The organism is Cupriavidus phytohabitans (genome assembly GCF_017815025.1).
Taxonomy (GTDB): domain Bacteria; phylum Pseudomonadota; class Gammaproteobacteria; order Burkholderiales; family Burkholderiaceae; genus Cupriavidus.
Genome location: NZ_JAGIQB010000036.1, coordinates 1 through 56,437, shown reverse-complemented (window position 1 = coordinate 56,437; position 56,437 = coordinate 1). Strand labels below are relative to the sequence as shown.

The 56,437-nt window shown below is 66.2% G+C and carries 53 protein-coding genes and 1 pseudogene (1 of these 54 cut by a window edge); 41 read left to right on the top strand and 13 right to left on the bottom strand.

Annotated elements, in window-relative coordinates:
• Positions 1-483 carry the 5' portion of a phytoene/squalene synthase family protein gene (locus J8I34_RS23065; RefSeq protein WP_209807088.1) on the bottom strand. 567 nt of this gene lie to the left of the window's left edge, so the window shows 483 of its 1,050 coding nt (coding positions 1-483); the start codon lies at positions 481-483; its stop codon lies off the left edge, out of view.
• A gap of 470 nt (positions 484-953) precedes the next feature.
• Between J8I34_RS23065 and J8I34_RS23060 the strand changes: the two genes are divergently transcribed.
• From J8I34_RS23060 to J8I34_RS23045, 4 genes are all read left to right on the top strand, one after another.
• On the top strand, positions 954-1,094 hold the full coding sequence (locus J8I34_RS23060; RefSeq protein ID WP_209773462.1) for a hypothetical protein: 141 nt from the start codon (positions 954-956) through the stop codon (positions 1,092-1,094).
• Between the two features lie 60 nt (positions 1,095-1,154).
• The gene (locus tag J8I34_RS23055; protein ID WP_232232449.1) at positions 1,155-2,417 is read left to right on the top strand and encodes a radical SAM protein; all 1,263 of its coding nucleotides are present in this window, start codon (positions 1,155-1,157) and stop codon (positions 2,415-2,417) included.
• Positions 2,414-3,649, top strand: a complete 1,236-nt coding sequence (locus J8I34_RS23050) for an MFS transporter (RefSeq protein ID WP_029048409.1) — start codon at positions 2,414-2,416, stop codon at positions 3,647-3,649. The genes J8I34_RS23055 and J8I34_RS23050 overlap by 4 nt, the downstream gene beginning before the upstream one ends.
• A 363-nt stretch (positions 3,650-4,012) precedes the next feature.
• A complete protein-coding gene (locus tag J8I34_RS23045; protein ID WP_255360119.1) occupies positions 4,013-5,062 on the top strand; it encodes a LysR family transcriptional regulator in 1,050 nt (349 codons plus the stop codon).
• A gap of 17 nt (positions 5,063-5,079) precedes the next feature.
• On the opposite strand, the gene J8I34_RS23040 is transcribed toward J8I34_RS23045, so the two are convergent.
• Entirely contained in the window at positions 5,080-5,739 is a 660-nt protein-coding gene (locus tag J8I34_RS23040; protein WP_209773463.1) for a dienelactone hydrolase family protein, read from the bottom strand.
• A 174-nt stretch (positions 5,740-5,913) separates the two neighbouring features.
• Here J8I34_RS23040 and J8I34_RS23035 point away from each other — a divergent pair, with 174 nt between their 5' ends.
• Together J8I34_RS23035 and J8I34_RS23030 are read left to right on the top strand one after the other, a co-directional pair.
• Positions 5,914-6,402 (top strand): SixA phosphatase family protein, encoded by a 489-nt coding sequence (locus J8I34_RS23035; protein WP_209773464.1) that lies wholly within the window; start codon positions 5,914-5,916, stop codon positions 6,400-6,402.
• Positions 6,403-6,538: 136 nt separating this feature from the next.
• On the top strand, positions 6,539-7,465 hold the full coding sequence (locus tag J8I34_RS23030; RefSeq protein ID WP_029048406.1) for a LysR family transcriptional regulator: 927 nt from the start codon (positions 6,539-6,541) through the stop codon (positions 7,463-7,465).
• A 4-nt stretch (positions 7,466-7,469) separates the two neighbouring features.
• Here J8I34_RS23030 and J8I34_RS23025 read toward each other — a convergent pair whose 3' ends face one another.
• Together J8I34_RS23025 and J8I34_RS23020 are read right to left on the bottom strand one after the other, a co-directional pair.
• The gene (locus tag J8I34_RS23025) at positions 7,470-9,044 is read right to left on the bottom strand and encodes an aldehyde dehydrogenase (NADP(+)) (RefSeq protein WP_209773670.1); all 1,575 of its coding nucleotides are present in this window, start codon (positions 9,042-9,044) and stop codon (positions 7,470-7,472) included.
• Positions 9,045-9,223: 179 nt separating this feature from the next.
• Positions 9,224-10,153: a dihydrodipicolinate synthase family protein gene (locus J8I34_RS23020; RefSeq protein ID WP_209773466.1), complete on the bottom strand. Its 930-nt coding sequence runs from the start codon at positions 10,151-10,153 to the stop codon at positions 9,224-9,226.
• 155 nt (positions 10,154-10,308) lie between these two features.
• Here J8I34_RS23020 and J8I34_RS23015 point away from each other — a divergent pair, with 155 nt between their 5' ends.
• The 5 genes from J8I34_RS23015 (at position 10,309) to J8I34_RS22995 (ending at position 15,344) form a co-directional block, all read left to right on the top strand.
• The gene (locus J8I34_RS23015; protein ID WP_209773468.1) at positions 10,309-11,268 is read left to right on the top strand and encodes a LysR substrate-binding domain-containing protein; all 960 of its coding nucleotides are present in this window, start codon (positions 10,309-10,311) and stop codon (positions 11,266-11,268) included.
• 107 nt (positions 11,269-11,375) lie between these two features.
• Positions 11,376-12,344 (top strand): Bug family tripartite tricarboxylate transporter substrate binding protein, encoded by a 969-nt coding sequence (locus tag J8I34_RS23010; protein WP_029048402.1) that lies wholly within the window; start codon positions 11,376-11,378, stop codon positions 12,342-12,344.
• Between the two features lie 22 nt (positions 12,345-12,366).
• Positions 12,367-13,398: a 4-hydroxythreonine-4-phosphate dehydrogenase PdxA gene (locus tag J8I34_RS23005; protein WP_209773470.1), complete on the top strand. Its 1,032-nt coding sequence runs from the start codon at positions 12,367-12,369 to the stop codon at positions 13,396-13,398.
• Between the two features lie 90 nt (positions 13,399-13,488).
• On the top strand, positions 13,489-14,664 hold the full coding sequence (locus J8I34_RS23000) for an L-rhamnonate dehydratase (protein WP_209773472.1): 1,176 nt from the start codon (positions 13,489-13,491) through the stop codon (positions 14,662-14,664).
• Between the two features lie 113 nt (positions 14,665-14,777).
• On the top strand, positions 14,778-15,344 hold the full coding sequence (locus J8I34_RS22995) for a DUF3016 domain-containing protein (RefSeq protein WP_209773475.1): 567 nt from the start codon (positions 14,778-14,780) through the stop codon (positions 15,342-15,344).
• Between the two features lie 13 nt (positions 15,345-15,357).
• Here J8I34_RS22995 and J8I34_RS22990 read toward each other — a convergent pair whose 3' ends face one another.
• Positions 15,358-16,314, bottom strand: coding sequence for a LysR substrate-binding domain-containing protein (locus J8I34_RS22990; protein ID WP_209773478.1), 957 nt, complete (start codon positions 16,312-16,314; stop codon positions 15,358-15,360).
• 276 nt (positions 16,315-16,590) lie between these two features.
• Between J8I34_RS22990 and J8I34_RS22985 the strand changes: the two genes are divergently transcribed.
• Together J8I34_RS22985 and J8I34_RS22980 are read left to right on the top strand one after the other, a co-directional pair.
• The gene (locus J8I34_RS22985) at positions 16,591-18,336 is read left to right on the top strand and encodes an IlvD/Edd family dehydratase (RefSeq protein ID WP_209773480.1); all 1,746 of its coding nucleotides are present in this window, start codon (positions 16,591-16,593) and stop codon (positions 18,334-18,336) included.
• Between the two features lie 76 nt (positions 18,337-18,412).
• On the top strand, positions 18,413-19,774 hold the full coding sequence (locus J8I34_RS22980) for an MFS transporter (RefSeq protein ID WP_280920529.1): 1,362 nt from the start codon (positions 18,413-18,415) through the stop codon (positions 19,772-19,774).
• Between the two features lie 9 nt (positions 19,775-19,783).
• Here the strand turns inward: J8I34_RS22980 and J8I34_RS22975 are convergent, their stop codons facing one another.
• Entirely contained in the window at positions 19,784-20,020 is a 237-nt protein-coding gene (locus tag J8I34_RS22975; RefSeq protein ID WP_029048395.1) for a hypothetical protein, read from the bottom strand.
• Positions 20,021-20,274: 254 nt separating this feature from the next.
• Here J8I34_RS22975 and J8I34_RS22970 point away from each other — a divergent pair, with 254 nt between their 5' ends.
• Entirely contained in the window at positions 20,275-20,820 is a 546-nt protein-coding gene (locus J8I34_RS22970) for a GNAT family N-acetyltransferase (RefSeq protein ID WP_029048394.1), read from the top strand.
• Positions 20,821-20,905: 85 nt separating this feature from the next.
• Positions 20,906-22,054, top strand: a complete 1,149-nt coding sequence (locus J8I34_RS22965) for a hypothetical protein (RefSeq protein WP_029048393.1) — start codon at positions 20,906-20,908, stop codon at positions 22,052-22,054.
• 118 nt (positions 22,055-22,172) lie between these two features.
• Here J8I34_RS22965 and J8I34_RS22960 read toward each other — a convergent pair whose 3' ends face one another.
• Positions 22,173-22,400: a hypothetical protein gene (locus J8I34_RS22960; protein ID WP_029048392.1), complete on the bottom strand. Its 228-nt coding sequence runs from the start codon at positions 22,398-22,400 to the stop codon at positions 22,173-22,175.
• A gap of 354 nt (positions 22,401-22,754) precedes the next feature.
• On the opposite strand from J8I34_RS22960, the gene J8I34_RS22955 reads away from it, so the two are divergent.
• Positions 22,755-23,315, top strand: a complete 561-nt coding sequence (locus J8I34_RS22955; protein WP_029048391.1) for a PadR family transcriptional regulator — start codon at positions 22,755-22,757, stop codon at positions 23,313-23,315.
• A 75-nt stretch (positions 23,316-23,390) separates the two neighbouring features.
• On the opposite strand, the gene J8I34_RS22950 is transcribed toward J8I34_RS22955, so the two are convergent.
• Both J8I34_RS22950 and J8I34_RS22945 read right to left on the bottom strand, forming a co-directional pair.
• Positions 23,391-24,386 (bottom strand): NAD(P)H-dependent flavin oxidoreductase, encoded by a 996-nt coding sequence (locus J8I34_RS22950; RefSeq protein WP_029048390.1) that lies wholly within the window; start codon positions 24,384-24,386, stop codon positions 23,391-23,393.
• Positions 24,387-24,455: 69 nt separating this feature from the next.
• Complete coding sequence (locus J8I34_RS22945) at positions 24,456-24,890, bottom strand: nuclear transport factor 2 family protein (RefSeq protein ID WP_029048389.1); 435 nt, start codon at positions 24,888-24,890, stop codon at positions 24,456-24,458.
• Between the two features lie 236 nt (positions 24,891-25,126).
• Between J8I34_RS22945 and J8I34_RS22940 the strand changes: the two genes are divergently transcribed.
• Both J8I34_RS22940 and galE read left to right on the top strand, forming a co-directional pair.
• Entirely contained in the window at positions 25,127-26,152 is a 1,026-nt protein-coding gene (locus tag J8I34_RS22940) for a tyrosine-type recombinase/integrase (protein ID WP_348635739.1), read from the top strand.
• 171 nt (positions 26,153-26,323) lie between these two features.
• Positions 26,324-27,343: a UDP-glucose 4-epimerase GalE gene (gene galE / locus J8I34_RS22935; protein WP_029048387.1), complete on the top strand. Its 1,020-nt coding sequence runs from the start codon at positions 26,324-26,326 to the stop codon at positions 27,341-27,343.
• Between the two features lie 81 nt (positions 27,344-27,424).
• Here galE and J8I34_RS22930 read toward each other — a convergent pair whose 3' ends face one another.
• Complete coding sequence (locus tag J8I34_RS22930) at positions 27,425-27,733, bottom strand: H-NS histone family protein (RefSeq protein ID WP_029048386.1); 309 nt, start codon at positions 27,731-27,733, stop codon at positions 27,425-27,427.
• An 822-nt stretch (positions 27,734-28,555) separates the two neighbouring features.
• On the opposite strand from J8I34_RS22930, the gene J8I34_RS22925 reads away from it, so the two are divergent.
• The 17 genes from J8I34_RS22925 to cheZ all read left to right on the top strand — a co-directional run bounded on the left by J8I34_RS22925 (position 28,556) and on the right by cheZ (position 46,114).
• A complete protein-coding gene (locus J8I34_RS22925; protein WP_029048385.1) occupies positions 28,556-30,517 on the top strand; it encodes a putative bifunctional diguanylate cyclase/phosphodiesterase in 1,962 nt (653 codons plus the stop codon).
• A gap of 203 nt (positions 30,518-30,720) precedes the next feature.
• Complete coding sequence (locus tag J8I34_RS22920; protein ID WP_209773482.1) at positions 30,721-31,140, top strand: response regulator; 420 nt, start codon at positions 30,721-30,723, stop codon at positions 31,138-31,140.
• A gap of 118 nt (positions 31,141-31,258) precedes the next feature.
• Positions 31,259-31,756, top strand: coding sequence for a chemotaxis protein CheW (locus J8I34_RS22915; RefSeq protein ID WP_209773680.1), 498 nt, complete (start codon positions 31,259-31,261; stop codon positions 31,754-31,756).
• A 128-nt stretch (positions 31,757-31,884) separates the two neighbouring features.
• Positions 31,885-33,534: a methyl-accepting chemotaxis protein gene (locus J8I34_RS22910; RefSeq protein WP_209773484.1), complete on the top strand. Its 1,650-nt coding sequence runs from the start codon at positions 31,885-31,887 to the stop codon at positions 33,532-33,534.
• A gap of 32 nt (positions 33,535-33,566) precedes the next feature.
• A complete protein-coding gene (locus J8I34_RS22905) occupies positions 33,567-35,408 on the top strand; it encodes a methyl-accepting chemotaxis protein (protein ID WP_209773486.1) in 1,842 nt (613 codons plus the stop codon).
• 58 nt (positions 35,409-35,466) lie between these two features.
• Complete coding sequence (locus J8I34_RS22900; RefSeq protein ID WP_209773488.1) at positions 35,467-36,201, top strand: DUF4088 family protein; 735 nt, start codon at positions 35,467-35,469, stop codon at positions 36,199-36,201.
• 483 nt (positions 36,202-36,684) lie between these two features.
• The gene (flhD, locus tag J8I34_RS22895) at positions 36,685-37,002 is read left to right on the top strand and encodes a flagellar transcriptional regulator FlhD (protein ID WP_022537455.1); all 318 of its coding nucleotides are present in this window, start codon (positions 36,685-36,687) and stop codon (positions 37,000-37,002) included.
• Entirely contained in the window at positions 36,999-37,604 is a 606-nt protein-coding gene (flhC, locus tag J8I34_RS22890; protein ID WP_209807087.1) for a flagellar transcriptional regulator FlhC, read from the top strand. The genes flhD and flhC overlap by 4 nt, the downstream gene beginning before the upstream one ends.
• Before the next feature lie 119 nt (positions 37,605-37,723).
• Positions 37,724-38,587: a flagellar motor stator protein MotA gene (motA, locus tag J8I34_RS22885; RefSeq protein WP_029049989.1), complete on the top strand. Its 864-nt coding sequence runs from the start codon at positions 37,724-37,726 to the stop codon at positions 38,585-38,587.
• Between the two features lie 25 nt (positions 38,588-38,612).
• Complete coding sequence (gene motB, locus J8I34_RS22880) at positions 38,613-39,584, top strand: flagellar motor protein MotB (protein ID WP_209807086.1); 972 nt, start codon at positions 38,613-38,615, stop codon at positions 39,582-39,584.
• A 74-nt stretch (positions 39,585-39,658) separates the two neighbouring features.
• The gene (gene cheA / locus J8I34_RS22875; RefSeq protein ID WP_209807085.1) at positions 39,659-41,716 is read left to right on the top strand and encodes a chemotaxis protein CheA; all 2,058 of its coding nucleotides are present in this window, start codon (positions 39,659-39,661) and stop codon (positions 41,714-41,716) included.
• Positions 41,717-41,750: 34 nt separating this feature from the next.
• On the top strand, positions 41,751-42,245 hold the full coding sequence (locus J8I34_RS22870) for a chemotaxis protein CheW (RefSeq protein ID WP_209773495.1): 495 nt from the start codon (positions 41,751-41,753) through the stop codon (positions 42,243-42,245).
• 33 nt (positions 42,246-42,278) lie between these two features.
• Positions 42,279-43,202, top strand: coding sequence for a CheR family methyltransferase (locus J8I34_RS22865; protein ID WP_209807084.1), 924 nt, complete (start codon positions 42,279-42,281; stop codon positions 43,200-43,202).
• Entirely contained in the window at positions 43,202-43,885 is a 684-nt protein-coding gene (cheD, locus tag J8I34_RS22860; protein WP_209807083.1) for a chemoreceptor glutamine deamidase CheD, read from the top strand. The genes J8I34_RS22865 and cheD overlap by 1 nt, the downstream gene beginning before the upstream one ends.
• A gap of 21 nt (positions 43,886-43,906) precedes the next feature.
• Complete coding sequence (locus J8I34_RS22855) at positions 43,907-44,980, top strand: protein-glutamate methylesterase/protein-glutamine glutaminase (RefSeq protein WP_209807082.1); 1,074 nt, start codon at positions 43,907-43,909, stop codon at positions 44,978-44,980.
• 92 nt (positions 44,981-45,072) lie between these two features.
• Complete coding sequence (gene cheY / locus J8I34_RS22850) at positions 45,073-45,459, top strand: chemotaxis response regulator CheY (RefSeq protein WP_029049982.1); 387 nt, start codon at positions 45,073-45,075, stop codon at positions 45,457-45,459.
• Between the two features lie 19 nt (positions 45,460-45,478).
• Positions 45,479-46,114, top strand: coding sequence for a protein phosphatase CheZ (gene cheZ / locus J8I34_RS22845; protein ID WP_209807081.1), 636 nt, complete (start codon positions 45,479-45,481; stop codon positions 46,112-46,114).
• A gap of 506 nt (positions 46,115-46,620) precedes the next feature.
• On the opposite strand, the gene J8I34_RS22840 is transcribed toward cheZ, so the two are convergent.
• The 3 genes and pseudogenes from J8I34_RS22840 to J8I34_RS22835 form a co-directional block, all read right to left on the bottom strand.
• The gene (locus tag J8I34_RS22840) at positions 46,621-47,553 is read right to left on the bottom strand and encodes a hypothetical protein (RefSeq protein ID WP_209773506.1); all 933 of its coding nucleotides are present in this window, start codon (positions 47,551-47,553) and stop codon (positions 46,621-46,623) included.
• Positions 47,554-47,575: 22 nt separating this feature from the next.
• A pseudogene (locus J8I34_RS34810) lies at positions 47,576-47,794 on the bottom strand (IS5/IS1182 family transposase); the annotation flags it as partial.
• A 45-nt stretch (positions 47,795-47,839) separates the two neighbouring features.
• Positions 47,840-48,196 (bottom strand): hypothetical protein, encoded by a 357-nt coding sequence (locus J8I34_RS22835; protein WP_156914508.1) that lies wholly within the window; start codon positions 48,194-48,196, stop codon positions 47,840-47,842.
• Positions 48,197-48,603: 407 nt separating this feature from the next.
• On the opposite strand from J8I34_RS22835, the gene flhB reads away from it, so the two are divergent.
• The 6 genes from flhB to J8I34_RS22805 all read left to right on the top strand — a co-directional run bounded on the left by flhB (position 48,604) and on the right by J8I34_RS22805 (position 56,320).
• On the top strand, positions 48,604-49,746 hold the full coding sequence (flhB, locus tag J8I34_RS22830) for a flagellar biosynthesis protein FlhB (protein ID WP_209807080.1): 1,143 nt from the start codon (positions 48,604-48,606) through the stop codon (positions 49,744-49,746).
• Positions 49,743-51,824, top strand: coding sequence for a flagellar biosynthesis protein FlhA (gene flhA / locus J8I34_RS22825; protein ID WP_209807079.1), 2,082 nt, complete (start codon positions 49,743-49,745; stop codon positions 51,822-51,824). The genes flhB and flhA overlap by 4 nt, the downstream gene beginning before the upstream one ends.
• A 70-nt stretch (positions 51,825-51,894) precedes the next feature.
• Positions 51,895-54,267, top strand: a complete 2,373-nt coding sequence (flhF, locus tag J8I34_RS22820) for a flagellar biosynthesis GTPase FlhF (RefSeq protein WP_209807078.1) — start codon at positions 51,895-51,897, stop codon at positions 54,265-54,267.
• Between the two features lie 11 nt (positions 54,268-54,278).
• Positions 54,279-55,073 carry a MinD/ParA family ATP-binding protein gene (locus J8I34_RS22815; RefSeq protein ID WP_035878726.1) on the top strand — a complete coding sequence of 265 codons (795 nt, stop codon included), beginning with the start codon at positions 54,279-54,281 and terminating at the stop codon, positions 55,071-55,073.
• Between the two features lie 102 nt (positions 55,074-55,175).
• Complete coding sequence (locus J8I34_RS22810) at positions 55,176-55,892, top strand: RNA polymerase sigma factor FliA (protein ID WP_029050128.1); 717 nt, start codon at positions 55,176-55,178, stop codon at positions 55,890-55,892.
• Entirely contained in the window at positions 55,892-56,320 is a 429-nt protein-coding gene (locus J8I34_RS22805; protein WP_209773517.1) for a flagellar protein FlhE, read from the top strand. Before J8I34_RS22810 ends, J8I34_RS22805 begins: the two co-directional genes overlap by 1 nt.
• Positions 56,321-56,437: the final 117 nt, after the last annotated feature.

Genomic DNA, 56,437 nt, shown 5'->3' with positions numbered 1-56,437 from the left:
GGTGTAGTGGTCCAGCGCCGCCAGGTCGGGGAGTGCCACGATGCGGCCGGCGCGCTCGTCGGGGAACGTGCGCAGGTCGAACTCCATGCCTTCGCTGAGGGTGGAGACGATCTGCCTTACCGCTTGCCGGTCAGCCGGTTCCAGCTGCGTGAGCACCGCCAGCGCGGAATCGAGCGACTCGAGCAGGATCCGCTCATCCGGGTGCTTCTGGTGGTGAGCCATCTCCGTCGCGATGCGGAGCGCCGACGCCGCGCCATCCGTGTTGCCGTTGACCTGGTCACGCAACGATAACAGCAACGCCAGCCGGCTTTCCGGCGCGATCAGCGCGGTATCGGCAATGGTGTCCGCAGCGCGTGCGATCAGATAGGCAAGGGCTACCGGATCGCGCATGCGCGCGGGCAGCACGCGCAGCGTCAGGTAGAACGAACGCGAGACGCCTTTGAGCAGCGGACCGAGGAGAAACGCCCGGCTGGTGTCGCGCATGGGTGGTGACCTGTTCTTAAGCGGTTGGCGGAGAGATAGGCCTGGTTGGCAGCAGGCGGGCGCGGACATTGTACCTTCGACATGGATGCGAGGCGCCCACTGGAGCGGCTTGGCTGTGGCGCAGCGCTTCCCGTTAATTGATTGACCGGACGAGACAAGTTTGCGGACGAGGCTGCATGTGCTTCGGCAATGTCTGCAACCAGGCGGCGTGAAACCGGCGCTGCGTTGATCCCTTCAGATGCTAGCCTCGACATTCCTCTACCCCGATTTATCACTGTGACCTGGCCTGGCACTCATTGGGAGGCTGGTTAGATATTTTTGTTCCTCGATCAGAAGCTGAACCTTAGGATGAGATATCGATTGCGCCGTTAGCTCGCAGGTAAAAGTGGCTGGTACCAGGATCGCGCGTTCCTAGACTGAAGCTGGGCGGTGTGGAATTGCCCATTTCTCAGCTAACCAAGGAGTTCGAAATGATCGATAAACCATGCAGTACCTCCGCGACGATTGACTCGCAAACCAGCTTCGACGTCGAAGACTTTGTCTTCGAGGTCGAATGGGATTCGGGTCATGATCCGGAACGCGCCATGTGGGGAGAAGCCATCCAATATTGAGCGCGATGAGTGAGGCGAGGTGGAAATGGTCCACCTTGCCGTTCTCGAAAGGTGGATGACATGAAATTTTTCAAAGAAAACACTTATGGCGCGGCGATATACGTAACAAAAATTCCACAAACATGGATGAGGGTAAGAAAAGAAAAAGCAGTAGAACTTGAAAGCTTGCTAGCGGCTAACGATCCGGCTTTGATGCGTTCCCTGGAAAGAATCTCGAAGACATCCAAGTTGGCGAAAAAGGAGCATCTGGCACTGTATCCGGTCGTCAAGCTTACCAACCGCTGCAACTTGACGTGCCCTCACTGCTACATAGAGGCGCCGAGCAGCATGCGCCGCGGGAAGTTCGACCTGGAATACTCCGAGGTTAAAGACTTCATTAATTACATCATCTGCCTGGGTGGTGAAATGAGCAATCCACCAAGGACGCTTCAACTATTCGGTGGTGAGCCAACCATAAACAAGGATTTCGAGAAGATTCTCGGGTACGCCAGGGAAAGAGGGCTGCTGGTCCGGGTGTCGACCAACGCGGCCAATACGAGAAAATTCCAGTCGGAAGCGTTTTCAGAGTTGTACAAGGATGGCGGTGTCGAGTGGCGCATTTCGCTAGATTCGCATATACGAGAGGTGCACGATCATTTTCGACCCAGGAGCTTTGATCAAGTCGTGTCAAATGTACGATACATGGCGAGAATGGGCGCCCTCATCTCTATCAAGGCCGTGATCGGGGTACATAATTTTCCATCTTTCGTTGATACCATTTATTTCGTGCGAAAACTGGGGGCAACACAGTTCTTATATTCACCATTGAGCATGACAGGATCGGCGGCCCGCATGAAATTGTTGAACAAGGTAACGACGAGAATGATTACTGAAAAGCTGGTGGCGGCCGTCGAGCATGATCCCAAGCTGGGCCCTTTCGTGCAATCGTCACCCCTTGCTCGTTATCTAAAGCTGATCTATACCCGGGATGCAGGGATCTTGCCTCGCGTGCAATTCCATATCAATCACGATGGCCGCATATGCCCGCAGGACAATCTTTTTGAATTTCCTGAGTACCATTTCGGGGACATCGCGACTGGCGACTATGGATTCGATAGATTATGCAAATACCAGGCGCTGCTGGAAGAACCGCCGGCATGCAAGGCATGCCCGGTCTCTCACTATTGTCCTCGCGCAGACTATGCCGATCTGGCGACAGGAGACCTCAGGTCCGCAAAGGAGTTTTCTGTTTGTGACGACATTCGCGACAATGTCTTCTACTTGATGTCACTGGGGCAGCGTGGCGCTGCATTGACGCGAACCGTCCTGGGGCTGCCAACATGACCCTTCAGCATACAGAAACGCAAGGTCTGCCCAAGGCGTTTTTGGGGCTGGCGGCAGTAGGGTTCCTCGTGCCGTGCGCCACAATTCTGCAGACCTTCACGATCACGTGGTTCCTTGCGCAACTCACGGAATTCGCGTCTCTGCTTCCGCTAGTCATAGGAGGCGGTGCAGTGGCTCGAATTTTCAGTGGCATCCCATTCAATGGCGTGGTTCAAAGAATGGGAGCACGGGTTGCCTGCATGTTCTGCCTGCTTGCAGGTACCGCAATCTTGCTGGGGACGATCGCGGTTTTGGCGCGGTTACTGCCGCTGTGGCTATTGATTCCTTCTGAGATTGGTTTGGGGACGGCGGTCACTGGTTTTTCTATTTCCCGACAGATTCTGATCAAGGATCTGCTTCATGGCGAGAGGGAGAACTTGGCCGCGGGCCTCTCACGCAGTGCGGGCTATCTGAGCAAGCTGGTCGTCCCACTGTTTGGTGGTCTGTTGCTGATTGCGTTGAAGCCCGCTTACGCGACGCTGGTGAGTTGCGGCATTCTACTGGTCAGTGCCTGGGTAATCTGGTCATTGGATATGTCGCCAGCTTCGGGTTCCGCGGACCAGAAGGCGTTGCCCTTGACGGAGCGCATCGCGGTGGCCGTTGCCTTTTACAAACGCGATCACACCCTGGTTTTCGCCCTTGGTTTTACAGCGATCCTTAATTTTGTGCTATCGCCGCTGGTCGTCATCATGCCGCTCTTTGTCGCAGCCATCGATGGGGCCAATAGCGCGTATCTCGGATTTTCGGAGTCCTGCCTGGGCGCGGGGGCCGTTGGCGGTGCGTTGAGTTATGCAAAGCTGAGGCGGTGCCATCTTCCGTCATTGGCCGTGATGACCGGTTGCGGCTTCTTGCTGATCTGTGTTTCAGCGGAGCTGCCAAGTGCCTGGCGATATCCGGGCCTTAACATTGCCTTGCTCGTGATCGGAGCCAGCGTCGCGTTTTCCGGAAGCGCGGCGGATGCGCTGCTGATGACGCGGGTACCGCGCGATTCATATGGCCGCCTGTTAGGGGTGCAAGCGTTGATCGTTGGATCTGCCTTTCCAACCGGGCTGTTTGCGGCTGGTGTGCTACTACAGCTCACTGATGCCTTTTTGGTAATTGCCGCATACAACGCGGGACTGTGCATTGCTGTGGCATTGTTACTGCATCTGAAACTAGGGAAATCGGACGTCCAGCCCAATTTGCTAAATTGATGCAACAGCATCGGCCAAACGACAAAGGCGAATCTGATGCCCTGAGCCTGTGGCTAACGCATATCTGCGTCCGTTGATTCTGCCTAGGGCGGCGCGGGCAGTCCTCCCGCACTGTCCTGGACTGGCTGGACAAGATTGAGGTGGATCATTGCGCAGGGTATCGCATGCTGGAACTGTAACGGCTTCCCGCCGTTCCCTGTACGCCATGCCTTGCTCGCCCCATGGCGTGGGGCTTGTCGGGATGGATTTCGTGGTAATGCTTATGTCGGACGGAGGTTGGCGTATGGTCGTGCTGTTTCCTGCCTTCGTTGGCAAGCGCCGCACCGCGAGTTCTTTCTCGTGATTCGGTCGAAAAATCCATACTTGCCGGTTGCCATAGCAACGTCTGGACCGGCAGGCGCCACAGGCCCCGCGCTCGCAAGAGTCCTCTATGGGCGCCTGATCAGGCAGGGGCGTCTGCGTCAGCTACAACTGCTGGTTATGGTCGCCGATTGCGGCTGTATCGCCCGCGCTGCAAAGGAAGTTTGCATGAGCCAGTCAGCTGCATCACAAGCGCTCGCTCAGCTCGAGTCGGTGTTGGGTATTAGGCTATTCGAGCGCCACGCGCGTGGGATAAGGCCAACAGAGAGCGGCCGCAACTTCATTTCCCACGTGCGCGAAGTCATAGTGCGGCTTCAGCAATCCGCGGAATTTCTGGCCGCGAGCCGGCATGGCAATACGATGGCCCTGCGCATCGGCTCCATTCCCGCTGCTTCCTACGCGTTGACGGCCTCGGTATTGAGTACTTTTCATCAAGATCACCCAGAAGTCCGCATTGAATTGCAGGAGGACCGTAGCGAGCGTCTGATATCGTTGCTGAGTGCGGGCAGCCTGGATGTTGTGTTTTGCAGGATGCCGCCGCTATTGCACAAAGCGCTGCACTTCGAGCCGGTACTGGACGATGAAGTCATGATTGTCGCTTCGTCCTCGCACCCACTGCGCAAGCGATCCGCATTTCCCATTCAAGCACTTCAGGGAGCGAACTGGGTATTGCCCTCGGCCGGCGTTCACTTGCGGGACGTATTTGATAGCGTCGTGCTGAACGCATTGCCCGATGCAAAATTGCTCCCCCTTTCATCCGTGTCGCTGCCTGTGCTCGAGACTTTCCTGCAGTTGCCGGGATCAGTGGCGTTGATACCGCGCAGCATATCGGCAGGCGTGTTGGCTGGCGGGCGCGTGTGCCAACTGCAAGTAAAAATGCCGGCCGGGCTCGCCCCTCTTGGGGCAGTGCACGTTACGGAACCCGTCCCCGATCTCGTGCAGAAGCTTCTGGCAACAGCCAGGCGGGAAATTGCTGCTTGCATCCGCGCTACGCATGGGGCAGGCGCTGGATCCGCGAGTCACGCAGGAATAGCCAAGCGGGTGGAGCGATAAGCCTCCGCAGACGCCGCTCAGGACGATGCCTTGCAGAGATGGCGCTCGAACCACTGCATCGCCAGGCGGGCGACCGATTCCAGTGTGCCGGGCTCCTCGAATAAATGGGAGGCGCCGGGAACGATCACCAGCTTCTTCTGGCACTTGAGCTGGGCAAAGGCGAACTCGTTGCGTTCAATGACGCTCACATCCAGCCCGCCGATGATCAGCATGGTGGGCGCAAGCAGATTCGCCAGGGCGTCGGCGCCCGCCAGGTCGACCCTGCCGCCTCGTGAAACGATGGCGTGTATCGGGATCGGCGACTGGCTGGCGGCACGGATCGACGCCGCGGCACCGATGCTGGCGCCGAAGTAGCCCAACCGCGACGGCACGCCTGGCTGCCGCACCGCCCAGTCGGTTGCCTGTGCCAGCCGTGTGGCCAGCAGCCCGACGTCGAAGCGGATAGCCTGCACCTGGTCTTCCTCCGGCATGAGCAGGTCCATCAACAGCGTTCCCATGCCGCAGTGGTTGAGTTCGGCGGCCACATACCGATTGCGCGGGCTATGCCGGGAACTGCCGGTGCCGTGCGCAAACAATACCAGGGCGCCTGCGCCTGGCGGCACGGTGAGTATGCCTTGCAACTCCACGCCACCCGCGGGGATGACAACTTCGATGGCATCTGCACTGCTGCTGCGCATGGCCGCCCTCCGGAGGATGGGACTTCGACGCAGCCCGCGTTGCAATCGGCCCCATCGCAGTCCACTATAGGGCGAGCGTAGCGGCGAGGCCAGCCGCCCTCTGCTGGTCCGCTGACGCGCGGAATCGTCAGGCAATCCACCAGCGACCAACATCCCGATGCATCAGGAGAGGCCATGAAGACCCTGTTTCTCGTCCGCCACGCCAAGTCAAGCCGCGATGACCCGTCCTTGCCAGACCGCGAGCGTCCGCTGGACGATCGGGGGCAGCGCGATGCCCCGGAAATGGGCAAGCGCCTGGCCGAGCGCAAGGTAAAGCCGGACCTGCTCGTGTCGAGTCCGGCCGTGCGCGCGCTGGCCACGGCGCACCTGATCGCCGACGAACTCGGCTATGCCCGCAAGGACATCGCGATCGATGACCGGCTGTACGCCAGCAGTGCGGATGAGCTGCTGGCTGTCGTCCGTGCGCTCGACAAGAAGCTTGGCAGCGTGATGTTGTTCGGTCACAACCCCGAATTCACTGACTTCGCGCAGCGCCTGTCGGGCGAGATCACCGACATGCCGACCTGTGCCGTCGCCAGATTCCGTTTCGACACCAAGGCGTGGGCGGATGTCGGGGACATCACCCCGGCGAAAGTCTCGCTGGATTCGCCCAAGAAGTCGTAGTCGAAGGTCGGGCGCGGGCATTGCAGCAATATCTTGCAGCGATATCTCCGGCTTGACCATCCGGGGCGAAGCGATAAGAATTTGTGATCGCAGGCGAAAGCCTGCCTTCATGCTTCTCTGCCCGTCGTCCCAACCCATGATCCCACCAGTCAGCACCCTCCACGGCCGCCTGAAAATGCAGCACCTGCGCCTGCTGCTGGCGGTGGAGGAGCGCGGCTCGCTGCGGCAGGCGGCCGAAGCCTTGACGTTGACGCAGCCCGCCGTCAGCAAGATGTTGCAGGACATGGAAGACCTGCTGGGCGTGCCGTTGTTCGAGCGCCATGCGCGCGGGCTGCGCGCGACGCGCTTCGGGATGGCGGCCACGCGCTATGCCCGGCTGGTGTTTGCCGACATGGATGGCTTGCGCGATGAGCTGGTGGCGCTTGAGTCCGGCAAGATCGGGCGCGTGCGGGTCGGCGCGGTGATGGCGCCGACGCCGGGCCTGCTGGCAGAGGTGATCCGGCGGCTGAACCGCGATCATCCGCGGCTGGAGGTGGCGGTGCAGGTGGAGACCAGCGACCTGCTGGTGCCGCTGCTGGAGCGCGACCAGCTCGATATCGTGCTGGGCCGCGTGCCCGATGGCTGGGACAGCAGCGGCCTGGAGTTCGAGCAGCTTGGCGACGAGGGCCTGGCGATCGTGGTCGGGCCGCAGCACCCGCTGGCGCGGCGGCGCAAGCTGTCGTTCGCGGAACTGACCCGCCACCCGTGGATCATGCAGCCACGGCCCAGCCCGATGCGCGCGCTGATCGACCGCTCTTTCGAGGATGCCGGCGTGCCGGCGCCGCCGTCTACCATCGAGACCGCGGCGGTGCTGATGACCACGTCGCTGCTGGCCGACAGCGAGCTGATCGCGGTGCTGCCGGAGTCGGTAGCGGCGTATTACGGCCGCCTCGGCGCGCTGGCGGTGCTGCCGCTGCCACTGCCGCGCAAGCTGGGGCCGTACGGCATCGTCACGCGGCGCGGGCGCCCGCCGACCGCATCGATGAGCCTGCTGATCGATATGCTGCGGGCGCTGGTGCGCTAGTGGGCTAACGCTGCAGCTTGCCGTCAAGGCGCCAGAGGTGGCGCTGCTCGCTGTCGGGGCGCAGCGAAGCGGGCAGCAGGTCCGCCGGCATGTCCTGGTAGCTGACCGGCCGTACGAAGCGCGCGATCGCGAGGCTGCCGACCGAGGTCGAGCGGCCATCCGACGTGGCCGGCCAGGGGCCGCCGTGGACCATGGCGTGTCCGACTTCCACGCCGGTGCCAAAGCCATTGACCAGGATGCGGCCCGCCAGGCGCTCTAGCGCGGGCAGCAGCGTGCGCGCGGCGTCATGGTCGGCGGGGTCGATATGCAGCGCAGCGGTAAGCTGGCCCTCCAGCGCTTCGACCACGCGCCGCATTTCCGCCGTATCGCGGCAGCGCACGACCAGCGATGATGCGCCGAAGATTTCGTGGCGCAGCGTCTCGTCGGCCAGGAAAGCCTCGGCGCTGGTGCTGAACAGCGCCGCCTGCCCTTGCAGCGCACTGCCTGCCTTGCCGCGCGCCACCAGCTGTATCTGCGGATGCTGCGCGAGCGTGCCGACGCCGTTGCAGTAGGCACGCAGGATGCCGGCGGTCAGCATGCTTTGTGCGCCGATGTCCGCCAGGCTTGCCGCCGCTGCTTCCAGAAACTGATCTAGGCCTGCGCTTTCCATCGCCAGAACCAGTCCGGGATTGGTGCAGAACTGTCCGGCGCCCAGCGTCAGCGAGCTGGCGAACGCCGTGCCAATGGCTTGCGCGCGGCTGGCCAGCGCATGGGGGAACAGCAGCACCGGATTGATGCTGCTCATCTCCGCATACACGGGAATCGGCTCCGGGCGCGCCGCGGCGATCGCCATCAGCGCCTGGCCGCCGGCGCGCGAGCCGGTGAAGCCAACCGCCTTGATGCGCCTATCCGCCACCAGCCCCTGCCCGATCTCCAGCCCGGTGTCGAAGAGGAGGGAGAAGGTGCCTTCCGGAAGATCAAGGTCGGCCACGGCCTTCTGGATGGCGCGGCCGACCAGTTCGGAGGTGCCGGGGTGTGCCGGATGCGCCTTGACGATCACGGGACAGCCCGCGGCCAGTGCGGATGCGGTATCGCCGCCGGCGACCGAGAACGCCAGCGGGAAGTTGCTGGCGCCGAATACGGCGACCGGGCCCAGCGGGATATGGCGCAGGCGCAGGTCGGGGCGCGGCAGCGGCAGGCGTTCGGGCTGGGCCGGGTCGACGCGCAACTCCAGGAAGTCGCCCTGGCGCAGCATGCCGGCGAACAGCCGCAGCTGGCCCACGGTGCGCCCGCGCTCGCCTTCAATGCGCGCGCGCGGCAGGCCCGATTCGCTGGCGCAGCGTTCGATGAGCGCGTCGCCCAGCGCCAGGATGTTGCCGGCGATGGTTTCGAGGAAATCGGCGCGCCGCGCGGGCGCGATCTCGCGATAGGTGTCGAAGGCTTGCCATGCCAGCGCGCAGGCTTGGTCGAGCTGTGCCGGCGTGGCGCCGCCGAACGCGGGTTCGAGCGTGGCGCCGGTGGCGGCATCGATGGCGTGCAGGGTGCCGTGGGTGCCGCGGATGGACTGGCGGCCGATCAGGAGGTTGCCGGTGAGGGTCATGGTGGAACTTGGGAAAGAGTGGTTGGTCATGGCGTTTGCAGGAGTAGTCCCATGGCGAAATGTCGCGACTTCGTGGAGGCTCCGGCCCTCACCCCGGCCGCTCTCCCGCAAGCGGGAGAGGGGCCGGGGGTGAGGGCAAGCGCTTCTCGATGCGAGGCGCTGCCAATCAATGCGCGCTTTCACCGCCCCCACCGCAACACCAGCGGATCCACTCGCCGCGCCACCTTCAGCAATCCCTCGCGCGTGGCCGGATGCATCGGCTGCAGCGGATGCCTTACCGCGTCCGACGCAATCACCCCGCCTTCCTTCATCAACACCTTGCTGGTTGCCAGCCACCCTTGCCGGTTCTCGTAGTTGATCAGCGGCAGCCACTGCTGGTAGCGCTGCGCCGCCAGCTCGGCATCGCCGGCCTGCCACGCATCCAGGATCTGGCGGATGCCGTCCGGGAAGCCCGCACCGGTCATCGCGCCGGTGGCGCCAGCTTCCAGATCTGCCATCAGCGTGATGGCCTCTTCGCCGTCCCACGGGCCGACGATGGCATCGCCGCCCAGCTCGATCAGCTCGCGCAGCTTGGCCGCGGCCTGCGGCACTTCGATCTTGAAGTACGAGACATTGGCCAGCTCGCGCGCCATGCGGGCCAGGAAGGGGGCGGACAGCGTGGTGCCGCTGACCGGCGCGTCCTGGATCATGATGGGGATGTCGATGGCTGCGGAGACCGTGGCGAAGAACTCATAGATACTGCGCTCAGGCACACGGATGGTGGCGCCGTGGTAGGGCGGCATCACCATCACCATGGCGGCGCCGGCGTCCTGCGCGGCGCGGCTGCGCTCGGCGCAGAGGCGCGAGCTGAAATGCGTGGTGGTGACGATCACCGGCACGCGGCCGTCCACGTGTTCCAGCACGGTCTTCATCAGCAAGCTGCGCTCGTCATCGCTCAGCACGAACTGCTCGGAGAAGTTGGCCAGGATGCAGATGCCGTGCGATCCGGCGTCGATCATGAAGTCGATGCAGCGGCGCTGGCCGTCGAGGTCGAGGCCGCCTTGGTCGTCGAAAATGGTCGGCGCGACCGGGAATACGCCGCGGTAGACGGGCGCCTGGGATCGGGTCATGGTCTCCTCCTTGCGGCTGGCACGCGGCCAGCGCGGGTTGTGAGTTGTCAATCGGGGCAGTCAATCAGGTCGGGCCAATATACGAGCAGGGCAGTGGGGCTGTATATTGAAACCTTTCCATCTTGTGATCGCTTTTGCGACTCACACGTCCCAGCATGAAATCCACCCTGGACACCCTCACCGGCCGCCTGCGCATGAAGCAGCTGCAACTGCTGATCGCGCTGGACGAGCACCAGTCCCTGCACCAGGCCGCGGCCGCGATGGCAATGACCCAGTCGGCTGCCAGCAAGTCGCTGCAGGAACTGGAAGGCATGCTGGAAGCGCCGCTATTCGAACGCTCCAAACGCGGCATGCGCCCCAACGCTTTCGGCCACTGCGTGATCCGCCATGCACGGCAACTGGTGGCGGACCTGGGTGCGATGTGCGAGGAGGTGGCCGGCATCCGCGCGGGAAGCGGCGGGCGTGTCGCCGTCGGCGTGATCATGGGAGCGGTGCCGGGTGTGCTGGTGCCGGCGCTCGAGCAGTTGCGGCAGGCGCATCCGGACCTGGCGCTCGAGATCATCGAGGACACCAGCCTGCGCCTGCTCGGCCAGCTCGACGACGGCCATCTCGACCTCGTGCTCGGCCGCTCGCTGGTCAGCGACGAACCCGGCAAGTACCACTATCACCCGCTCGGCGACGAGCAGGTGTCCGTGGTGGTTGGGCACCTGCACCCCGCGCCCCGGATGCGGGCGATGGACTTCGCCGACCTTGCTGGTTATCGCTGGATCACTTACGCGGGGCACATGCCGATGCATGCGCTGCTGCAGCGCGAACTGGACCATGCCGGCGTCAGCTTCCCCGCCAATGCCATTTCCACGTCGTCGGCGCTGATCACCGTGGCGATGCTCCAGCGCGATGCCGGGCTGGTGTCGCTGCTGCCGGCCAGTGTGGCGGAGCTGTTCGTGCGCCAGAAGATGCTGCGCATCCTGCCCGTGCACCTGCAATCGCGCCAGCAGACTTTCGGCATCGTCACGCGGCGCGGCGGCGCATTGTCGGCTTCGGCGCGGCAGCTGGTGGCGATCCTGAAAGCGCAGGCGGGGAAAGTGGCCGAAGCGGTATCACCCAAGGTATAACCCCAGGTGATCGCCAGTTCAAAAAACGTCAGTAGTGGCGAATCGCTGATGCCCATATAGTCTGCTCATCCGCGCCACCAGAGCCGGACAGCAAATCGGAGACAGCGATGAAGACAAGGATTGCCGGCGCACTTGCCGGCCTGGCCACGGTGGCCGCTGCAGTGACGACCAGCGCCTGGGCGCAGGACACCCGGCCGGTGCGTCTGATGGTGGGCGCCGCGCCTGGCGGCGGCACCGACGTGATGGCGCGCATCGTCTCCGACAAGCTCGCCGCGCAGTTGAAGCAGCCCGTCGTGGTCGACAACCGCCCCGGCGCGTCCAATACGATCGCCGCGGACATCACCGCCAAGGCCGCGCCGGATGGCAACACGCTGCTGATGGGCGTGGTGACTTCGCAGGCGATCGCGCCGCACCTGCTCAAGCTGCAGTTCGACCCGCTCAAGGACCTGGCGCCGGTGGCGCTGGTGTCGTCGGTGCCCAATGTGCTGGTGGTCAACAACCAGGTGCAGGCGCGCGACGTCAAGGCGCTGGTCGCCGAGATCAAGGCCAGCCCGGACAAGTTCCGCTACAGCTCGTCCGGCGTCGGCAGCACCCAGCACCTGGCCGGCGCCGCGTTTGCGCGCCAGATCCAGGGCAAGCTGCTGCACGTGCCGTACAAGAGCAGCAGCAGCGCGCTGGTCGACCTGATGGGCGGCCAGGTGGACATGAGCTTCGAGACCATGCCGTCGGTGATCAACCATATCAAGGCCGGCAAGCTGCGCGCGCTGGCGGTGACCGCGGACAAGCGCTCGGCGCTGCTGCCGAACGTGCCGACACTGGCCGAGGCTGGCGTGCCAGGCGTCCAGATGAATGCCTGGTACGGCGTCTATGCGCCGGCCGGCACGCCGCCCGCCACGCTGCAGAAGCTGGGCACCGCGCTGTCGACCGTCATCAAGGATCCGGATACCGTGCGCAAGCTGGCCGACGTGGGTGCCGTACCCGGCACGCTGACCGCGGCGCAGTTCGATGCCTTCTCGCGCGCCGAGTACGCGCGCTATGGCAAGCTGATTGCAGAGCTTGGCGTCAAGGTCGACTAAGCCCGTATCTCTAGAGAATTTCATGACATCACGTCCACGAATCGCGATGGTGCTGGGCGACCCCGCCGGCATTGGCCCCGAACTGATCGCGCGCCTGCTGGCCGACCCGGCCACCAGCGAACAGGCCGACATCCTGCTGATCGCCGACCGCGACGAATGGCGCCGCGGCATGCAGGTGGCGGGCGTCGAGCTGGCGCTGGCCGAGACCGATACCCTCGCGTTCGCGCAAGGCGCGCCGCGCCTCTACCACTGGGAACTGGACGGCAAGCCCGCGTATCCCCGCGGCGCGTCCAGCGCCGAGGGCGGCCGCTACAGCCTGGGCACGCTGTCGCTGGCGCTGGAGCTGGCGCAGTCGGGCCAGGCAGACTCGATCCTGTTCGGGCCGCTCAATAAGAGCTCGCTGCACGCCGCGGGCATGGACCACAGCGACGAGCTGCACTGGTTTGCCGAGCAACTCGGCTACCACGGCAATTTCTGCGAATTCAACGTGCTCGACGGCCTGTGGACCTCGCGCGTCACCTCGCACGTGGCGCTCAAGGACGTGCCGGGGATGATCACGCCGGAACGCGTTGGCGCCGCCATTGACCTGATCGACCAGGCGCTGCGCCGCGCCGGCATGGCGAGCCCGCGCATCGCCGTGTGCGGCCTGAACCCGCACAACGGCGACAACGGTGCCTTCGGCCGCGAAGAGATCGACGTGATCGCGCCTGCCGTCGCTGCGGCGCGCAGGCGAGGCGTGAATGCCGAAGGCCCGTTCCCGGCCGACACCATCTTCCTGAAGGTGCAGGGCGGCCCGTCGCAGCGGCAGTTCGACGCCATCGTCACCATGTACCACGACCAGGGGCAGATCGGCATCAAGCTGATGGGCTTCTCGCGCGGCGTGACGGTACAGGGCGGGCTGCCGGTGCCGATCACCACGCCGGCGCATGGCACCGCGTTCGATATCACGCAGCAGGGCCGCGCCGATCCCGGCGCCACGCAGCAGGCGTTCCAGATCGCCTGCCGCATGGGTGCGCAACGGCGCGCCGCCGCACGCACCGCCGCAAGCGCCTAGCCACTCGTCCATCCATACCGGATCCAGCATGACCGCCCCCGGCGCGGCCGGGGAGCGTTCGCGCCAACGCATTGCCATCAGGAGCTGAACATGAAGATCACCAACGTCCGCGCCCGCGTCTTTGAATGGAAGGGCAAGACCGTGCCGCCGCAGGCGCACTTCTGCACCAACGCCACCGACATCCTGTTCGAGCGCGGCGACGCCATGGGCTCGTTCCGCTTTCACGGCTGGATGGTGGTCGAGATCGAGACCGACACCGGCCTGGTCGGCATCGGCAACTGCGCGCTGGCCCCGCGCGTGGCCAAGCAGATCGTCGACGAGTACCTGGCGCCGGTGGTGATCGGCCAGGATCCCTTCGACAACGAATACCTGTGGCAGAAGATGTACCGCCGCACCCACGCCTGGGGCCGCAAGGGCATCGGCATGGCGGCGATCTCGGCGGTCGATATCGCGCTGTGGGACCTGATGGGCAAGGCCGTGGGCAAGCCGGTGTTCAAGCTGCTGGGCGGGCGCACCAAGGAAAAGATCTGGTGCTATGCCTCCAAGCTCTACAACAACGACGACCGCGATGCCTTCCTGTTCGAAGCGCAGGGCTACCTGGACCAGGGCTTTACCGCGATGAAGATGCGCTTCGGCTACGGCCCCAAGGACGGCCCCGCCGGCATGCAGAAGAACATCGAGCAGGTGCGATTGCTGCGCGAGCTGGTCGGCGACGGCGTCGACATCATGCTGGAGTGCTACATGGGCTGGACGCTGGAATACGCGCGCCGCATGCTGCCGCGCCTGGCGGAGTTCAATCCCCGCTGGCTGGAAGAGCCGGTGATCGCCGACGATATCGAAGGCTATCTCGAGCTGAAGAAGGCGAGCCCGTTCCCGATCTCCGGCGGCGAGCACGAGTTCACTTCGTACGGCTTCAAGGACCTGCTGGAGCGTCGCGCCGTCGACGTGATCCAGTACGACACCAACCGCGTCGGCGGCATCACCGCGGCGCAGAAGATCAACGCGATGGCCGAGGCCTGGTCGGTGCCGGTGATCCCGCACGCGGGGCAGATGCACAACTACCACCTGACCATGGCGTCGACCGCTTCGCCGATGTCGGAGTACTTCCCGGTGCATGACGTCGAGGTCGGCAACGAGCTGTTCTACTACATCTTCAAGGGCGACCCGGCGCCGGACAACGGCTACCTGCAGCTTGACGACAACCTGCCGGGACTGGGGCTGGAGTTGAACGAGGAGTACTTCAGCCAGTTCAATATCATCGGCTGACTGGCAAACTGGCAAACTGGCAAACTGGCAAACTGGCAAACTGGCTGACTGGCGCCGGCGCACTACAATCAAGAGGCATCAAGAGGCGTAGTGCCCTTGTCCTGGAGTTCGCCATGGCCAGATCCCGCCGTCTGCTGGCCGCCTGCGCGGCGCCCATGGGCCTGATGTGTGCCATCGGTGCCATCGGTGCCATCAGTGCCTTCGCCGCGCCGCCTGCCGGAACGCTGACAGTTTCCTTCCCCCATCCCGAAACCTACACCGATGCCGCCTACCGCAGCGCATACGGCAGCGACCGCGAGCGCGCGCAGGTGATGAACGATATCCGCCGCCACTTCGACGAGCTGGCGGCGCGCTACCTGCCGCAGGGCTATGCGTTGAGCATCGAGGTGCTGGATGTCGATCTCGCGGGACATTTCGAGCCATGGCGCGTGCGCGCCTATGACGTCCGCATCGTGCGCGACGTCACCTGGCCGCGCATGACGCTGCGCTACGAACTGCGCGGAAGCGACGGGGCCGTGCTCGCCAGCGGCGAGCAGCGCATCTCCGACCAGAACTTCAACATGGGCGTCAACGTCTACAGCCAGAGCGACAGGCTGCGCTATGAAAAGGCGATGATGGACCGCTGGTTCGATGAGACCGTCAGGCGCCGGATCGCAGCGCGCCAGACCGGACAGGGATGATCCGACGCTGGCACTACTGGCCGTAGATGCGCAGCGCCGTCTCGCGCAGCGCATCCGCGACCAGCAGCGCGCCGGGTGACATCAGCCGGTCGGTCGGCGTGATCACGCCGAAGTCGTCCATATGGCATGGCATGGCCATCGGCAGCACCTCCACCATGCCGAACGCCGCGTAGTACTGCGCGACATCCGCGGTCAGCACCGCGATCATGTCTGACTGCGTCACCATGCGCGTCAGGAACAGCAGCGCGGCGGTCTCCACCACATTGGTCGGCGGCGCCAGGCTGGCGCGCTGGAACATCAGCTCGAAGCGGTGGCGCAGCACCGTGCCGGCCGGCGGGATCAGCCAGGCGGCCTCGGTGGTGTCTGCCAGCGACAGGGCGGGCGCTGCCAGCATCGGGTGACCGGGCCGCACCACGGCGCAGACCGGCTCTTCCGCCATCGGCTCGTAGCGCAGCCGGCCCTTGTCGTGCTCGGGGAACAGCCGCGCGACCACCATGTCCAGCTTTTCCTGCCCGAGCCGGTCGAGCAGCACGTTGCTGTTGTCGATTTCCACCGAGACCCGCAATCCCGGATAGCTTGCCTTCACCCGCGCGATCGCCGGCGGCAGCAGCCGCACGCCTGGCGAGGTGATCGCGCCGATCGCCACATGGCCGAGCCGGCCCGCCTTCAGCGCCAGCACTTCCTCGCGCGCCTGGTTCAGGCTGCCGATCACCGCGCGCGCGTGCCGGATCATCGCGCGGCCGTAGTCCGTCGGCGCCATGCCACGCGGCAGGCGCTCGAACAGCGGTACCGACAGCATCTCTTCCAGCTCGCGCAGCAGCTTGGAAGCGGCCGGCTGGGTCATCGCCAGCCGTTCCGCGGCGCGGTGGATGCTGCCTTCGTCGGCGACGGCCAGCAATAGCAGCAGCTGGCGCGTCTTGAGGCGGGTGTGGTTGTGCCAGGAGGGTGCCGTCGGGGCCGCAACAGCCATGGGGGAAAGATCGGGGGCTTCCATAGGGTAAATACCAATGCCGATATCGATATCGCAAATGCCGAACTCTTCATTAGTAGCATATCGGCGAGCTGCATACACTCCGTCCGACAAAACAACAACGACCGGAGACAGCGTGGCGAGCTGCCATGACGCCATGACGCCATGACGCCATGACGCCATGACGCCATGACCGCCAAGCCGCCGGATCCGTCGTCCCTGCCATCACCGCTGCCTTCGCTGGCGGCGCATTGCACAACCTGCCACAGGAACAACATGTCGGATTCCAAGGACAAGCAACGCAAGCCGCTGCGCTCGACGGCGTGGTTCGGCACCGCTGACAAGAACGGCTTCATGTATCGCAGCTGGATGAAGAACCAGGGTATCCCAGACCATGCATTCGATGGCCGCCCGGTGATCGGCATCTGCAATACGTGGTCGGAACTCACCCCCTGCAACGCGCATTTCCGCAAGCTGGCCGAGCACGTCAAGCGCGGCGTGTACGAGGCCGGCGGCTTCCCGGTGGAATTCCCGGTGTTTTCCAACGGCGAATCGAACCTGCGCCCGACCGCCATGCTGACGCGCAACCTGGCCGCGATGGACGTGGAAGAAGCGATCCGCGGCAACCCGATCGATGCGGTGGTGCTGCTGACCGGCTGCGACAAGACCACGCCGGCACTGCTGATGGGCGCGGCAAGCTGCGACGTGCCGGCCATCGTCGTCACCGGCGGGCCGATGCTCAACGGCAAGCTCGACGGCAAGGACATCGGCTCGGGCACCGCGGTCTGGCAACTGCATGAATCGCTGAAGGCGGGCGAGATCAACCTGCACCAGTTCCTGTCGGCCGAAGCCGGCATGTCGCGTTCGGCCGGCACCTGCAACACCATGGGCACCGCGTCGACCATGGCCTGCATGGCCGAGGCGCTGGGCACGTCGCTGCCGCATAACGCGGCGATCCCGGCGGTCGATTCGCGCCGCTACGTGCTGGCGCACATGTCCGGCATCCGCATCGTGGAGATGGCGCGCGAGGACCTGACGCTGTCGAAGATCCTGACGCGCCAGGCGTTCGAGAACGCGATCCGTGTCAATGCCGCGATCGGCGGCTCGACCAACGCCGTGATCCACCTGAAGGCGATCGCCGGGCGCATCGGCGTGCCGCTGGAGCTGGAAGACTGGAGCAACGTGGGGCGCGACACGCCCACCATCGTCGACCTGATGCCGTCGGGCCGCTTCCTGATGGAGGAGTTTTACTACGCCGGCGGCCTGCCCGCGGTGCTGCGCCGCATGGGCGAGGGCGGCCTGCTGCCGCATCCGGGCGCGCTGACCGTCAATGGCAAGGCGATCTGGGACAACGTCAGGGATGCGCCGAGCACCAACGACGAAGTCATCCGCCCGCTGGACCAGCCGCTGATCCGTGACGGCAGCATCCGCATCCTGCGCGGCAACCTGTCGCCGCGCGGCGCGGTACTCAAGCCGTCGGCGGCGACGCCCAGGCTGCTGCGCCACCGCGGCCGCGCGGTGGTGTTCGAGAACCTGGAGCACTACAAGGAGCGCATCGTCGACGAGTCGCTCGACGTCGACGAGAATTCGGTGCTCGTCCTCAAGCGCTGCGGCCCGCGCGGCTATCCCGGCATGGCCGAGGTCGGCAACATGGGCCTGCCGCCCAAGCTGCTGCGCCAGGGGATCAAGGACATGGTGCGCATTTCCGATGCGCGCATGAGCGGCACCGCGTACGGCACCGTGGTGCTGCACGTGGCGCCGGAGGCCGCGGCCGGCGGGCCGCTGGCGATCGTGCGCGACGGCGACTGGATCGAGCTGGACTGCGAGGCCGGGCGCCTGCACCTGGATATCGATCCCGCCGAGCTCGAGCGCCGCATGGCCGACGTGCAGCCGCTGCAGGCGCCCGCCGACGGCGGCTATCGCAAGCTCTACGTCAACCACGTGCTGCAGGCGGACGAGGGCTGCGACCTCGACTTCCTGGTCGGCTGCCGCGGACGCGAGGTGCCGCGCCACTCGCACTGATCCACCCGATTGCATTGAAGGCGCGCGGCCCCGGCGGCGCGTGCGCGACCCCTTACAAGAACAGAGGAGACTAGCCATGCAAGGCACACAGACCGCGCCGCTGGAGCGCGCCGTCCCAGGACAGGAAACCGGCGCACAGGCGCAGGAAGAGACCCGCATCGTCGGCATGCTGGTGCGCCGGCTGATCCCGTTCCTGGCGCTGATCTACGTGGTGGCGTATATCGACCGCTCGGTGGTCGGCTTTGCCAAGCTGCACATGAACGCGGCGATCGGCATCAGCGATGCGGCCTATGGCCTGGGCGCGGGCTTGTTCTTCGTCGGCTATTTCCTGTGCGAGGTGCCGAGCAACCTGGCGCTGGAGCGCTTCGGCGCGCGCCGCTGGTTCGCGCGCATCCTGCTGACCTGGGGCGTGATCACCATGGCGATGGCGTTCACGCAGGGCGCGCACAGCTTCTACGTGCTGCGCTTCCTGCTGGGCGCGGCCGAAGCCGGCCTGTATCCGGGCATCCTGTACTTCCTGACCAAGTGGTTCCCGATGCGCCATCGCGCGCGCATCATCGGACTGCTGGTGCTGGCCCAGCCGATCGCGCTGATCATCACCGGACCGATTGCCGGCCTGGTGCTGTCGACGCAGGGGCTGCTCGGCATGTCCAACTGGCAGACGCTGTTCGTGCTGAGCGGCCTGCCGGCGGTGCTGCTGTGCCTGCCGACGCTGCGCATCCTGCCGGAATCGCCCGCCAGCGCCGCATGGCTGGCACCGGCCGACCGCGCCTGGATCGAGCGCGAACTCGCCGCCGACCAGGCTGCCTATGCGCTCAAGCCGCACGGCAATCCGCTGCAGGCGCTCAAGGACAAGCGCGTGCTGCTGCTGTCGCTGCTGTTCCTGCCGTTCCCGCTGAGCATCTACGGGCTGTCGCTGTGGCTGCCGACCATCATCAAGCAGTTTGGCGTGACCGATGCAATGACCGGCCTGCTGTCGGCCGTGCCCTACCTGTTCGCCGTGGTCGGCCTGTACCTGGTGCCGCGCCATTCGGACCGCAAGGGCGAGCGTTATGGCCATATCGTGGTGGTGTCGGGGATGGCAGCGGTCACCATGGGGCTGAGCGCGTGGGTGCAGTCGCCGGTGCTGCAGTTCCTGTTTATCTGCCTGACTGCGTTCTCGATCTATTCGATCCAGGCGGTGGTGTGGGCGCTGCCCGGTGAATTCCTGACCGGCGCCAGCGCCGCGGTGGGTATTGCCACGATCAACTCGCTGGCCAACCTCGGCGGCTACTTCGGGCCATATGGCATCGGCGTGATCAAGGACGCCACCGGCAGCCTGGCCGCGGGGCTGTACTTCCTGTCGGCAATGCTGGTGTTCGCGGTGGTGATGGCGTTCGTGGTGCGCGCCGCGCTGCGGCCGGCGGCGCGGGCCGGTGCAGCGCAGGCCGGTGCCTGACCGCCGGCGTCACGGCCGCCGCTTCTTCCACTCATAGTCGGGCGGCGGATCCGCCGCGCCGGCGCGGCCGACCGAGTTGGGGTTTTCCGAGCACAGCGTGACAAAGCTCACCGGTTCGCCCGCATGCTGGCGCTGGCGCAGCGCTTCGGTGAAGTGCAGCGCCTCGCGCATCGCGTCGCTCGGAAACGACTGCGCGTGCGGCGTGAGCCCGGTACCGTGGGCTTCGGACCAGTAGACCATGTACATAAGGCTTCCTTTTGCGTGCGCCGGGTGGTTGGGGTGGCTGCAACCTTCGTTCCCGCTGCTGCGGTGGCAGGCAGTGGGCGGCGGAGTGTGCCGGGGACCACGATTGCAATCCCTTCCTGCGCCTTTTGCAAGCTTTGGCATGGCGCAGGCACAATGGCGCTTCTCGCACGGTCTGGCTTGGTGCGCCTTGCGCCTTGCGCTCGGTCCTGATCCGCTGTGCCTTTCGCGTACCGTCCCGATCCGTCTCGGTCCCCATGCCTGATATCGCGCTGATTCCCGCCACCGCTGCCGATGCCGACCGGCTCGCCGCCCTGCACACCGCCAGCTGGCAGCACACCTATCCCGGCATGCTGCCAGACGCGTACCTGCGCGAGCAGGCCTATCCGGAGCGGCTGGCGGCCTGGCGCGCGCGCATGCATGAGGGCGCGGATGGCCCCGTGGAGGCCACGCTGGCGCTGGTCGATGGCGTGGCCGCCGGCTTTGCCTGCCTGTTGCCCGAGGCTGAGCCCCAATTCGGCATCTACCTGGACAACCTGCATGTCCTGCCGGCCTTCCATGGCCAGGGTGTGGGCAAGCGGCTGCTGGCGCATTGCGTGCAGCGCGTGGCGCAGCGCTGGCCGGGGCAGCCTCTGTTCCTCTATGTGCTGGAGGCCAATACGCAGGCGCGCGAGTTCTACCAGCGGCTGGGCGGCGAGACATCGGAACCGTTCGAGGACGATTTCCACGGGGCCGGCCTGCGCGTCATGGTGCGGCGCGTGACCTGGCCCGACGTGGCGGCGCTGGCCAGGCGGCTGGCGTAATGCAAGCTGGCGGGCGCGGCAGGCATTGCCGAGCCGCTTGCCACTGGCCTACCATCGCCGGCATGCCAACCGGAGACGCCCAGCCATGATCCTGCCGACCGCCAGCTTGCCGCAACCCGCCCGTGCGCGCCTGTCCCCGGCCTTGGCCGCTGCCGCCATGACTGTGGTCCTGGCCGGCTGCGCCGGCACGACGGCAGCGCCGCCCGCCGCGGCCAGGCCTGCCGATGCCGCGGCAGCCGCGCCGCACTGGCAGCGCGTGCATCTTGGCGCAGGGGCGGGCGCAGGCTATGACTTCCCGGTCTATGCCAACCACCGGCTCGACGGCGACCTGTCACGCATCCGCGAAGTCGTGTTCGTCCAGCATGGCCTGCAGCGCAACGGCGACGACTACTATGCCGCCGGCGCCGAACTGCTGAAGGCCAGCGGCCGCAGGCCGGACGAGGTGCTGCTGCTCGCGCCGAATTTTCCCGGCACGCCTGACGAGAAGAAGGGTTTTACCGGCATGCCGCAATGGTCGGTGCAGGGCTGGCTCAGCGGCGAGGATGCGGTCGACGGCCCGGCTCGACTCAGTTCGCTACAGGTGCTGGACGACCTGCTCGCCTTCGTCACCGACAAGGCGCGGCTGCCGCAGGTCGGCAAGGTGACGGTGGCCGGCCATTCCGGCGGCGCGCAGATCGTGCACCGCTACGCGGTGCTGAACAATGTCGACGAGCGCATCCGCGCGGGCGGCATCGACCTGCGCTACGTTGTGGCCAATCCGTCGTCCTATCTGTATTTCACGCCGGTGCGACCGGCTGGCGCCGATGGCAAGTCGTTCGCGCCGTACGACAAGGCCATTTGCCCGGACTACGACAAGTACCGCTACGGCATGCAGGACATGGTGCCGTACGCGCAAGGCGCCGACGGCATGGCGCTGTACCAGCGCTATGCCGGGCGCCAGGTGACCTATCTCGCCGGCACCGAGGACAACGATCCCAATCACCGCGTGCTCGACAAGGCGTGCGGCGCGGAGGCCGAGGGCCCGACGCGGCTGCAGCGCGCGCGCGGCTACCTGCGCTACGAGCGCTACCTCGCCAGCCCGGGCTCGGTCAGCCGCCACCAGGGGTATGAAGTGGTGGGCGTGGGGCACGACCAGGCGCGCATGTTCGGTTCGCAGTGTGGGGCGCGCGCGGTGTTCGGCATGCCTGAAGCCGCCAATACCGGCGGTGCGGCCTGCCGTGCGCCGCAGCTCTGAGTCGGGGCGCACTGGATACCGCTATGGCAAGAAAAAACCCGCGGCAACCGCGGGTTCAAGTCCCTGCCCGCAGGATCGGGCTCGGAGGAGACAACCACAGGAAAAGCCGTGGCGTCAGTCAGGTCAGGCTGTATTTGACGACCTGTTCTTCGACGCCGACAAAACGTACCAGCTGGCGCAGGCCGCTGGCATATTCCTTGATGTGGTGCCCGTCAGGCGTATCGGGCAATCGGTAGTAGATCGGAGCCTTGTTGCGCAGCGGCGCCAGCAGGCCGGGCAGGCGTTCGCCGCCATCGGCTTCCCAGGCGACGTCGCGCTCTTCGGCAAGCATGGGTTTTCCGGTCATGGGCATACTCCAGATTCGGTGCATGGTGCGGCCGGGGACGGTTTCTTCTTGCTCGCACAGGGTTTCAATGTATGGAATGTATGGCAAGTAACGCAAAAATGCCATTCAGCATTATTTAATTCTGTCTGCCGAGAAATTTCGAAACTGCCAGATTTACCAAATATATGTCGGCGCTTGCAGATACAGATATTGCCGGATTGTGGCGATCCTTGCATCACGCCTTGCCGACAGCTTGGGGCACTGCGCTAACATAGCGCCAGTTTTTGCGGCCCGTGGCGCACCGGCACGACCGGCACTCCCGCCGCATGGCACTTCGCAACCATCAACCGCCCCGGCGGGCCACCGCCCAGACGCATGTCGACCCAGCACGCCTTGTTGATTTCCCTGCTTGAAAAGCCGTCGTCCGGTTATGACCTGGCGCGCCGGTTCGATCGCTCCATCGGCTATTTCTGGCATGCGACCCACCAGCAGATCTACCGTGAGCTGGGGCGCATGGCCGACAGCGGCTGGATCGCGGCCGACGAGAGCGAGACCACGGAAAACGAAGGCGCCGCCGACCGCAAGAACCGCAAGAAGGTCTACCGGGTGCTGCCGGCCGGGCGCGAAGAACTGGTGCGCTGGGTGCTGACGCCCGGGGCCGGCCTCGACCAGCGCGAGGAAATCCTGGTCAAGCTGCGTGCCGATGCCGCGATCGGGCCGCTCGGCCTTGGGGATGAAATGCGCCGGCTGATCGCGCTCCACCAGGCGCGGCTCGAGACCTACCTGGCGATCGAGCGCAAGGATTTCTCCGCGCCCGACATGGACCGCGCGCAGCAGTTGCGCTATACGCTGCTGCGGCGGGGCATCCGCTTCGAGCAGGACTGGGTTGCCTGGGGCGAAGACCTGCTGCCGCTGCTGGAGCGCCCGCCGGCGTAGCGCGCAGTGCGCCAGAGCAAAACGCCGGCCCAGGCGACTGCCTTGCCGGCGTTTTTTGTTGTGGCCTGGTCAGGCTCAGGCCACGTCGACCGCGCGGGCACCCGCCTGGCTGGCTTCGCCCAACCCCAGGCGCCTGCGCGCCAGCGCATATTCCTCGGCAAAGCGCCGCACCAAATCGCCCGCCGGCACCACGCGCTTGATCGCGCCCACGCCCTGGCCGGCACCCCAGATATCCTTCCACGCCTTCACGCTGGTCGAGCCGAAGTTCATCTTGGACGGATCGGACTGCGGCAGCGCCTCCGGGTCCAGGCCCGCGCGCTCAATGCTGCCGCGCAGGTAGTTGCCGTGCACGCCGGTAAAGAGGTTGGAGTAGACGATGTCGCCGGCGCTGCTGTCGACGATCATCTGCTTGTAGCCGTCCTGCGCGTTGGCTTCCTGCGTGGCGATGAAGGCCGAGCCGATGTAGGCCAGGTCGGCGCCCGCGGCCTGCGCGGCCAGGATGGCGTCGCCACTGGAGATCGCACCCGACAGCAGCAGCGGGCCGTCGAACCATTCGCGGATCTCGTGCAGCAGCGCGAACGGCGAAAGCGTGCCGGCGTGGCCGCCGGCGCCGGCAGCTACCGCCACCAGCCCGTCGGCGCCTTTCTCGATGGCCTTGCGCGCGAAGGTGTTGTTGATCACGTCGTGCAGCACGATGCCGCCGTACGAATGCACCGCGTCATTGACTTCCTTGCGCGCGCCCAGCGAGGTGATCACGATCGGCACCTTGTAGCGCACGCACAGCTCCAGGTCATGCTCGAGCCGGTCGTTGGACTTGTGCACGATCTGGTTGACCGCGAACGGTGCCGCCGGACGGTCCGGATGCCTGGCGTCGTGCTCGGCCAGTTCGGTGGTGATGCGGTCCAGCCATTCTTCCAGCTTGGGCGCCGGGCGCGCGTTCAGCGCCGGGAACGAGCCCACCACGCCGGCCTTGCATTGGGCAATCACCAGGTCGGGGTTGGAGATGATGAACAGCGGCGAGCAGACCACCGGCAGCGACAGCCGGTTCTGCAGCAGGGCGGGGAGGGTCATGGGTGAGTCTCCTGGGTAGTACGGTGAGGCAAATAAGAATCTGACGGGCGCGGGCGGCAGCCTGGCCGCTTACGCGGCACCGGTCAGCACGTCCTTCTGGCTGGCCAGGCGCGCGCCCATGGCGGCGGCCAGCGCCTCCAGTCCGGAGCGCGGGCGCACCATCACCTCGAATTCGGCAATATGGCCGGCATCGTTGAAGCGGATCATGTCGATGCCCTTGAGCGCCTTGCCATCGACCGTGGCGCTGAATTCGAGCACCACGCTGTGGCCGTCCTCGCTGACAAAGCTGCGGTGGTAGCGGAAATCGCGGAACACCTGGTTCACCGTGGTCAATACCAGCGCGATCGCGGCACGGCCGGGGTAGGCCGTATGTGCGACCGGCGAGCGGAATACGACTTCGTCGGCGACGATGGCGTCGAGCCCGGCCATCGAATTGGTGGCAATCAACTGGTGCCAGGTGTCGAGCGAGGCCTGCGCTGCGGGAATCAGCTGGGTGGTGGTCACTGCGGTCTCCTTGGACGGTGCGGCGTGCGCCGGCTACCTTGTGCGCTCGTTTGTGTTCTGATTTTATGCAACCAGTTGCATAGTGAGTCGAAAGGTAGCACGCACTGCGGCACTGCGCAAGCCGGCTTTGGCCCCGCGCCGTGCCGGGGCGCCTCGCAGTGACGTGTTGACTACAATAGGCAGCATCGCCCGGTGGAATCCCTCCCGCACCCACTAGCCACCGGCAGGAGAAGTCAGTGATCATTAAGTCGACCGCGCACCAACCCGGCCAGGCGGCGCTGTTCGATGCCGACCTCGCCGCATGGCGCGCCCATCCCGAGCGTGCCTTCGATGGCTGGCTGGCGCGGCACGGCTTCCGCCACGGCACCAGCGTGGTGTACCGCGCGATGTGGGGCAAATTGCTGCGCTGGTCGGCCGAGCGCGGGCTGCCGCCGCTGAGCTGGTCGGCGGAGCAGATCGGCGAATTCCTGGATGCCCAGCAGCTGCACAAGTCGCACCGCTACCGCTATGCGCGGCTGATCGAACGAGTGTTCCACCATCTCTCCCAGTTGCGCGAGGGCATGCACAACCCGGGAAGCCAGGCGGTACGCGCGCACCTCGCCGAGGGCGAGAACGACCCCACTGCCTTCCTGCTGCCGGGCGAGCGCGACCTGCTGGTGGCCCGCATCCTCGGCCCGGCCGGCGTGCCGCCGACGGTGGAGGAATGCCGTGCGGCATCGCCGACGCAATGGAAGCGCGCGCGCGATACCGCCTTGCTGGCGGTGTTGCTGGGTGGCGGGCTGAAGGTAGGCGAAGCGCGCGCGCTGCGCCTGGAGGCCATCGACGATGGCGCCCCGGGCCGGATGGCGCTGCGCATGGTGCGTCCCGACAATGGCCGCGCCTATACCGCGCCGCTGTTCGCGCTGGCGCATGCCCCGCTGCGGGCGTGGCTGGCACTGCGCGAGGCGTCGGGCACGCTCGGCAGCCTGCTGTTCCCGGCCATGCCGGCGGGCCGGCCGATGCACGCGGCTTCGGTCTACCGGCGCGTGGAAATCCTGCTCGACGAAGCCGGCGTGCTAGCCGGCCGCCATGAGCGGGCCTCTCCGCAGACCCTGCGCAATACCTGCGCCGCCATGCATTTCGAGGCCGGCGCGACGCCGGCCGAGGTGGCGCAATGCCTGGGCATGCGTGACCTGGAATCGGGCTGGCGGCTGCGCGGCGCGTACGAGGCGTGGCAGGCACGGGCGGGATTGGTGGCCCAGGCGAGCGACAGACAGCCCTGAGGCCGCGCCGTCATGCTTGTAACTGTGTGTGCCAGCTGACCGGTTGCGGCTGACTCATCGTGGATAATAGGCGACACTACCGCCTGCGCGGGCTCAAATGTGCGGCATCAGGCATTGCACGATGGCGCTTGAGACTCGCCGCCCCGAATCGAAATCCGACGCTTATTTCCCATGCCCGAAACCCTGCTCCTTACCGGCGCCACCGGCTATATCGCCTCGCATACCTGGGTCGCGCTGCTCAATGCCGGCTACCACGTGATCGGACTGGATAATCTGTGCAACAGCAGCCCCGTGGTGATCGAGCGGCTCGCCACCATTACCGGCAAGACCCCGCATTTTGTCGAAGGCGACGTGCGTGACCGCGCCTTGCTGGACCGGCTTTTTGCCGAACACCGCATCAGCGGGGTGATTCATTTTGCCGCGCTCAAGGCAGTGGGCGAATCCGTGAGCCAGCCGCTGCAGTATTACAGCAACAACATTGACGGCCTGCTGACGGTCTGCGCCGCCATGGGTGCGGCCGGGGTGAAACAACTGGTGTTCAGTTCCTCGGCCACGGTTTATGGCAATCCCCACACTGTGCCGATTCTTGAGGATTTCCCGCTGTCGGCGACCAATCCGTATGGCCAGACCAAGTTGATGGGCGAGCAAATCCTGCGCGACCTGGAAAAATCGGACCCGGCATGGCGCATTGCCTACTTGCGCTATTTCAATCCGGTCGGCGCGCACGAAAGCGGGCTGATCGGCGAAGATCCGCGCGGAATTCCGAATAACCTGATGCCTTACGTGGCGCAGGTGGCCAGCGGGCGCCGCGAGAAACTGATGGTATTCGGCGGCGACTACCCCACGCCTGACGGTACCGGCGTGCGCGACTATATCCACGTCTGCGACCTCGCCGACGGCCACCTGGCGGCGCTGGTCTACCTGCGCGACCACGGGCGCGGCATGACCGTGAACCTGGGCACCGGCCGCGGCTACAGCGTGCTGGAAGTGGTCGAGGCCTACCAGCGAGCCAGTGGCCGACCGGTGCCGCATGAGATCGTGGCGCGCCGCCCGGGCGATATCGCCTCTTGCTATGCCGATCCCGCGCTGGCCAGCCAGCTGCTGGGATGGCGCGCGCAGCACGGCATCGATCGCATGTGCCAGGACTCGTGGCGCTGGCAGTCGATGAACCCGCGCGGGTTCGACGCCTGAGCGGCAACTTCCGGCAAAACACACCAAACAAAAACGCCACGGCTTGCACCGTGGCGTTTTGCCATGCGCCGGAGTCGCGCTTCAGCGAATCAGGAAATCCTCGACGGTCTTGCCCTGGGCCAGTGCCTGGGTCAGCCAGCCCGGACGCTTGCCGCGGCCGGTCCAGGTATTGCCGGCACTGTCGCGATAGCGCACCGGCACCTTGCGATTGACCGCCTTCTTGCCGGCCGGCGCTTTCGCGCCAAAACCCAGGTCTTCCGCGGTCAGGCCATATTGCTCGATTTTCTCGCGAATATCCGAGATCACCGAAGCCTGTTCACGTGCCTTGATTTCCTCGGCTTGCTTCTGCAGTTCATTGATTTTCTGAACGATTTCCTGATAAGTCGACATTGCGTCCTCGGTTTCCGGTGGGGTGATATGCGTGGGTATCTGCACAGCGGGGTGTCGCGCAATGCTGCGCAGTGCTGAGCTGTCGGTGTACTGAAATGCTGAAAACAATTATAACGGGGCAACCGGCGGCTGCAAATGCCGGGGCTCTATTCGGGCATGGTTTTTACGAAAATTCTTGCTGCCGATATTGCAGTGAACTTTCGTGAACCATTCCGGTCACTCTGCCGCATTTGAACCCGGATCGCCGCGGCGCACTTCGTCCGACCGCCGACCCGGTACATAAATCATCCTGACCGGCCGATCCGCTCAAATCGGCGCCGGCCCCGGCCCCGGCCGCGCCGGCGCCGATGGAAATCCAATAGCCATAATCGGCGGCCGCTCCGGTGAATAAAGCGTCTGTTTACATGCCGCGCCAAGCGGCGTGCCGTATATCCGACATCCAGGTTAATTTCCGCCCATTTGGCCACGCGGCCGGGCGCCGTTGCTCAAGTACCGGATGGGGCGCGCCGTTATCCGGGCAGGGCTGATCAAGCGGGTGTCTGGTCTTGCCGTAACGAGGCCAGGGGTGTACCTCGCGGAATGCTTACGTTTTCCTTTCGACAATGTCTCTCCACAACAATATCCGGATCAAGACCCTGTTGCTCGCGCCCGGCAGCGGTCGCTGCCGGCAGCAACCATGACTGGAGTGCGTTCTAAACCGGTGTTCCCGGCAGGGGACCCCCGTATTGTGTTGTTCACACGGCGACCGCAAGATGCCATGATGCGAGGTTTGGCCCGCGTCGGGTTTGTCTTCGCGCATTTTCTTCATCACCGCGCAGCCCAATGATTGCCCTGAGTACCGTCCTGTTGCTGCTCGCCGCCCTGCTGGGCGTGGCCGCCGTCCTCGGCGCCCGCGCCGGGCGTGCGGACGAGGGCGCCGGAAGCCGGTCGCTGCGCACGCTGACATTGTCGGCGGCGCTGATGTCGCAGCTGGCCGTCAGCCTGCCCGTGGTGGTGGTGGTGCTGTCGGGCAGCGTCCCGGCGGCCAACGACACCGCCCAGATGGCCGCCAGCTTCGCCACCGCCGCGGCTGCCACCACCGGCGGAAAGCTGCTGCTGCAGTGGCTGCGCCAGGGCGCGCGCCTGTGGCGCGGCGCGGCAGTGCTGGCGGTGGTCGCCGGCGCCGGCATGGTGGCCGCGGCCGGCACCCACCTGGGCCGGGCCTGCGGCGCCGGTGCACCCTCGGCGCGCGCCTGCATCGACGCGGCTGGCCTGCCGCATCCCGCCTGGCTGGCAGGTGGTCTGACCGCGCTGTGCGCGCTGATGTTCGCACTGCACCGGGCGCAGTCGCACGGCTGGATCCCGGTATCGCGCATCGAGACCAGCCCCGCGGAGGATCTTGCCGACGATGCCGCCGCCCCGGCGCGCGGCGCTGAACCGCGGCTGGTGCGGCGCGGCGCCCGCATTCCCGGCCGGCTTACGGTGCGCGCCACCGCGCGCGGGCAGGGTACGGTGGGCGAGTACAGCGTCGCCACCGTGATGCCCGACCGAGTCGCGTTCGGCCGCTGGGTGGACCAGGCCATGGCCCAGGCGCGGCTGGCCGATACCGGCTGCGCCGTGCTGCTGATCCATATTGCCGACTACCGCGAGGTCGACGAAGTCTTCGAGATCCGCGCCGACGATATCCTGGCGCAGGATGCGGGCGCGCTCGCGCAGGCCGTGCTGGAGCCGCACGATTTCCTCGCCCGGCTGGCGCGCGACGAGTTCGCCGTCGGCGTGCCCGAGCTGGTGCACCACGGCCGCGCGCAGGAGCTGGGCTCGCGCGTGCTGGGTTCGCTGGCCGAGTTCATTGCCGCGCGCGGGCTGCAGATGCAGATCGGCGTCAATATCGGCATCGCCATCTATCCGCGCGATGCGCAGACCTCCGAGGCGCTGATGCAGGCCGCGCGTGTGAGCCTGGCCGAGGCGCGCGAAAGCGGCTCGAACCAGGTGCGCCTGTTCAACAGCGCCGCCGGCGAGCGCGCCCGCCGCACCCGCGTGATCCGCCGCGACCTGTGGCTGGCGATCCAGGACGATGCGCTGTCGCTGCAGTTCCAGCCCAAGTACGACGCCCGCCGCGGCACGCTGGTGGGCGCAGAGGCGCTGTGCCGCTGGCGCCATCCCGCGCTGGGGCAGGTCAGCCCGGCCGAGTTCATCGCCGTGGCCGAGCAGTCCGGCCAGATCGACAAGCTCGACGACTGGGTGCTGACCAGCGTCTGCCGCCAGGTGCGCCAGTGGCAGGACGCCGGACTGCCGACCGTGCCGGTGGCGATCAATGTGTCGGGGCTGCGCTTTGCCAGCCGCAATTTCCCGCAGTACCTGCTCGAACAGATCCACCAGCACGACATCCCGCCATCGGCGATCACGCTGGAGATCACCGAAACTGCCGCCATGAAGGACATCGGCAAGTCGCTGGAGACGCTGGCCGAGCTGCAGTCGCTCGGCATCCAGGTGGCGCTGGACGACTTTGGCAGCGGCTATTCGAGCCTGGGCTACCTCAAGCGCCTGCGCGTGGGCACGCTCAAGATCGACCGCACGCTGATCGGCGGGCTCGACTCCGATGCGCAGGGCCGCGCCATCGTCGGCTCGATGGTGGCACTGGCGCACGAGCTGCGCATGAAGGTGGTGGCCGAAGGCGTCGAGTCGGCCTCGCAGCTGGGGATCCTCAACGAGATGGGCTGCGACGAGGTGCAGGGCTACCTGCTGTCGCTGCCGCTCGATGCGGCGGGGTTTGCCGACGCGCTGCGTGGCCGGCAGCAAGCCTGAGCGCCGCACGCAGGAACACCAAGGCGAAAGCACGCCAAAGGCGCTAAAGCGTGGCGCCTGGCATGCCGATATCCACGCTGGCAGGGCCCGCGCGCTTGCGGTGCGGCCTTGCGCCGGCCTGTCCGTCGCCGGCCGCGCCACCGGCGCCAAGCACCTGCTTCAGCATTCGGCGGATCAACCGAGCCCTGCCAACGGAGGCGCCAATGTCATTGCCCAGCATCCTCGTCGTCGACGATTCCCCCTCGCTACGCCGCATGATCGGCGCATGCCTGCGTGCCGGCGGATTCGACGTCACCGAGGCCGCCGACGGCGAACAGGCACACGCGCTGGCCGAGGCCGCTGCTGCGGATGATGCCGCGGATCATGTCGCATTCGGCATGCTGGTCACCGACCAGGTCATGCCCGGCATGGACGGCCTGACCCTGATTCGCCGCCTGCGCGCCAGCGCGCGCTATGCCGCCATCCCCATCCTGATGCTGACCACCGAGCATGACGGCAGCATCCGCGAGCAGGCCCGCGCCGCGGGCGCCTCGGGCTTCCTGCCCAAGCCCTTCGATCCCGATGCACTGATGCACGCCGTGGCGGAGCTGCTGGCGCCGCCGCACCCCTCGTCGGAGGGGTAGGGAAGAGACAGCGTCGGCCTTCAGTCCCCCCGTTTGCCGCCGTAAACACTGGTGGGCGGAATCACGCCCCGGCGCGTTGCGCCAGGAAACCGGCATGACCAGACATGAGGGGCTGACGATGCGGCATATCGACAAGGCAAACGGCGCCGCAGGCGCGAATGAAGGCGCTGGCGAGGAATTCCTGGCCTTCACGCTGGGCCGCGAAGAGTACGGCATCGATATCCTGAAGGTCCAGGAAATCCGCGGCTACGAGTCGGTCACCCAGCTTGCCAATGCGCCCGACTACATCAAGGGCGTGATCAACCTGCGCGGCATCATCGTGCCGATCATCGACCTGCGCATCAAGTTCCGCCAGGCCAACGTCAGCTATGACCAGTACACCGTGGTCATCATCGTCGATCTCAACGAGCGCACCACCGGCATCGTCGTCGACGGTGTCTCTGACGTGCTGACGCTGACGCCCGCGCAGATCAGGTCCACGCCGCATTTCTCCGGCGAGCTGGCTACCGGCTACATCCGTGGCCTTGGCTCGGTCGAACAGCGCATGCTGATCCTGGTCGATATCGAGAAGCTGCTCGATACCGAAGAACTGGCCGCGCTCGACGCCGTGGCCTGACCTCTGCCACACCTGCCTTTTCGCCCCCGCCGTCCGGCTGGCTTACCACGCTTGCCGGATCGTACCGCCCGGAATTGCGCCATGCCTGGCAGCCATGGTTTCCCGGGCAAGCAGTATTGATGTCATCCATGCGAAACAACCAACCCGTTACGCAACGCGAATACCAGCTCTCACCATCGGACTACCTGATCTCGCGCACGGACCTCAAGGGCCGTATCACCTTCGCCAACCGCACCTTTATCGAGGCCAGCGGCTATGCGGCGGAGGAACTGCTGGGCGCGCCGCACAACCTGGTGCGCCACCCCGACATGCCGCCCGAGGCGTTTGCCGACCTGTGGCAAAACCTGGAAGCCGGCCGCACCTGGATGGGCGTGGTCAAGAACCGCCGCAAGAACGGCGACTTCTACTGGGTCAATGCCACCGTGACGCCGACGCGCGTCGATGGGCGCGTGGTCGGCTATACCTCGGTGCGTTCGATGCCCTCGCGCGAGCAGGTTGAAGCCGCCGGTGCGCTGTATGCGCGCTTCCGCGCGGGACGCGCCGCGGGGCTGGCGATCCGCGAAGGCGCCGTGGTGCGCACCGGCATCGCTGGTTTCGCCCGGCGTGCGCTGCGCATGAACCTGAAGCGCCGCATCCTGTGGGCGCAGGCGGGCGGGCTGGTGTGGTTCCTGGCGGCGCTGGCGGCGGTCGAGATCCTGGACCCGGCGGGCGCCGCGACGCTGCGCCCGTGGCTGTGGGGCGGTTTCGCGCTGGCGCTGGCGACCTCGTTCGCGGCCGGCACCATGTTGTTGGCGCGCGTGCACCGGCCGGTGGGCGACATGCTGGACTTTGCGCTGCGCCTGGGCGCGGGCGACCTGACCACGCGCTTCGAGCATCGCGGCGGCGACGAGATCGGCGCGCTGGCGCAGGCGATGCAGACCATGCAGCGCAGCCTGCTGTCGGTCGTGCATGAAATCCAGGAAGGCATGGCCAGCATTTCCACCGCGACGCGCCAGGTCGCGGCTGGCAACAACGACCTGTCGCAGCGCACCGAGCAGCAGGCGGCGTCGCTGGAAGAGACTGCTTCCAGCATGGAAGAGCTGACCAGCACGGTGCGTCAGAACGCCGACAACGCGCGCCAGGCGAGCGGGCTGGCGGCCAATGCGTCGGAAACCGCGCTGCGCGGCGGCGAGGTGGTGGGCCGCGTGGTGCAGACCATGGACGAGATCAACGATGCGTCGAGGAAGATCGTCGACATCATCGGCGTGATCGAAGGCATTGCCTTCCAGACCAACATCCTGGCGCTGAACGCCGCGGTGGAAGCCGCGCGCGCCGGCGAGCAGGGCCGCGGCTTTGCGGTGGTCGCGGGCGAGGTGCGCAGCCTGGCGCAGCGCAGCGCCAATGCGGCCAAGGAGATCAAGGGCCTGATCGGCGATACCGTCGAGCGTGTCGACAACGGCTCGGCGCTGGTGGGCCAGGCCGGCAAGACCATGGACGAGATCGTGCAGGCGGTGAAGTCCGTGACCGACATCATGGGCGAGATCAGCGCGGCGTCAGCCGAGCAGAGTGCCGGCATCGAGCAGGTCAACCAGGCCGTGGCGCAGATGGACGAAGGCACGCAGCAGAACGCCGCGCTGGTGGAACAGGCGGCAGCGGCGGCGGGCTCGCTGGAAGAGCAGGCGCTGCGGCTGCGCGATGCCGTCGCCACCTTCCGCGTCAGCATGCAGGCCGAAGTCCGTCCGCAACGCCTGCCGGCCGCGCAGCGCGAAGCGGCGGCACGGTCCCGGGCACAGGCTTAGTACGAAGCTATCAGTAACAAGGGGGAGTTGCTATGCAGTGGTTCAATCAATTGCGCGTCACGACCAGGCTCGTTGCCGGATTCCTGGTTGTCGCGGTGATCGGCGCCGTCATGGGCCTGTTGGGCGTCGTCAACATGGGGCGCATGGCCGACTGGACCGGCAAGATCTATCACGGCGATCTGCAGGCCCTGAAAGCCGTGCAGGATGCCAACATCAACCTGGTCTACGCCAGCCGCGCGCAGATCGGCCTGCTCTCGGCGTCGACCATGGGCGAGCGCGCCGCCGAGAAGGAGCAGATCGCCAAGTCGCTGGGCGTGATGGACGAGCGCATCCGCCAGGTGTCCAAGGCCTTCGAGCAGGCGGAAGGCAAGGCGCTGGTCAAGCAGTACCACGACCTGGCGCCTGCCTTCCGCGCGCGCATGGAAAAGTACGTCGAGCTGGTCAGCAAGCAGCCGCTGGATACCTCGCAGTTCGAGAGCCAGGTGTTCACCGAGAGCGCCGACCTGCTCAAGGACAGCCATGCGCTGGAGGCCGTGATGGCCAGGATGGTCAAGCGCCGCGACGACCGCGCCCGCGGCAACATGGAAGAGGCGCAAAGCGTGTATGACGCGACGCGGCTGTGGATGCTGGGCCTGGTGCTGGGCGGCCTGGCGCTGTCGGTGCTGCTGGGCGTTCTCCTGGCGCGCGGGCTGTCGCACCAGCTCGGCGGCGAGCCGGGCTACGCGGCCGAGATCGCGAAGCGCATCGCCGACGGCAACTTCTCCGTGCCGGTGGCCACGCGCGCCGGCGACAAGAGCAGCCTGGTCTATGCCATGCAGCAGATGCAGCAGCAGCTGTCGCACATGGTCCGCGACTTCAAGGAATCGGCCGAATCGATCGGCACCGCCTCGCGCGAAATCGCGGCCGGCAACAACGACCTGTCGCAGCGCACCGAGCAGCAGGCCGCGTCGCTGGAAGAGACCGCTTCCAGCATGGAAGAGCTGACCAGCACGGTGCGCCAGAACGCCGACAACGCGCGCCAGGCCAGCGGGCTGGCGGCCAATGCGTCGGAAACCGCGCTGCGCGGCGGCGAGGTGGTGGGCCGCGTGGTGCAGACCATGGACGAGATCAACGATGCGTCGAGGAAGATCGTCGACATCATCGGCGTGATCGAAGGCATTGCCTTCCAGACCAACATCCTGGCGCTGAACGCCGCGGTGGAAGCCGCGCGCGCCGGCGAGCAGGGCCGCGGCTTTGCGGTGGTCGCGGGCGAGGTGCGCAGCCTGGCGCAGCGCAGCGCCAATGCGGCCAAGGAGATCAAGGGCCTGATCGGCGATACCGTCGAGCGTGTCGACAACGGCTCGGCGCTGGTGGGCCAGGCCGGCAAGACCATGGACGAGATCGTGCAGGCGGTGAAGCGCGTGACCGACATCATGGGCGAGATCTCAGCGGCCTCGGCCGAGCAAAGCTCGGGCATCGAGCAGGTCAACCAGGCCGTGGCGCAGATGGACGAGGTGACGCAGCAGAACGCGGCGTTGGTCGAGCAGGCCGCGGCCGCTGCCGGCGCGCTGGAAGAGCAGGCCGGCCGCCTGCAGGGCGCGGTGGCGATGTTCCGCCTGGCGGCGGGCGATGCGCAGGCATCGTTCTCGTTGCCTGCCTCCCAGTCGGCATCGGCCGCTGTGCCGGGCAAGGTGGCGGCGAAGGTGCGCACGCTGGCGGCCACGAGGCGCGCGGCGCCAGCCGTTACGGCGAGGGCAATGGCAGCAGCACCGGCAGCGGCATCCAGCGCAGCCGGCGCGCCGCACGCCGCCGAGCCGGCGCAGCCGGTTACCACCGCACGCACGCCGCGCCCCGCGCTGGCCGGCGCCGACAACGGCGACTGGAGCGCGTTCTGATCCACCGGCGCTTTCCACCGGAACCACGGGCCGCGGCGCGGCCCGGGATGGCAATGCTATGACGAGCGAGATCACCCTGGCCCTGCCGCCGGATGACGCGGCCAGGCTGCGCAAGGAATTCGACCAGTTCATCGGCGTCTCGACCGGCCTGGACCGCGAGTTCCTGCCGCCCGAGTTCAACGACTTCCTGCGCGCCAGGCTGCTGCAGCACGATGGCCCGCTGACCGAGCGCGCCGTGAACCGGCTGTTGTCCGGCGGCGAGTACGGCTGGGCCCGGCGCGTGTTCGACAAGCAGTTGCCCAACGCGCTGGCGGCGCTGATGCGCGACGCGCAGCGCTTCGGCTTTGGCCTCGCGGTGCAGCCGGACTGGACGGCGGCGCAACGCCTTGCGCATGCGCGCGAATGGGCCGCGAAGGTGCTGACCGAATGCGGGGCCGATGTCGCCTTCACCGAAGCGCTGGCGACCCAGGTCGCGGCCTCGGCCGAAGACGTGCGCGCGCTCGAGGAGCGCATGCGCACGCCGGCATGGCGGCTGGCTGAAAGCCTGCGCCAGCGCGCCTATGACCTGATGTACGCGCTGCAGACCGAAGCCAACGAGGCCACGGGCCGTGCCCGCGTCGGCGAGCTGCGCGGCATGCTGGGCCTGGCGCTCGAGTATGGCTCGGTGCAGCCGGAAGAAGCCGCGCGCGTGCTCGAGCAGGTGGAGCGGTCACGCCCCGCGTTGTTCCGCGACGCGCCCGACGATGTCTATGCGCGCCTCGCGGCGTGGCTGCGGCGCATGTTCGGCGGCTGAACGCGCGCGTGCCGGGCAGTGGATTTCGGACATGCCGTTTTCGGACAGGGCAGGGCAAGCCGCAGGCGCAAAGATCACTCCGCACGCACTTCGTCAATAGTGGAATCCAGCAGGCATCCGGACAGCAGTCTGGCGCGTTTGGTTGCTATGACGATTGCGTTACTGCGTTGATCGAAATCAAGTGACAGTTCCGTGAAATGTAACAAACTGCGCCAAGTCATGTATGTTTCGTACGACATTTGCATTCCCCCCGCGTAAGTAGGGATTGGCATTGCGGGCAGATTGCCGATATAAACGTACCAGTCTCACTTACACTCTGTAACAGTTGTAACGGGTCTGATAACAGTGTGACACGGGCGCAGTTCCTTTAAGTCGTACGTTGTACCCGCCCAGCCGCAAGCAAACGATCTGGTCGCCGGAGCCCCTCGGGCCCGGTAAGCGCCGGACAAGCGGCAACGGTGGGTTTTTGGTAGCGGGGAAAAATTGGAAAGCAGTGAAGTTCTCCAGGAGATCAGGGAGGTTAACCTCGCCTATCTGCTGCTCGCGCAAAGACTGGTGCGCGAAAACCAGGTCGAAGCCATGTTCCGGCTCGGGGTCAGCAAGGAAATCGCGGATATCCTCGGCAAGCTGACTTCGGCGCAACTCGTCAAGCTCGCGGCATCCAACATGGTGCTGTGCAGGTTCCGCTTCGACGACCATGCGCTTCTGTCCACGCTCACCCACACGGCCAAGAGCCATGACATGCAGCAGATCCACGCCGCGATCCTGCTTGCTCGTCAGCCGGTGGAGTCACTCAATTGACCGCGCTGCTGAAGGCCGAGCCGAACCGGAGTTTCACGGCCACCTCCACAGCCACCCGCAAGAGCGTTCTCCAGGATGCCAACCAGACCCAGCTCGCCATCGAGCTGATCGGCCTGGGTGCGCGCCTGCAGGTGCTTGAAGCCGAGACCACGCTGTCGCGCGACCGGCTCATCCGCTTATACAAGGAACTGCGCGGGGTCTCGCCTCCCAAGGGCATGCTGCCCTTCTCGACGGACTGGTTCACCACCTGGCTGCCGAATATCCACTCGTCGCTGTTCTTCTCTGCCTACCAGTTCATGGTGCGGGAAGGCGAGACCGTGGGCATCCGCGCCGTGGTGGCGGCCTATCGCCTGTACCTCGAGCACGTTTCGCTGCTCTGCGGTGAAATTGTCTTAAGTTTCACGCGTGCCTGGACGTTAGTACGGTTCTTCGAGAGCAATATGCTGCAGCTGTCCCGCTGCACGTGTTGCGGCGGACAGTTCGTCACCCACGCGTACGAGCCGCACGCGAACTTCGTGTGCAGCCTGTGCCGTCCGCCCTCGCGCGCAGGGAAAGTGAAAAAGCTCTCGAAAGACGCCGCCGCCGTGCAGACCAACGCCTGATCCTGGTTCAGGTCCGCCGGCCGGCAAGCTTGCAGCGCTGGCGGACGGACCACTCCCCGTTCGCCCGTGCGCGGGCCATTGTGCGTGACTGACGCGCGTTTTTTGACGGGGATCCCATCGTGCTAGTAGTTCTTGGCTATGTCGTCGTGGTTGTCGCGGTGCTTGGCGGTTACGCCATGACCGGCGGCCACATGGGCGCGCTATATCAACCGGCGGAATTCGTGATCATCGGCGGCGCCGCCTTCGGTGCCTTCATCGCCACCAACACCACCAAGGCCATCAAGGCCACCGCCCGCGCCCTGCCGGGCCTGTTCAAAGGCTCCAAGTACAAGAAGGAGCTGTACCTCGACGTCATGTCGCTGCTGTACGTGCTGCTGTCCAAGGCACGCCGCGAGGGCATCCTGTTCCTGGAAAAGGAAATCGCGGATCCCGCCTCCAGCAGCGTCTTCAGCCAGTATCCGCGCATCCTGTCGGATCCGGTGGTGATGGAATTCCTCACCGACTACCTGCGCATGATGGTCAACGGCAACATGAACGCCTTCGAGATCGAGGCCCTGATGGACCACGAGATCGAGACCTTCCGCCACGAGGCCGAGATTCCCGCCCATGCGCTGTCGCGCGTCGGCGATGCGCTGCCCGCCTTCGGCATCGTCGCCGCGGTGATGGGCGTGGTGCACGCGCTGGCTTCGGCCGACCTGCCGCCGGCGGAGCTGGGCGCGCTGATCGCGCACGCCATGGTCGGCACCTTCCTGGGCATCCTGCTGGCCTACGGCTTTATCTCGCCGCTGGCCGCGCGCATCGAGCTGCAGGTGTCCGAGAACGTCAAGGTCTACGAGTGCATCAAGGTGGTGCTGCTCGCCTCCCTGAACGGCTACGCCCCGCTGGTCGCGGTGGAATTCGGCCGCAAGGTGCTGTACTCCACGGTGCGGCCGTCGTTCCTCGAGCTCGACGACCACGTGCGCGAAGTCAAGAGCCTGAACTGAGCACGGCAAGGCAGGAGGCACCCCCATGAGCAGCGCACATGACATGCGTCCGATCATCGTCCGCCGGGCGAAATCGCACGCCAGGCCGCACGGCAACCACAGCTGGAAGATCGCGTACGCCGACTTCATGACGGCGATGATGGCGCTGTTCCTGGTGCTGTGGCTGCTGTCCAGCGCCAACAAGAAGACGCTGGAAGGCATCGCGGAGTATTTCCGCATGCCGCTCAAGGCGGCCATCGTCGGCGGCGAGAAGAGCAGCCAGTCGCCCAGCGTGATCCCGGGCGGCGGCATGGACGTCATGCGCAAGGACGGCGAGGTCATGCGCGCGCGCGACAACGATCCGAGCGAGGAACAGCGCCGCAACGAACTGCAGGAAGGGCAGCGCCTGCGCGCGCTCAAGCAGCGCCTGGAGCAGATCATCGAGAACAACCCGGTGCTGCGCCAGTTCCGCCCGCAGCTGCTGCTCGACATCACCAGCGAAGGCCTGCGCATCCAGATCCTCGATACGCAGAACCGGCCGATGTTCCGCACCGGCAGCGCCGCCGTCGAAAGCTATATGCGCACCATCCTGCGCGAGATCGGCCCGGTGCTGAACGAGCTGCCGAACAAGGTCAGCCTGTCCGGCCATACCGATGCGGCCAACTATTCCAACGGCGAGCGCACCTACAGCAACTGGGAGCTGTCCAGCGACCGCGCCAATGCATCGCGCCGCGAGCTGATCGCGGGCGGCATGCAGGAGGGCAAGGTGCTGCGCGTGCTGGGCCTGGCCGCGACCATGCCGCTGGACAAGGGCGACCTGCTGGCGCCGGTGAACCGCCGCATCAGCATCGTGGTGCTCAACCAGAAGGCGCAGGCGCGCTTCGAGGCCGAGAACGCCAGCGCCGCCGAGGTCTCGGTGGCGGCGCAGGCCGGCAAGGTAGCGCAGGAGATGCAGGCCGGCCTGGCGGCCGCCTCCTCGGCAGCGCCTGCTTCGGCAGCGCAGGGCCGCAAGCCATGACGCAGCAAACAACCAGGCGCGGCCGCACCGGCGGCGCCCGCGCCTAGCGCAGCAACCTAGTGAGTCAGGACGCCATGTCTGTCGATATCGATATCACACAGTTTTACCAGACCTTCTTCGAAGAAGCGGAAGAACTGCTCGTGGAAATGGAGCAGCTGCTGCTCGGCCTGGACATCGAGTCTCCCGATCCGGAGCATCTGAACGCGATCTTCCGGGCGGCGCATTCGATCAAGGGCGGAGCGGCCACCTTCGGGTTCGCGGCGCTGACCGAGACCACTCACATCTTCGAGAACCTGCTGGACCGTACGCGCCGGCAGGAACTGGCGTTGACCAGGACCATCATCGACACCTTTCTGGAAACCAAGGACGTGTTGCAAGACCAGCTCAACGCCTACCGCAACGGCACCGAACCCGATCCGGAAACGCTGGCGCGCATCTGCGCCGTGCTGCAGCAGCTCGCGCAGGAAGCCGCCGGCCAGGCGGGCGCACCCGCGGCAGCGCCGGCCCCCGCGCCCGCTGCTGCTCCGGCCGCGGCTCCCGCTGCCGCGCCGGCTGCCGTAGCCGGCGGCGCGCTGAAGATCCGGCTGGTCAAGGTCTCCGCCAACGACCAGGCGCTGCTGCGCGAAGAGCTCGCCAACCTCGGCGAGATCACCGGCCAGCAGGAGGTCAACGGCGAACTGGTGGTGTGGCTCAACACCCAGTGCAGCGCCGACGACATCATCGCGGTGTGCTGCTTCGTGATCGACATGGACCAGATCGTGATCGAGGCCGCGACCGATGCAACGGCCGCGGCACCGGCACCTGCGCCAGTGGCCGCGCCGGCTCCGGCGCCGGTTGCGGCCGCGGCCGCCCCTGCCGTTGCTGCGCCTGCCGCACGCGAGAAGGAAAAGGAAAAGGCCAGGCCGGCCCCAGCCGCCGCGCACGGCGAAGGCTCGATCCGCGTCCCGACCGAGAAGGTCGACCAGATCATCAACCTGGTTGGCGAACTGGTGATCACCCAGTCGATGCTGGCGCAGACCGCGTCGTCGCTCGATCCAGTGCTGTTCGACCGCCTGTTCTCCGGCATGGGCCAGCTCGAGCGCAACGCGCGCGACCTGCAGGAAGCGGTGATGTCGATCCGCATGATGCCGATGGACTATGTGTTCTCGCGCTTCCCGCGCCTGGTGCGCGACCTCGCCAGCAAGCTCGGCAAGCAGATCGACCTGGTCACCTTCGGCAAGGCCACCGAGCTCGACAAGAGCCTGATCGAACGCATCATCGATCCGCTCACGCACCTGGTGCGCAACAGCCTCGACCACGGCATCGAGACCCCCGACAAGCGCGTCGCCGCTGGCAAGGATCCGACCGGCCAGCTGGTGCTGTCCGCGCAGCACCACGGCGGCAACATCGTAATCGAGGTCAGCGACGACGGCGGCGGCCTGAACCGCGAGCGCATCCTGGCCAAGGCAATCCAGAACGGCCTGCCGGTATCCGAGAACATCAGCGACGAGGAAGTCTGGCAGCTGATCTTCGCGCCGGGCTTCTCCACCGCCGAAGTCGTCACAGACGTCTCGGGCCGCGGCGTGGGCATGGACGTGGTCAAGCGCAACATCCAGGAGATGGGCGGCCATGTGCAGATCAGCTCGCGCCCGGGCCTGGGCACCACCATCCGCATCGTGCTGCCGCTGACGCTGGCGATCCTGGACGGCATGTCGGTCAAGGTCGGCGAAGAGACTTTCATCCTGCCGCTGAACTGCGTGATGGAATCGCTGCAGCCCAAGGCCGAGGACGTGCACACCGCCGCCAACTCCGACCGCGTCATGCACGTGCGCGGCGAATACCTGCCGCTGCTGGAAATGCATCGAGTCTTCAACGTTGCCGACGCGCTGCAGGAGCCGACGCAGGGCATTGCCGTGATCCTGCAGGCCGAGGGCAAACGCTTCGCGCTGCTGGTGGACCAGCTGATCGGCCAGCACCAGGTGGTGCTGAAGAACCTGGAAACCAACTACCGCAAGGTGCCGTGCATCTCGGCGGCGACCATCCTCGGCGACGGCAGCGTGGCGCTGATCGTCGATGTCGGCGCGCTGCAGCGCACCGGCGTTCGCCGGCAGGAGCCGTCGTTGGCCTCGTCGTTGGCTTCATCGTTGGCCTAATCAACCGACCCACTACAGGAAGAGAAAACACATCATGGCCGGCATCGGACACATCGATACCCCCGGAAGCGACGCTTCGGGCCAGGAGTTCCTGGTCTTCACGCTGGGCTCGGAGGAATACGGCATCGACATCCTCAAGGTGCAGGAGATCCGCAGCTACGAGACCGTCACGCGCATCTCGAGCGCGCCAGATTTCATCAAGGGCGTGACCAACCTGCGTGGGGTGATCGTGCCGATCGTCGACCTTCGCCTGAAGTTCCGCCTGGGCAACGTGCGCTACGACCACCAGACCGTGGTCATCATCCTCAACGTGGCCGGCCGCGTGGTCGGCATCGTGGTGGATGGCGTGTCGGACGTGCTGACGCTGACCGGCGACGCGATCAAGCCGGCGCCGGAGTTCGGCGTGTCGATCTCGACCGAGCACCTGACGGGTCTCGGCACCGTCGACGGGCGCATGCTGGTGCTGATCGATATCGAGAAGCTGATGACCAGCCCCGAAATGGCGCTGGTCGAGGCCGAGCTGGCCTGACGCCGGCGCCGCCGCAAACCTGAAACGCCAGCCATGACGCCGTTCCGCACTGCCGCCAGCGCTCCCGCCAGCCTCCAGGGCCTGGCGGGCGCAGTCTCCGCGCCGGCCGCCAACCCGCGGCGCGACGAGATGCGCGACTTCCTGCTGACCGAGCGCGACTTCGAGAAGATCCGCGCGCTGATCCACAAGCGCGCGGGCATCTCGCTGGGCAGCCACAAGCGCGAAATGGTCTACAGCCGCCTGGCGCGCCGCCTGCGCACGCTGCAGCTGGCTGACTTTGCCGCGTACCTGGCGATCCTGGAAGCGGATGACCGCTCGCCCGAGTGGGAGTTCTTCACCAACTCGCTGACGACCAACCTGACTTCGTTCTTCCGCGAATCGCACCATTTCCCGCTGCTGGCCGAGCATGCAAAGAAGATCGGCCGCCCGTACAGCGTGTGGTGCTCCGCGGCGTCCACCGGCGAAGAACCGTACTCGATCGCCATCACCCTGGCCGAGGCGCTGGGCGACCGCGCCGCCACCGTGCTGGCCACCGATATCGACACGCAGGTGCTGGCCAAGGCCCGCAGCGGCGTGTATTCGGCCGATCAGGTCGCGCGGCTGTCGCCCGAACGGCTCAAGCGCTTCTTCCTGAAGGGCACCGGCCCGCGCACGGGCTCGGTCAGGGTCAAGCCCGAGCTGGCCGCCACCATCACGTTCGATCCGCTCAACCTGCTCGCGCCCGATTGGGGTATCCGCGAGCAGTTCGATGCGATCTTCTGCCGCAACGTGATGATCTATTTCGACAAGCCGACGCAGGGACGCATCCTGGAGCGCTTCGTGCCGCTGCTCAAGCCGCACGGCCTGCTCTTCGCCGGCCACTCGGAGAACTTTTCCTACGTCACGCGCGCGTTCCAGCTGCGCGGCCAGACTGTCTACGAACTGGCGCCCGATGCCGCCAGGGCGGGAAGGCCCTGATGCGCACGCCCCAACTTCCCGAGGCGCTGGCCACGCGCACCTACTTCGACCGCGAGTTCGGCAAGCAGGCAGTCAAGCTGCTGCCCAACGAGTACTACGTGACGCGCGAGGACGTGGTGCTGACCACCGTGCTGGGTTCGTGCGTGGCCGCGTGCATCCGCGACGAGGTCGCCGGCGTCGGCGGCATGAACCACTTCATGCTGCCCGACGACGAAGGTGGCAACAGCGGCGCCAGCGGCGGCGCCGACCGCATGCTGTCGCCGTCGATGCGCTACGGCAGCTACGCGCTCGAAGTGCTGATCAACGAGCTGCTCAAGATGGGCGCGCGGCGCGAGCGGCTGGAGGCCAAGGTCTTCGGCGGCGGCGCGGTGCTGGCCAACATGACCACGCTGAACATCGGCGACCGCAACGCGGATTTCGTGCTGCGCTACCTCAAGGCCGAAGAGATCCGCGTCGCGGCGCAGGACCTGCGCGGCCCGCATGCGCGCCGCGTCAGCTATTTCCCGATCGGCGGGCTGGCGCTGGTGCGCCGCCTGACGCGGCAGGACGACGCGGTCTCGGTGGCGCGCGACGAGCGCGCGCTGGCCCGCGCCATCGCCACGTCGGCCAGGATCCCGGTGCGCGCGCCGGAGCGCGCCCCCGAACTGTTTGCGCGGCAGTCTTCCACGCGCCAGCTTCCCTGACCCAACCGAGCACGAATTCCTATGACTGCCGCCAAGATCAAGGTGCTCTGCGTGGACGATTCCGCGCTGATCCGCAGCCTGATGACGGAGATCATCAACAGCCAGCCCGACATGGAAGTGGTTGGCACCGCGCCCGACCCGCTGGTGGCGCGCGACCTGATCAAGCGCCTGAATCCGGACGTGCTGACGCTGGACGTCGAAATGCCGCGCATGGACGGCCTCGATTTCCTGGAGCGCCTGATGCGGCTGCGGCCGATGCCGGTGCTGATGGTGTCGTCGCTGACCGAGCGCGGTTCGGAAATCACCATGCGCGCGCTGGAACTGGGCGCGGTGGATTTCGTTACCAAGCCCAAGCTCGGCATCCGCGACGGGCTGCTGGAATACACCGATACCATTGCCGACAAGCTGCGCGCCGCAGCGCGCGCGCGCGTGCGCGCGGCGGCGCAGCCGGCCCCGGGCGCCAGTGCTCCCGCGCCGATACTGCGCAGCCCGCTGCTGTCGACGGAGAAGCTGATCATCCTGGGCGCCTCCACCGGCGGCACCGAGGCGATCAAGGAATTCCTGATGCCGCTGCCGCCCGACAGCCCCGCGGTCATGATCGTGCAGCATATGCCGGCCGGCTTTACGCGCTCGTTCGCGCAGCGCCTGGACGGGCTGTGCCGCATCACCGTAAAGGAAGCCGAGCACGGCGAACGCGTGCTGCCTGGCCATGCGTACATCGCGCCGGGCGACTCGCACCTGCGCCTGGCGCGCAGCGGCGCCAACTATGTCGCGCACCTGTCGCAGGAAGCGCCGGTCAACCGGCACCGGCCCTCGGTCGACGTGCTGTTCGATTCGGCCGCCGAGCATGGCGGCAAGAACGTGATCGGCGTGATCCTGACCGGCATGGGCAAGGACGGCGCGCGCGGCATGCTGCGCATGCGCGAGGCCGGTGCCTATAACCTGGCGCAGGACGAGCACACCTGCATCGTGTTTGGCATGCCGAAGGAGGCGATCGCCACCGGCGGCGTGCATGAAATCGTGCCCTTGCCGGCGATGACCCAGCGCGTGATGGCGCGCCTGGCCACGTACGGCACCCGCGCGCAACGGGTCTGAACGGACCCGGGAACCTCAACAAGCCCAGACAACAAGCTGAAACAACAAGCTGGACCGACTAGCCAACACTGCATTTACCTGGAGCCCTCAAAGTGGACAAGAGCATCAAGATCCTGGTCGTGGACGATTTCCCGACCATGCGCCGGATCATCCGCAACCTGCTCAAGGAGCTGGGATTCGTCAACGTCGAGGAAGCCGAGGACGGCGCCGCCGGCCTGGAGAAGGCCAGGGACGGCAGCTTCCAGTTCGTGATCTCGGACTGGAACATGCCCAACATGGACGGCCTGTCGATGCTGCAGGCGATCCGCGCCGACGCGAACATCGGCAAGATGCCGGTGCTGATGGTGACGGCCGAGGCCAAGAAGGAAAACATCATCGCCGCGGCCCAGGCCGGCGCCAACGGCTACGTGGTCAAGCCGTTCACCGCAGCCACGCTGGACGAGAAGATCACCAAGATCTTCGAGAAGCTCGGCGGTTGATCCAGAGGAGCCCTTTGCCATGACTCCGACGCTGAGCAACGATTCGGCCGAGCAACTGATCCTGCGCATCGGCAACCTGACGCGGATGCTGCGCGACAATATGCGCGAGCTCGGCCTGGACAAGGAAATCGAGCGCGCCGCGCAGGCCATTCCCGATGCGCGCGACCGCCTCAACTACATCGCGGCGATGACCGAGCAAGCCGCCGAGCGCACGCTGAACGCGGTCGAACTGGCGCAGCCGATCCAGTCCGACATCGAGCGGCAGGCCGAGACCCTGGACAAGCGCTGGGGTGCGTGGTTCGAGCAGCCGGTGGAGCTGGCCGACGCCCGCTCGCTGGTGCTCGACACGCGCGCTTTCCTGTCCGAGGTGCCAGGCCAGGCCCGCGCCACCAACAGCCACCTGCTTGACATCATGATGGCGCAGGACTTCCAGGACCTGACCGGGCAGGTGATCAAGAAGATGATGGACATGATCCGCACGCTGGAGCAGGAGTTGCTGCAGGTGCTGATCGACAATGTCCCGTCCGAACGCCGCGTGGAAGCGCAGGCGCCGTCGACGCTGATGAACGGGCCGCAGGTGAATCCGGAGGGCAAGGCCGACGTGGTGTCGGACCAGTCGCAGGTGGATGATCTGCTGGCGAGTTTGGGGTTCTGACGTTTTGGTTGGCGCGCTTTTTAAGAGTTTGCCCATACTCGCGCTTGCTGCTCATACTGGGTTCGTCGCTGCGCTTGCGGCGACCGGGTTTAGCAGCCCGGATGAATAAGCCGAACGACCGCCCTTCGGCGGTATCCTTACGTTCGCCGTGCCTTTGCACGCCCCTTCCATGGGCGGGCCCTGGCAGGGGAGCCTCCGGGCTCGCCGGCTTTCGCCTATTCTCCGGTCTGCTAACCCTGCCTTGCGCCCGCCCACCCCCATCAGTACCCGGGGAGCGGGACTGAACCTGTATGAAAAGGGGGGTATCGATTTGATCGTCGGTCAGACGTCGACGGTCTGCGGGGGACCTGAGGCTGGGGGCAGTTCCTGGTTCATCGTGGGATCGCGGGGGCTGGTGTTTTCCCTAATTCTAAAGGGCAAGGTGGCCGGTAGCGGGGCTATAGCGGTAAGGCGCGCCGGGTCGCGTGGCGGGCCTTACGTCAAGGTGCACTCCTGGCGTCGTTCCGCTATATACCGAAGCGCGCCTGTTTGAGTATCCGATCAATGCCCCAGCGAAGGTTGGTCCAAAGGCGGTACGCATAGCCCGGATCCTCGCCGCCCCTGTCACTGATGAGATGGTCCAGGAGCGTGCCGACCGGCACAAACCAGCCACCCCTGCTGGCCAGGAACTCGATCCCTTGCCGGAAGGTCTCGTCGAGGACGCCGTGTTTGACAAAGCCATAGGCGAAGTGCGTATAGACGATGCACACGCCGCCGGTGGCTTCGAGCTGCTCCACGTTCTTCCTGGTGATCAGCGAGTTGAAGACCCGGACGTCGTGGCCGTCGGAAGAACTGAACCAGTATTTGACTAGTGGCTTGGACTTGATGTGGTATGGCATCCGCCGGTCCATGCGCAGCGTGTCGATCTGGTTGACAGTCAAGTTCCTGACATAGGTGATCCTGTCTCGGCAGAGGTCGCCCCAGTAGTGGCTGCCCGCCGGGTCGTCACCCCCGACCAGCGAACCGGCCCTGCGCCTGACGCGGCTGGCCAACTGGTACAGCAGGTTGAAGGGAAACTCGAACCGCTTGCTCCACCAGTAGAGATTGTCGGGGTTGGAGACATGGTTGGTATGCACCTTCGGGTAGCAGCCGAAAGTTTCCCTGAATATCTCCAGCCCAGCGGCAATTTCCTCGCGCGAGAATGAGCCGTCGCCGATGTTGTGCAGCCCAATCTCAAAACCCTTGCGTGACAACTCGATCAGCCAGTCGCGATAGTCTGCGTCGGCCAGCGACTGTCCGGCACACTTGCCGCGCGACGGATAGACCCAGGTTGACTTGGTGGTCCTCAGCCCGCAACGGTCGAGCAGGTCATAGACCGGCTTGGTGTTGGCGACGGTCGACAGATCCGTGTCGTCGAAGATGGTAAAGGCGAATTTCTTTCCATTCGGGAACGAAACCATGACTTGAACCTGAAAAAGTGATCTCCTGAGATGGCTGCCAGCAGATGATGCAGCAAGCCATTTTTCAGGAAGGCTTCATTGAATGATGCCAAGTCGCCCGAAGCGGAAACGCAAATACCTGAGGTTGTGCTGGCCAGGCGATCGTTCGTTCGACGACTTAGCAGGTCTTGGCTGGGCCGCTGCCGTACGGCTGGCCTCGGCCGGCGATCTCGGTCGCAATACCGGCGGCGTGTAGTGGCTTGCACATCGCGGCGCCGCTGTCTGCGATCAGACCTGTGTCCCTCCGTCAGAGGGCGCGCGGCGGACGAAGGATGCGATTGGGGATGAGACTTGGCGTAGCGCCAGCAAAAAAAGGCGGGGTGAGTTGGCCCTGAGAGGTCAGGCCCAGGTTATTACTTGACAGTATTGCGCTAAGCTCTGTGTGCTCGTCGACGTCCAGTTCATGGAGAAACGAGGCATCGCGGCCGCCATATTGCATGCTTCCGTCTTCGCCATAATGAAGAGAAATATATTCCGGCGTTTGTTCCGCTTGTTCCGTTTGCTCCAGCACCTGGTCGTGCGCGTACGTGACGTGCCAGGGCCCTGCAGAAGCTACCTGCAGCGGCAAGAGCAGCACGAGAATAAAGATGACAATGCGGGGCATGCAGAGCATTCTAGGCGGCAGTCGCAAGCGCTGCGGCCCAGTTTGGTCGGTAGCGCACCATGGGAATGGCGAGGCTCTCTATCAGCATGCGACTCAACCCAGGATGCCTGACGGCCGACCACAACCACCTCGGTCTGCTTCCCATATTCTCGATGCGCAGGAGGGCTCCCACCTCATTGTCAACCTTGTTCAGGACGGGTCACTGGCTTGCTTCAAGCCGCCCGCCAGTCGACGGCTTCTCCACTTTCCCCTAAAGTCCCCCAACCCGCCCGCCGTTAACCCCCAATCACCCCCCATTTCCCAAACAACACCCAAATCCCCCGCCTTTTCCCATGAATGGGAAACCCCCCACGCTTCGATAATCCGACCTGACGAATAGCGGCTTGCCCGCTTCGCACGGAGCGTGGATGTCCGAAGAAAGCGATCTCGAGAAAACCGAACCCGCCTCACCCCGGCGCCTGGAAAAGGCGCGCGAGGAGGGGCAGGTGGTGCGTTCGCGCGAGCTGGCCACGTTCATCATGCTGATCGCCGGCGTCGTCGGGCTGTGGACGCTGGGGGGCCACATGGGTCGCAGCCTCAACCAGGTCATGCAGGGCGCGCTGCGCTTCGAGCGGGAAACCGCCTTCGATACCTCGCGCATGCTGTCGCGCTTCGCCCTGATGGTATGGGACAGCCTGCTCGCCTTCCTGCCGCTGCTGCTGCTGTTCTGCGTTGCCGCGCTGGCCGCGCCGCTGATGCTGGGCGGCTGGGTGTTCTCGGCCAAGGCGTTCGCGCCGCAGTTCTCGCGCATGTCGCCGATCGCCGGGCTGGGCCGCATGTTCTCCGCGCACTCGCTGGTCGAGCTCCTCAAGGCCGTGGCCAAGTCGCTGCTGGTGGGCGCGGTCGGGGCCTGGGTGCTGTGGCAGCGCCTGCCGGAAGCCATCGCGCTGATGAACGCGCCGGTGCAGGAAGCGCTGCTGCACATGGTCGACCTGGTGCTGTACTGCTGCCTGGTGGTGTCGCTGTCGCTGCTGGTGGTGGCGGCCATCGACGTGCCCTGGCAGTACTGGGAGTTCTTCAAGAAGCTGCGCATGACCAAGGAAGAGGTCAAGCAGGAATTCAAGGAGAGCGAGGGCGACCCGCATATCAAGAACCGCATCCGCCAGCAGCAGCGCGCCATGGCGCGCCGCCGCATGATGACCGAGGTGCCCAGGGCTGACGTGGTGGTGACCAACCCCACGCACTTCGCCGTGGCACTGCGTTATGAGGAAGGCCGCATGGGCGCGCCGCGCGTGGTGGCCAAGGGCACCGGCGAAGTCGCCGCGCGCATCCGCGCGCTGGCGGCCGAGCACCGCGTGCCCCTGATGTCGGCGCCGCCGCTGGCGCGCGCGCTGCACCGCCACGTGGAGCTGGGCCACGAGATTCCCGCAGGACTCTATACCGCCGTGGCCGAAGTGCTGGCCTGGGTCTACCAACTGAAGCACTGGCACTACTCGCAGGGCCCGCAGCCGCAGGCGCCGTCGGACCTGCCGGTGCCTGATGAACTCGCCGTACCGGAAAGCGCCGAATGAACGCTCTGAGCTCGCTGTTGAACCTGCCTGGCCTGCGCTCGGCCGGCCAGATGAAGGCCTTCACCGGGCCGCTGCTGATCATCATGATCCTGGGGATGATGATCCTGCCGCTGCCGGCCTTCGTGCTGGACTTGCTGTTTACCTTCAATATCGCGCTGGCGATCATGGTGCTGCTGGTCAGCATGTACACGCAGAAACCGCTGGACTTTGCCGCGTTCCCCGCGGTGCTGCTGTTTACCACGCTGCTGCGCCTGTCGCTGAACGTCGCTTCCACACGCGTGGTGCTGCTCGAAGGCCATACCGGCCCGGACGCCGCCGGCAAGGTGGTGGAAGCATTCGGCCACTTCCTGGTGGGCGGCAACTTCGCGGTCGGTATCGTGGTGTTCGCGATCCTGGTGGTGATCAACTTCATGGTCATCACCAAGGGCGCGGGACGGATCGCCGAGGTGGGCGCGCGCTTCATGCTGGACTCGATGCCCGGCAAGCAGATGTCGATCGATGCCGACCTCAACGCCGGCCTGATCGATGAAGCCGCAGCCAAGAAGCGCCGCGCCGAAGTGGCGCAGGAATCGGACTTCTACGGCGCCATGGACGGTGCCAGCAAGTTCGTGCGCGGCGACGCCGTAGCGGGCCTGATCATCATGTTCATCAACGTCGCCGCCGGCATGGTGGTGGGCATGGTGCAGCACGACCTCGACTTCGGCACCGCCGTGCACAACTACACGCTGCTGACCATCGGCGACGGCCTGGTCGCGCAGATCCCGGCGCTGGTGATCTCCACCGCGGCTGGCGTGATCGTGTCGCGCGTGGCCAATGAGCAGGACGTCGGCGAACAGCTGACCGGGCAGCTCTTCTCCAACCCGCGCGTGCTGTACCTGACCGCCGGCATCATGGGCCTGATGGGCATCATCCCGGGCATGCCGCATTTCGCCTTCCTGCTGCTCGCCGGCGCGCTGGTCTGGATGGGCCGCTACCTGTCGCGCAAGGCGGCGACGCAGCAGCAGGTGAAGCAGCGCGAGGAACGCACGCCCGCGGTGGCGCAGGAATCGACCGAAGCCAGCTGGGACGACGTCGCGCTGGTCGACCCGCTTGGCATGGAAGTGGGCTATCGCCTGATCACGCTGGTCGACCGCGCGCAGGACGGCGAACTGCTCGGCCGCATCAAGAGCATCCGCAAGAAGGTGGCGCAGGAAATCGGCTTCCTGGTGCCGGTCGTGCATATCCGCGACAACCTGGAGCTCAAGCCCAATGCCTACCGCATCACGCTCAAGGGCGTCGAGATCGGCCGCGGCGAAGCGATGCCTGGGCAGTGGATGGCGATCAACCCGGGCCAGGTCAGCGGCACGCTGCCTGGCGCGGCCACGCGCGATCCCGCCTTCGGCCTGCCGGCGGTGTGGATCGACGCCGGCATCAAGGAGCAGGCGCAGTCCTACGGCTATACCGTTGTCGATGCCAGCACGGTGGTCGCCACGCACCTGAACCACCTGATCCACATGCATGCGGCCGAACTGCTCGGCCGGCAGGAAGTGCAGGCGCTGCTGGACCGCATCGCCAGGGATGCGCCCAAGCTGACCGAAGACCTGGTGCCCAAGACCATCTCGCTGACGGCGCTGCAGAAGATCCTGCAGAACCTGCTCGACGAAGGCGTGGCGATCCGCGACATGCGCACCATCCTCGACGTGGTGGCCGAGCACGCGCCCAAGATCAGCGACCCCAACGAACTGACCGCGATGGTGCGCGTGGCGATGGGCCGCGCCATCACGCAGCAGCTGTTCCCCAACAACGCCGACCTGCAGGTGATCGGCCTCGACGCCGGGCTGGAGCGGGTGCTGTCGCACGCGCTGACCAACGGCGGCGGCATCGAGCCGGGGCTGGCCGATGCGCTGCTGCAGCAGACCCAGGGCGCGGTCACGCGCCAGGAGCAGATGGGGCTGGACCCGGTGCTGCTGGTGCCGTCGCAGCTGCGCCCGCTGATGGCGCGCTTCCTGCGCCGCACGCTGCCGCAGCTGAGGGTGCTGTCGCACGCCGAAGTGCCTGACAACCGCAATATCCGCATCACCGCCATGATCGGCGCGTGAGGTGCCAACGACAAAGCCAACGACAAAGCCAACGACAAAGCCAACGACAAAGCCAACGACAGAGCCAACGATGAGCGTAGCCAAATTTGTCGCCGCCAACGGCCGTGAGGCCATGCGCCAGGTGCGCGAAGCCATGGGCCCCGATGCCGTGGTGCTGTCCAACCGTACCGTGGAGGGCGGTGTCGAGATTGTTGCCATGCGCGATGCCGACCTGGACAGCGTGTCGGCCAGCGCGCAGGCCTACGTGCCACCCGTGCCCGCGACCGAGACTGCAGCCATTGGCGACCTGCGCGGCGAGCTGCAGTCGATGCGCGCGATGCTGGAACGCCAGCTTGCCGGCATCGGCAATGCGCCCACCGCTGCAGGCCACGGTGTTGCCGCCGGCGATCCGCTGCGTGAATCGCTGTTCGAATGGCTGGTGGGCGCCGGCTTCTCCGGCCAGCTCGCGCGCACGCTGCTGGCGCGCCTGCCGCTGGGCTACGACCGTCCGGCCGCGAGGACGTGGATCCGCAAGGAACTGGCCAGCAAGGTGCCGGTGCTGGGCGACGAAGACCATCTGTTTGCGCAGGGCGGCGTGCTGGCGCTGATCGGGCCCACCGGCGTGGGCAAGACCACCACCACCGCCAAGCTGGCGGCGCGCTTCGTGCTGCGCCACGGCGCCGACAAGCTGGCGCTGCTGACCACCGACAGCTTCCGTATCGGTGCGCATGAACAGCTGCGCATCTACGGCGACATCCTCGGGGTGCCGGTGCATGCGGTGAAGGACGCCGCCGACCTGCGCTTCGCGCTGGCGGCGATGAAGGACAAGCACCTGGTCATCATCGACACCGTCGGCATGAGCCAGCGCGACCGCAGCCTGTCGGAGCAGATCGCCATGCTGGCCGGCGTGCCCGCGCCGATGCAGCGCGTGCTGCTGCTCAATGGCGCCAGCCACGGCGACACGCTCAATGAAGTCGTGCATGCCTACCGCCACGATGCCGCGCCCGATGGCGGCGGCATCGACGGCTGCATCATCAGCAAGCTGGATGAGGCCACGCACCTGGGCTCCGTGCTCGACGTGGTGATCCGCCACCGCCTGCCGGTGTTCTACGCCTCCACCGGGCAGCGCGTGCCCGAGCACCTGGAGCTGGCCAGCAGCGCCGCGCTGGTCGAACGCGCCTTCCTGACGCCGCGCCGCGGCTCGGTCTTCGCCGATGCCGACGTCGCGCGCCGCCGCCAGGCGGTCGCGGACGAGCCGGCCGGGAACGGTGGGAAGGGCGGTGCCGAAGACGTGCTGCGCTCGCTGACCGACAGCGCCGACGCGCTGGGCCAATGTGTCGCGGAGCTCAACCACGCCGGCCTCGGCTTCGACCTGGCGCGCTCGCTGTGGCAGCAGCGCACCGCGGGCGATACCGCGCTGCGCGCGATGGCGCAGCAGGTGCGCGAAGCGGTCTGCCGCGACGTCAACCGTGCCTGCGACCAGTACGTGCTGGCGCTGGCGGCCACGCTGCCGGTCAGCGTGCCCGGCCGCCGCGCGCCGCAGCCGCTGCAGCACACGCTGTGGCTGGGCGACCGCAGCGGCACGCCGCTGGCCGCCACCGTCACCGCCGCCGGCCGCGCCGGCCAGCCGCTGGGCGAAGCCGATGCCGAGGCCGCCAACCTGCGCGCGGCCATGAGCGCCGCGCGCAAGGTGGTCAACCTGGTCGACGCGATGCCGTCCGCCGCCACGCTGGCGCGCTGGCAGCAGGCCGGAGAACGCTGGATCGCGGGCGCGCGCAAGACCGTGCGCGTGATCAGCGCAGGCGCCGCCTGGAAGCTCGATGCGCTCGCCGATACGCTGACCTTCCACGCCGTCGGCGACGCCGTCGTGCGCGAGCGCGACGCCGTGCGCTGGCTCGCCACCGCCGACGTGCGCGTGCCCGACAGCCCCGCGCGTGGCAAGGGCGCCCCGGAAGGCGGGATCGATGCCTGCCTGGTGGTGGTGCGCCTGGTCGATCGCGCCAGCGGCGAGCTGCTCGATACCCGCTATTCGTTGTGCGACCCGGTGCTGGCGCCGGACGCGGCGCAGGTGGCGCACTGGACGCCATGGTCGGACACGGCCGAAACGCGCCTGCGCACGCTGCGCCATGCCGCCGACCACTTCGCGCAGGACGCCGAAGCCGGCCACGCCGCCAGTGCCACACTCGCGGCGCTGCAGCTTGGCATGTCGGTGCTGCGCCTCGAACACGCGCCAACCGCGACCGCGCCGGCGTTCCTGGCACGGCTGGCCGGCCGCACCGTGCGTGCCGGCGCGGCGGTGCCGGGCACCGTGCTCAATGAAGGCATGGGCCGCATGCTGGCGCTGCTCGACGTATTGGAGAACTATCCCGGCCGCACGGCGGCGGCACCTGCCGCTGCCGTGGAGGTGGTCGATGCGATGCGGTCCGATGCGATGGGAGTCGATACCATGGGAGCCCTGCAGTGAGCACCCTTGCCATGGACCAGGCAGAGAGCCTGCGGCGCATGCTGGCCCCGCGCGCCACGCGCCGCATTGCCGTGGTGGCCAGCGAGCGCGGTGCCGGCGCCACCACGGTGGCGTTGGGCTTGTCGCACGCGCTGGCGATGCAGGGCGAGCGCGTGCTGCTGCTCGACGAAGACCCGGCCACGGCGCGCGCAACCAGACTCGCCGGCGCGACGCCGGCTGGCACGCTCGCCGACGTGCAGGAAGGACGCCTGCCCCTGGAAGCCGCGGCGGGCGCCGGCACCGGCGGCGCGGTATCGGTGCTGCCGGCCGGCCGCCAGCGCGCAGGGCTTGAGGTGCCCGCCGCGGCGCTGTCGGCCTTCCGCAGCGTGCTGGTCGATGCCACTGCCGATGCCGAAGGCGCGCTGTCGCCCTTTGCCGGCAGCGCGCACAACGTGGTGATCGTGATGCGCCCGGAACTGGCGTCGATCACCGCCGCGTATGCCTGCGTCAAGCGCCTGCACCACCTGTACGCCTGGCGCCGCTTCCACCTGGTGGTCAACATGGCCGCCGCCGAAGCCGCCGTGCAGGCGATCCTGCGCAACCTCGCGCGCACCGCCAGCCAGTACCTGGGCGTGGAAGTGCTGTGCGCCGGCTGGCTGCCGGCCGATCCGCTGGTGGCGCGCGGGGTGCAGCTTGGCCGCTGCGTGGTCGAGGCTTTCCCGGCCGCACCCGCGACCAGCGCGCTGCGCCGCACCGCCGGCAGCATCGGCGGCTGGCCGCTGCGCACCGAGGCGCCAGCCTCCGCCGCGACGCCGGTGCCGGCATGAGCGCCGCGCGAACCATGCCTTACCGACGAACCAGACCCTGAGCCAGCCGGTGCGCCGCGTGGCGCGTCCGTCCAGCAATCCAGCATTCACGAGAATTGCACCATGTACACGATCCAGGGAAAGCTCGACCAGGCCGATGTGGTCAAGGCGCACGCACAGCTGGTGCGTCGCATCGCCCTGCAGCTGGCCGCCAAGCTGCCTGCCAGCGTGCAGATCGACGACCTGATCCAGGCCGGCATGATCGGCCTGCTCGATGCCGCCAAGCGCTATGAAGACACCCACGGCGCGCGCTTCGAGACCTACGCCAGCCAGCGCATCCGCGGCGCCATGCTCGACGAGGTGCGCGCCAACGACTGGCAGTCGCGCAGCCTGCGCCAGTTCACGCGGCGCATCGAACGCACCCAGCGCTCGCTCGAGCAGAAGCTCGGACGCACGCCGATCGATTCCGAGGTGGCCGAGGCGATGGAAATGCCGCTGGATGAATACCAGGTCCTGCTCAACGAAGTCTATGGCTGCCAGCTGCTGCACTACGAGGATTTCGAGCGCTCCGGCGAAGAGGATTTCCTCGACCGCCATCTTGGCGGCAGCGACGACGGCAATCCGCTGACCGTGCTGATGGAAAGCGGCATGCGCCAGGCGCTGATCCGCGCCATCGACCGGCTGCCCGAGCGCGAGAAGCTGGTGCTGTCGCTGTGCTATGACCAGGAGCTGAACCTGCGGGAGATCGGGGCGGTGCTGGATGTGACCGAGTCACGGGTGTGCCAGATCCGGGGGCAGGCGATTACGCGGTTGCGGAATCAGATGCGTGGGTTGTTGTGATGGCCGGCCTGGCGCGCGGCGCCGGTCTCGCACTCATGGCTGTGTCTGCCTGTGCCTGGGCCGCGACCGAAGGCGGTACGCGGCATGCGTGGACCGGGTCGGTCAATGGGCCGGCGTTGCATGGGCGGGGGCAGCGGGCCGTATCGGCGCCTATTCAGCCGGTGGGGGTGTTGCCGCAGGCTGAAGGGGTGATTACCACGGTGCGGTGGCGCTATCGCTTCGCTCAGACGCCGCCCGTGGAACTGCAGGCCTATCTCTGCAATGCGCAGCGGTGCGTGATGCTGCCCCAGGCTGAGGGGCAGACGTCAGCGTTCTCCGGGGATGATGCTACCAAGGGCTTTGTGTTTGCGTTTCGGGTGCCGGGGCAGGGGAGCCTGGTGCCGGTTTTGCAGGGGCGGAGTAATGAGGTGGTTGTTGGGTTTCGGTAGGGTTTTGTTGTGCCTTGCGGCTCGGCATCAAGTAGCTACCGGACCTATCCGGAATTTTGTGTACGAGGCATATCATGAGAGGTAATGACCATGGATATGCCGATGAAGAAGAAACGT

Excerpts from the sequence above, each read along its gene's own strand:
- J8I34_RS23060 (WP_209773462.1), top strand. The coding sequence starts at position 954 with ATGATCGATAAACCATGCAGTACCTCCGCGACGATTGACTCGCAAACC.
- J8I34_RS23055 (WP_232232449.1), top strand. The coding sequence starts at position 1,155 with ATGAAATTTTTCAAAGAAAACACTTATGGCGCGGCGATATACGTAACA.
- J8I34_RS23050 (WP_029048409.1), top strand. The coding sequence starts at position 2,414 with ATGACCCTTCAGCATACAGAAACGCAAGGTCTGCCCAAGGCGTTTTTG.
- J8I34_RS23040 (WP_209773463.1), bottom strand. The coding sequence starts at position 5,739 with ATGCGCAGCAGCAGTGCAGATGCCATCGAAGTTGTCATCCCCGCGGGT.
- J8I34_RS23035 (WP_209773464.1), top strand. The coding sequence starts at position 5,914 with ATGAAGACCCTGTTTCTCGTCCGCCACGCCAAGTCAAGCCGCGATGAC.
- J8I34_RS23030 (WP_029048406.1), top strand. The coding sequence starts at position 6,539 with ATGATCCCACCAGTCAGCACCCTCCACGGCCGCCTGAAAATGCAGCAC.
- J8I34_RS23025 (WP_209773670.1), bottom strand. The coding sequence starts at position 9,044 with ATGACCCTCACCGGCAACCTCCTGATCGGCCGCCAGTCCATCCGCGGC.
- J8I34_RS23020 (WP_209773466.1), bottom strand. The coding sequence starts at position 10,153 with ATGACCCGATCCCAGGCGCCCGTCTACCGCGGCGTATTCCCGGTCGCG.
- J8I34_RS23015 (WP_209773468.1), top strand. The coding sequence starts at position 10,309 with ATGAAATCCACCCTGGACACCCTCACCGGCCGCCTGCGCATGAAGCAG.
- J8I34_RS23010 (WP_029048402.1), top strand. The coding sequence starts at position 11,376 with ATGAAGACAAGGATTGCCGGCGCACTTGCCGGCCTGGCCACGGTGGCC.
- J8I34_RS23005 (WP_209773470.1), top strand. The coding sequence starts at position 12,367 with ATGACATCACGTCCACGAATCGCGATGGTGCTGGGCGACCCCGCCGGC.
- J8I34_RS23000 (WP_209773472.1), top strand. The coding sequence starts at position 13,489 with ATGAAGATCACCAACGTCCGCGCCCGCGTCTTTGAATGGAAGGGCAAG.
- J8I34_RS22995 (WP_209773475.1), top strand. The coding sequence starts at position 14,778 with ATGGCCAGATCCCGCCGTCTGCTGGCCGCCTGCGCGGCGCCCATGGGC.
- J8I34_RS22990 (WP_209773478.1), bottom strand. The coding sequence starts at position 16,314 with ATGGCTGTTGCGGCCCCGACGGCACCCTCCTGGCACAACCACACCCGC.
- J8I34_RS22985 (WP_209773480.1), top strand. The coding sequence starts at position 16,591 with ATGTCGGATTCCAAGGACAAGCAACGCAAGCCGCTGCGCTCGACGGCG.
- J8I34_RS22980 (WP_280920529.1), top strand. The coding sequence starts at position 18,413 with ATGCAAGGCACACAGACCGCGCCGCTGGAGCGCGCCGTCCCAGGACAG.
- J8I34_RS22975 (WP_029048395.1), bottom strand. The coding sequence starts at position 20,020 with ATGTACATGGTCTACTGGTCCGAAGCCCACGGTACCGGGCTCACGCCG.
- J8I34_RS22970 (WP_029048394.1), top strand. The coding sequence starts at position 20,275 with ATGCCTGATATCGCGCTGATTCCCGCCACCGCTGCCGATGCCGACCGG.
- J8I34_RS22965 (WP_029048393.1), top strand. The coding sequence starts at position 20,906 with ATGATCCTGCCGACCGCCAGCTTGCCGCAACCCGCCCGTGCGCGCCTG.
- J8I34_RS22960 (WP_029048392.1), bottom strand. The coding sequence starts at position 22,400 with ATGACCGGAAAACCCATGCTTGCCGAAGAGCGCGACGTCGCCTGGGAA.
- J8I34_RS22955 (WP_029048391.1), top strand. The coding sequence starts at position 22,755 with ATGTCGACCCAGCACGCCTTGTTGATTTCCCTGCTTGAAAAGCCGTCG.
- J8I34_RS22950 (WP_029048390.1), bottom strand. The coding sequence starts at position 24,386 with ATGACCCTCCCCGCCCTGCTGCAGAACCGGCTGTCGCTGCCGGTGGTC.
- galE (WP_029048387.1), top strand. The coding sequence starts at position 26,324 with ATGCCCGAAACCCTGCTCCTTACCGGCGCCACCGGCTATATCGCCTCG.
- J8I34_RS22930 (WP_029048386.1), bottom strand. The coding sequence starts at position 27,733 with ATGTCGACTTATCAGGAAATCGTTCAGAAAATCAATGAACTGCAGAAG.
- J8I34_RS22925 (WP_029048385.1), top strand. The coding sequence starts at position 28,556 with ATGATTGCCCTGAGTACCGTCCTGTTGCTGCTCGCCGCCCTGCTGGGC.
- J8I34_RS22920 (WP_209773482.1), top strand. The coding sequence starts at position 30,721 with ATGTCATTGCCCAGCATCCTCGTCGTCGACGATTCCCCCTCGCTACGC.
- J8I34_RS22915 (WP_209773680.1), top strand. The coding sequence starts at position 31,259 with ATGCGGCATATCGACAAGGCAAACGGCGCCGCAGGCGCGAATGAAGGC.
- J8I34_RS22910 (WP_209773484.1), top strand. The coding sequence starts at position 31,885 with ATGCGAAACAACCAACCCGTTACGCAACGCGAATACCAGCTCTCACCA.
- J8I34_RS22905 (WP_209773486.1), top strand. The coding sequence starts at position 33,567 with ATGCAGTGGTTCAATCAATTGCGCGTCACGACCAGGCTCGTTGCCGGA.
- J8I34_RS22900 (WP_209773488.1), top strand. The coding sequence starts at position 35,467 with ATGACGAGCGAGATCACCCTGGCCCTGCCGCCGGATGACGCGGCCAGG.
- motB (WP_209807086.1), top strand. The coding sequence starts at position 38,613 with ATGAGCAGCGCACATGACATGCGTCCGATCATCGTCCGCCGGGCGAAA.
- cheA (WP_209807085.1), top strand. The coding sequence starts at position 39,659 with ATGTCTGTCGATATCGATATCACACAGTTTTACCAGACCTTCTTCGAA.
- J8I34_RS22870 (WP_209773495.1), top strand. The coding sequence starts at position 41,751 with ATGGCCGGCATCGGACACATCGATACCCCCGGAAGCGACGCTTCGGGC.
- J8I34_RS22865 (WP_209807084.1), top strand. The coding sequence starts at position 42,279 with ATGACGCCGTTCCGCACTGCCGCCAGCGCTCCCGCCAGCCTCCAGGGC.
- cheD (WP_209807083.1), top strand. The coding sequence starts at position 43,202 with ATGCGCACGCCCCAACTTCCCGAGGCGCTGGCCACGCGCACCTACTTC.
- J8I34_RS22855 (WP_209807082.1), top strand. The coding sequence starts at position 43,907 with ATGACTGCCGCCAAGATCAAGGTGCTCTGCGTGGACGATTCCGCGCTG.
- cheZ (WP_209807081.1), top strand. The coding sequence starts at position 45,479 with ATGACTCCGACGCTGAGCAACGATTCGGCCGAGCAACTGATCCTGCGC.
- J8I34_RS22840 (WP_209773506.1), bottom strand. The coding sequence starts at position 47,553 with ATGGTTTCGTTCCCGAATGGAAAGAAATTCGCCTTTACCATCTTCGAC.
- J8I34_RS22835 (WP_156914508.1), bottom strand. The coding sequence starts at position 48,196 with ATGCCCCGCATTGTCATCTTTATTCTCGTGCTGCTCTTGCCGCTGCAG.
- flhB (WP_209807080.1), top strand. The coding sequence starts at position 48,604 with ATGTCCGAAGAAAGCGATCTCGAGAAAACCGAACCCGCCTCACCCCGG.
- flhA (WP_209807079.1), top strand. The coding sequence starts at position 49,743 with ATGAACGCTCTGAGCTCGCTGTTGAACCTGCCTGGCCTGCGCTCGGCC.
- flhF (WP_209807078.1), top strand. The coding sequence starts at position 51,895 with ATGAGCGTAGCCAAATTTGTCGCCGCCAACGGCCGTGAGGCCATGCGC.
- J8I34_RS22815 (WP_035878726.1), top strand. The coding sequence starts at position 54,279 with ATGGACCAGGCAGAGAGCCTGCGGCGCATGCTGGCCCCGCGCGCCACG.
- J8I34_RS22810 (WP_029050128.1), top strand. The coding sequence starts at position 55,176 with ATGTACACGATCCAGGGAAAGCTCGACCAGGCCGATGTGGTCAAGGCG.
- J8I34_RS22805 (WP_209773517.1), top strand. The coding sequence starts at position 55,892 with ATGGCCGGCCTGGCGCGCGGCGCCGGTCTCGCACTCATGGCTGTGTCT.